General features: G+C 46.5%; 46 protein-coding genes and 2 pseudogenes (2 of these 48 only partly in view). 36 read left to right on the top strand and 12 right to left on the bottom strand.

Features of this window, described 5'->3' with window-relative positions; genetic code table 11:
• The 4 genes in view from FR741_RS20650 to FR741_RS20635 are tightly spaced (at most 35 nt apart) and all read left to right on the top strand, a layout consistent with a single transcriptional unit that may run on beyond the window.
• Window positions 1–57, top strand: partial view of an ABC transporter permease gene (locus FR741_RS20650; protein WP_006742426.1) — the end only. The gene continues 678 nt to the left of window position 1, outside the view; 57 of the gene's 735 nt are visible here — the last part of the coding sequence; the start codon falls outside the window, past its left edge; the stop codon is at window positions 55–57.
• Between the two features lie 35 nt (window positions 58–92).
• Entirely contained in the window at window positions 93–974 is an 882-nt protein-coding gene (locus tag FR741_RS20645; RefSeq protein WP_046873659.1) for a glycine betaine ABC transporter substrate-binding protein, read from the top strand.
• 4 nt (window positions 975–978) lie between these two features.
• Entirely contained in the window at window positions 979–1,815 is an 837-nt protein-coding gene (locus tag FR741_RS20640; protein WP_167427604.1) for a nitrilase-related carbon-nitrogen hydrolase, read from the top strand.
• Between the two features lie 16 nt (window positions 1,816–1,831).
• On the top strand, window positions 1,832–3,178 hold the full coding sequence (locus FR741_RS20635) for an MmgE/PrpD family protein (protein WP_167427603.1): 1,347 nt from the start codon (window positions 1,832–1,834) through the stop codon (window positions 3,176–3,178).
• A gap of 37 nt (window positions 3,179–3,215) precedes the next feature.
• Here the strand turns inward: FR741_RS20635 and FR741_RS20630 are convergent, their stop codons facing one another.
• Entirely contained in the window at window positions 3,216–4,172 is a 957-nt protein-coding gene (locus FR741_RS20630; protein WP_005375751.1) for a GlxA family transcriptional regulator, read from the bottom strand.
• A gap of 154 nt (window positions 4,173–4,326) precedes the next feature.
• On the opposite strand from FR741_RS20630, the gene FR741_RS20625 reads away from it, so the two are divergent.
• The 5 genes and pseudogenes from FR741_RS20625 (at window position 4,327) to FR741_RS20605 (ending at window position 10,992) form a co-directional block, all read left to right on the top strand.
• On the top strand, window positions 4,327–5,220 hold the full coding sequence (locus FR741_RS20625; protein ID WP_005375755.1) for an alpha/beta hydrolase: 894 nt from the start codon (window positions 4,327–4,329) through the stop codon (window positions 5,218–5,220).
• Between the two features lie 58 nt (window positions 5,221–5,278).
• Window positions 5,279–6,148: an amidohydrolase family protein gene (locus tag FR741_RS20620; protein ID WP_167427602.1), complete on the top strand. Its 870-nt coding sequence runs from the start codon at window positions 5,279–5,281 to the stop codon at window positions 6,146–6,148.
• A gap of 55 nt (window positions 6,149–6,203) precedes the next feature.
• Window positions 6,204–9,310: pseudogene (locus tag FR741_RS20615) on the top strand (FAD-binding and (Fe-S)-binding domain-containing protein).
• A 211-nt stretch (window positions 9,311–9,521) separates the two neighbouring features.
• Entirely contained in the window at window positions 9,522–10,400 is an 879-nt protein-coding gene (locus tag FR741_RS20610) for a DMT family transporter (RefSeq protein WP_046873653.1), read from the top strand.
• A 40-nt stretch (window positions 10,401–10,440) separates the two neighbouring features.
• On the top strand, window positions 10,441–10,992 hold the full coding sequence (locus tag FR741_RS20605) for a DUF2301 domain-containing membrane protein (RefSeq protein WP_167427601.1): 552 nt from the start codon (window positions 10,441–10,443) through the stop codon (window positions 10,990–10,992).
• An 8-nt stretch (window positions 10,993–11,000) separates the two neighbouring features.
• Here FR741_RS20605 and FR741_RS20600 read toward each other — a convergent pair whose 3' ends face one another.
• The 5 genes from FR741_RS20600 to FR741_RS20580 form a co-directional block, all read right to left on the bottom strand.
• Window positions 11,001–11,909: a hydroxymethylglutaryl-CoA lyase gene (locus tag FR741_RS20600; RefSeq protein WP_167427600.1), complete on the bottom strand. Its 909-nt coding sequence runs from the start codon at window positions 11,907–11,909 to the stop codon at window positions 11,001–11,003.
• Window positions 11,909–12,748 carry an enoyl-CoA hydratase-related protein gene (locus FR741_RS20595; RefSeq protein WP_167427599.1) on the bottom strand — a complete coding sequence of 280 codons (840 nt, stop codon included), beginning with the start codon at window positions 12,746–12,748 and terminating at the stop codon, window positions 11,909–11,911. Before FR741_RS20595 ends, FR741_RS20600 begins: the two co-directional genes overlap by 1 nt.
• 29 nt (window positions 12,749–12,777) lie before the next feature.
• Window positions 12,778–14,382 (bottom strand): carboxyl transferase domain-containing protein, encoded by a 1,605-nt coding sequence (locus FR741_RS20590; protein WP_167427598.1) that lies wholly within the window; start codon window positions 14,380–14,382, stop codon window positions 12,778–12,780.
• A 25-nt stretch (window positions 14,383–14,407) separates the two neighbouring features.
• Window positions 14,408–15,577: an isovaleryl-CoA dehydrogenase gene (locus tag FR741_RS20585; protein WP_167427597.1), complete on the bottom strand. Its 1,170-nt coding sequence runs from the start codon at window positions 15,575–15,577 to the stop codon at window positions 14,408–14,410.
• Window positions 15,578–15,643: 66 nt separating this feature from the next.
• Window positions 15,644–16,018, bottom strand: a complete 375-nt coding sequence (locus FR741_RS20580; protein WP_012842485.1) for a MerR family transcriptional regulator — start codon at window positions 16,016–16,018, stop codon at window positions 15,644–15,646.
• 276 nt (window positions 16,019–16,294) lie between these two features.
• Here FR741_RS20580 and FR741_RS20575 point away from each other — a divergent pair, with 276 nt between their 5' ends.
• The 14 genes from FR741_RS20575 to FR741_RS20510 all read left to right on the top strand — a co-directional run bounded on the left by FR741_RS20575 (window position 16,295) and on the right by FR741_RS20510 (window position 33,141).
• Window positions 16,295–17,506 (top strand): thiolase family protein, encoded by a 1,212-nt coding sequence (locus FR741_RS20575; protein ID WP_167427596.1) that lies wholly within the window; start codon window positions 16,295–16,297, stop codon window positions 17,504–17,506.
• A gap of 23 nt (window positions 17,507–17,529) precedes the next feature.
• Window positions 17,530–19,023: a CoA-acylating methylmalonate-semialdehyde dehydrogenase gene (locus FR741_RS20570; protein ID WP_167427869.1), complete on the top strand. Its 1,494-nt coding sequence runs from the start codon at window positions 17,530–17,532 to the stop codon at window positions 19,021–19,023.
• A 19-nt stretch (window positions 19,024–19,042) separates the two neighbouring features.
• Window positions 19,043–20,197: an acyl-CoA dehydrogenase family protein gene (locus FR741_RS20565; protein ID WP_167427595.1), complete on the top strand. Its 1,155-nt coding sequence runs from the start codon at window positions 19,043–19,045 to the stop codon at window positions 20,195–20,197.
• 38 nt (window positions 20,198–20,235) lie between these two features.
• Window positions 20,236–21,021 carry an enoyl-CoA hydratase gene (locus FR741_RS20560; RefSeq protein WP_167427594.1) on the top strand — a complete coding sequence of 262 codons (786 nt, stop codon included), beginning with the start codon at window positions 20,236–20,238 and terminating at the stop codon, window positions 21,019–21,021.
• Window positions 21,022–21,029: 8 nt separating this feature from the next.
• Window positions 21,030–22,169 carry an enoyl-CoA hydratase/isomerase family protein gene (locus tag FR741_RS20555; protein ID WP_048625200.1) on the top strand — a complete coding sequence of 380 codons (1,140 nt, stop codon included), beginning with the start codon at window positions 21,030–21,032 and terminating at the stop codon, window positions 22,167–22,169.
• Between the two features lie 11 nt (window positions 22,170–22,180).
• Window positions 22,181–23,086 carry a 3-hydroxyisobutyrate dehydrogenase gene (gene mmsB, locus FR741_RS20550; protein WP_005390978.1) on the top strand — a complete coding sequence of 302 codons (906 nt, stop codon included), beginning with the start codon at window positions 22,181–22,183 and terminating at the stop codon, window positions 23,084–23,086.
• 110 nt (window positions 23,087–23,196) lie between these two features.
• On the top strand, window positions 23,197–23,955 hold the full coding sequence (locus tag FR741_RS20545) for an SDR family oxidoreductase (RefSeq protein WP_074190874.1): 759 nt from the start codon (window positions 23,197–23,199) through the stop codon (window positions 23,953–23,955).
• A 791-nt stretch (window positions 23,956–24,746) separates the two neighbouring features.
• Window positions 24,747–25,628 (top strand): ubiquinol oxidase subunit II, encoded by an 882-nt coding sequence (gene cyoA, locus FR741_RS20540; RefSeq protein WP_005388604.1) that lies wholly within the window; start codon window positions 24,747–24,749, stop codon window positions 25,626–25,628.
• A gap of 5 nt (window positions 25,629–25,633) precedes the next feature.
• A complete protein-coding gene (gene cyoB, locus FR741_RS20535; protein ID WP_005375781.1) occupies window positions 25,634–27,670 on the top strand; it encodes a cytochrome o ubiquinol oxidase subunit I in 2,037 nt (678 codons plus the stop codon).
• Complete coding sequence (cyoC, locus tag FR741_RS20530; protein WP_005375782.1) at window positions 27,660–28,262, top strand: cytochrome o ubiquinol oxidase subunit III; 603 nt, start codon at window positions 27,660–27,662, stop codon at window positions 28,260–28,262. The genes cyoB and cyoC overlap by 11 nt, the downstream gene beginning before the upstream one ends.
• Window positions 28,262–28,573, top strand: coding sequence for a cytochrome o ubiquinol oxidase subunit IV (gene cyoD, locus FR741_RS20525; protein ID WP_012842490.1), 312 nt, complete (start codon window positions 28,262–28,264; stop codon window positions 28,571–28,573). The genes cyoC and cyoD overlap by 1 nt, the downstream gene beginning before the upstream one ends.
• Window positions 28,534–29,448 carry a heme o synthase gene (cyoE, locus tag FR741_RS20520; RefSeq protein ID WP_167394230.1) on the top strand — a complete coding sequence of 305 codons (915 nt, stop codon included), beginning with the start codon at window positions 28,534–28,536 and terminating at the stop codon, window positions 29,446–29,448. The genes cyoD and cyoE overlap by 40 nt, the downstream gene beginning before the upstream one ends.
• Window positions 29,449–30,124: 676 nt before the next feature.
• A complete protein-coding gene (locus FR741_RS20515; protein ID WP_167427593.1) occupies window positions 30,125–31,228 on the top strand; it encodes an NADH:flavin oxidoreductase in 1,104 nt (367 codons plus the stop codon).
• A 527-nt stretch (window positions 31,229–31,755) separates the two neighbouring features.
• Window positions 31,756–33,141, top strand: coding sequence for an FAD-binding oxidoreductase (locus FR741_RS20510; RefSeq protein WP_167427592.1), 1,386 nt, complete (start codon window positions 31,756–31,758; stop codon window positions 33,139–33,141).
• 105 nt (window positions 33,142–33,246) lie between these two features.
• Here the strand turns inward: FR741_RS20510 and FR741_RS20505 are convergent, their stop codons facing one another.
• Complete coding sequence (locus FR741_RS20505) at window positions 33,247–34,137, bottom strand: LysR family transcriptional regulator (protein WP_104973784.1); 891 nt, start codon at window positions 34,135–34,137, stop codon at window positions 33,247–33,249.
• A 155-nt stretch (window positions 34,138–34,292) separates the two neighbouring features.
• Between FR741_RS20505 and FR741_RS20500 the strand changes: the two genes are divergently transcribed.
• The 7 genes and pseudogenes from FR741_RS20500 (at window position 34,293) to FR741_RS20470 (ending at window position 42,108) form a co-directional block, all read left to right on the top strand.
• Window positions 34,293–34,691 carry a RidA family protein gene (locus FR741_RS20500; protein ID WP_005375789.1) on the top strand — a complete coding sequence of 133 codons (399 nt, stop codon included), beginning with the start codon at window positions 34,293–34,295 and terminating at the stop codon, window positions 34,689–34,691.
• Between the two features lie 72 nt (window positions 34,692–34,763).
• A complete protein-coding gene (locus tag FR741_RS20495; RefSeq protein WP_167427591.1) occupies window positions 34,764–36,224 on the top strand; it encodes an aldehyde dehydrogenase family protein in 1,461 nt (486 codons plus the stop codon).
• 69 nt (window positions 36,225–36,293) lie between these two features.
• Entirely contained in the window at window positions 36,294–37,283 is a 990-nt protein-coding gene (locus FR741_RS20490; protein WP_150918022.1) for a membrane dipeptidase, read from the top strand.
• Window positions 37,284–37,392: 109 nt separating this feature from the next.
• A complete protein-coding gene (locus FR741_RS20485; RefSeq protein WP_167427590.1) occupies window positions 37,393–38,994 on the top strand; it encodes a BCCT family transporter in 1,602 nt (533 codons plus the stop codon).
• Window positions 38,995–39,095: 101 nt separating this feature from the next.
• A pseudogene (locus FR741_RS20480) lies at window positions 39,096–40,858 on the top strand (hypothetical protein).
• Window positions 40,855–41,586, top strand: coding sequence for a DUF3726 domain-containing protein (locus tag FR741_RS20475; protein ID WP_085343646.1), 732 nt, complete (start codon window positions 40,855–40,857; stop codon window positions 41,584–41,586). The pseudogene FR741_RS20480 and the gene FR741_RS20475 overlap by 4 nt, the downstream one beginning before the upstream one ends.
• 144 nt (window positions 41,587–41,730) lie before the next feature.
• Complete coding sequence (locus FR741_RS20470) at window positions 41,731–42,108, top strand: nuclear transport factor 2 family protein (protein ID WP_167427589.1); 378 nt, start codon at window positions 41,731–41,733, stop codon at window positions 42,106–42,108.
• An 82-nt stretch (window positions 42,109–42,190) separates the two neighbouring features.
• On the opposite strand, the gene FR741_RS20465 is transcribed toward FR741_RS20470, so the two are convergent.
• Both FR741_RS20465 and FR741_RS20460 read right to left on the bottom strand, forming a co-directional pair.
• Entirely contained in the window at window positions 42,191–43,186 is a 996-nt protein-coding gene (locus tag FR741_RS20465; RefSeq protein WP_167427588.1) for an ABC transporter substrate-binding protein, read from the bottom strand.
• Window positions 43,187–43,327: 141 nt separating this feature from the next.
• Window positions 43,328–45,562, bottom strand: a complete 2,235-nt coding sequence (locus tag FR741_RS20460; RefSeq protein WP_167427587.1) for a hypothetical protein — start codon at window positions 45,560–45,562, stop codon at window positions 43,328–43,330.
• Window positions 45,563–45,988: 426 nt separating this feature from the next.
• On the opposite strand from FR741_RS20460, the gene artP reads away from it, so the two are divergent.
• The 5 genes from artP to FR741_RS20435 all read left to right on the top strand — a co-directional run bounded on the left by artP (window position 45,989) and on the right by FR741_RS20435 (window position 49,616).
• Complete coding sequence (gene artP / locus FR741_RS20455) at window positions 45,989–46,717, top strand: arginine ABC transporter ATP-binding protein ArtP (RefSeq protein WP_104970792.1); 729 nt, start codon at window positions 45,989–45,991, stop codon at window positions 46,715–46,717.
• Window positions 46,718–46,805: 88 nt separating this feature from the next.
• Entirely contained in the window at window positions 46,806–47,549 is a 744-nt protein-coding gene (locus tag FR741_RS20450) for an arginine ABC transporter substrate-binding protein (RefSeq protein WP_005390934.1), read from the top strand.
• 1 nt (window position 47,550) lies between these two features.
• Window positions 47,551–48,240: an arginine ABC transporter permease ArtQ gene (gene artQ, locus FR741_RS20445; RefSeq protein ID WP_167427586.1), complete on the top strand. Its 690-nt coding sequence runs from the start codon at window positions 47,551–47,553 to the stop codon at window positions 48,238–48,240.
• The gene (gene artM / locus FR741_RS20440) at window positions 48,237–48,905 is read left to right on the top strand and encodes an arginine ABC transporter permease ArtM (RefSeq protein WP_167427585.1); all 669 of its coding nucleotides are present in this window, start codon (window positions 48,237–48,239) and stop codon (window positions 48,903–48,905) included. Before artQ ends, artM begins: the two co-directional genes overlap by 4 nt.
• A 138-nt stretch (window positions 48,906–49,043) precedes the next feature.
• Window positions 49,044–49,616, top strand: coding sequence for a protocatechuate 3,4-dioxygenase (locus FR741_RS20435; RefSeq protein WP_167427584.1), 573 nt, complete (start codon window positions 49,044–49,046; stop codon window positions 49,614–49,616).
• Between the two features lie 74 nt (window positions 49,617–49,690).
• Here FR741_RS20435 and FR741_RS20430 read toward each other — a convergent pair whose 3' ends face one another.
• From FR741_RS20430 to FR741_RS20420, 3 genes are all read right to left on the bottom strand, one after another.
• Window positions 49,691–51,346: an ABC transporter substrate-binding protein gene (locus FR741_RS20430; protein WP_167427583.1), complete on the bottom strand. Its 1,656-nt coding sequence runs from the start codon at window positions 51,344–51,346 to the stop codon at window positions 49,691–49,693.
• 329 nt (window positions 51,347–51,675) lie between these two features.
• A complete protein-coding gene (locus tag FR741_RS20425; protein ID WP_167427582.1) occupies window positions 51,676–52,293 on the bottom strand; it encodes an OmpA family protein in 618 nt (205 codons plus the stop codon).
• Window positions 52,294–52,298: 5 nt separating this feature from the next.
• Window positions 52,299–53,612, bottom strand: coding sequence for a TolC family outer membrane protein (locus FR741_RS20420; RefSeq protein WP_005390923.1), 1,314 nt, complete (start codon window positions 53,610–53,612; stop codon window positions 52,299–52,301).
• Between the two features lie 368 nt (window positions 53,613–53,980).
• Between FR741_RS20420 and FR741_RS20415 the strand changes: the two genes are divergently transcribed.
• On the top strand, window positions 53,981–57,671 hold the beginning of the coding sequence (locus FR741_RS20415) for a VCBS domain-containing protein (RefSeq protein ID WP_408646620.1). It continues 4,235 nt past the right edge of the window; only the first 3,691 of its 7,926 coding nucleotides appear in the window; its start codon is at window positions 53,981–53,983; its stop codon lies beyond the right edge, outside the window.

Raw genomic sequence — 57,671 nt, 5'->3', positions numbered from 1 at the left:
GCCGTTTCTTATGTCACTGTACCTAAAGGCTGTAACCCTATTAGAGCTAGACAATAACAATCCTAAAAATTGAACACAGACAGGAGTCAAACATGTTGAAGCAAATTACTCGCCGCTTGCTGGCCGTTGGTGTACTGCTTTCAAGTTTTCACGCATCTGCGGAAATTGTCGTAGGTGGTAAAAACTTTACAGAACAACAGCTTTTAACGGAGATCACGTCTCAATATTTAACCAAAAAAGGCTACGACGTTGATAAGCGCTCGGGCATGGGCAGTGCGGTTTTGCGTAAAGCGCAAGAAAACGGCCAGATTGATCTTTATTGGGAGTACACGGGCACATCACTGATTATTTACAACAAAGTCAAAGATAAGCTCCCAGCAGAGCAAGTGTATCAACGCGTTAAGGAACTGGATGCCAAGAAAGGCCTAGTTTGGCTTAACCCTTCAAAAGCGAACAACACCTACGCGCTCGCTATGCGCAGTGACGATGCGAAACAACGTGGCATTTCAACCTTATCCGACTTCGCCGAGCAAATGCGCCAAGACCCGCCAATGACCATTGCTTTGAATGCGGAATTCTATGCACGAAAAGATGGCTTCCGACCTTTACAGAAAACCTACAAATTCAAAGCTTCACGTGACCAAGTGAAACGCATGGATACTGGGTTAACTTATGATGCGCTGAAAGGGAAAGAAGTCGATGCTGCGCTTGTATTTGCAACAGATGGTCGTATCAAAGCATTCGGTTTTACCGTTTTAACGGATGACAAACAGTTCTTCCCTGATTACGCGATCACACCTGTGGTTCGCCAAGAAACGCTAGATGCGAACCCAGAGCTTGCCGAGCAAATGAACGCGCTTTCTGCGGCGATCGATGGCGATACGATGTCGACATTGAATCAACAAGTTGATGTGGAGCGACGTTCGATCTCAGAAGTCGCAAGCCAGTTCCTATCTGAGCATAACTTGGGGTAATACCATGACTATCCTGCAAGTCAGTGTGGCCCAAATCAACGCCCAGTTAGGCGATGTGAATGCCAATCTGAATACTCATCAGGATTACATAAAGCAAGCTGCGGCCATAGGGTCGCAGCTATTGCTGTTTCCTGAACTCTCCTTGACCGGATACCAGCTCCAATCCTCTGTGCGTGAAGTCGCCATGAAGCGTGATGATGCTCGGCTTAAAGAGCTTGCGCAACTTGCGCCGCACATGTCCGTGATTGTCGGCTTTGTGGAACAGGCCGCTCCGGGAGAGTACTACAACGCGATGGCTTGGTTGCTCGGTGGTACGGTGGTTGCTGTGCATCGCAAAATCAATTTACCAACCTATGGTGGGCTTGAAGAGGGCAAGTGGTTTCATTCGGGAGACGCAACCACCAGCGTTTCTCTTGATGAAAATTGGCGAGGCTCGGTTTTAATTTGTGCCGATTTATGGAATCCACCTTTGGTTCATTGCGCGCTACTCGATAAGCCTGAAATCTTGCTCGCGCCGATCAATTCGGCCAGCAGTATTGTCAGTAAAGACTTTTCCAATGAAGACAACTGGTTAGTTAACGTTAAATTCTATGCGGTGCTCTACGGAACCCCAGTTTTGATGGCCAATCGTTACGGGCCAGAGGGCGAAGCGTGGTTTTGGGGAGGAAGCTGTATTTTGTCTGCAACGGGCGAGCTCTTGGCGCAGGCAGAAGACGGTGAAACCTTGATAACTGCGACCTTGTCATTGGACGATATTGATAAAGCCAGATTCGAGCTGCCTACCATGCGAGACAGCAATACACCATTGATCACAACGCTATTGTCGAAGGCAAAACGCTAAAACTGGAGCGGTAGATATGCAATCTATTCATCGATTTATTCACGAATTAACCTTTGAACAGCTTCCTGCTGACGTTATTGAACAAGCGAAATATTGCGTCTTGGATTTGTTAGGTGTCGCCGCAGCTGGTAAAGCGACGCAGCTGCAAAATATGGTAGCCAAACTCGCGCAGAAGCAGTTTGCCGGCGATACGCCGATGCTGTTTTCTGATCACACGGCCAGTGGTTGTGGGGCGACTCTATATGGCGGCATGTTGATTGACAGTATGGACGCGCACGACGGCCAAGTCCTGACGAAAGGCCATGTAGGCGTTGCTGTTTTGCCGGGGCTGCTCGCCAGTATGCATGAGTCAGCAGTTACGGGAGAAGAGTTATTAACGTCCCTCGTCATTGGCTACGAAATAGCAACTCGCGCCGGAATCGCGCTGCATCAAACCGCTTGTGACTACCATACTTCTGGTGCTTGGAATGCGCTGGGCGTCGCCGCAGTATCTGCAAGAAGAAAAGAATTAACGGAGGCACAAACAGAGCATGCGCTCGGCATTGCTGAGTTTTATGGTCCACGCAGCCAAATGATGCGTTGTATTGAACATCCAACCATGCTCAAAGACGGCTCTGGCTGGGGAGCAATGGCGGGCTTTGCCAGTGCAGAGCTGGCAGAAGAAGGATTTACTGGCGCGCCAGCCGTGACTCTGCTGGACCAACAAACTCACGCTTTGTGGGCAGATTTAGGGCAGCGCTGGTATATTCTGGAGCAATACTTTAAACCGTATCCGGTTTGTCGTTGGGCTCAACCTGCGGTTGAAGCGGTGAGAGCACTGCAACAAGAAAATAAACTAAAACCTGATGAGATTGAACTTATCGAAGTTCACAGCTTTCACCAGGCGGTGTGCCTGCATACCAAGCGCCCTGAGACAACCGAGCAGGCTCAGTACAGTTTGCCATTTTCAGTCGCGAGTGTGGTCATGGATAATACGGTCACGGTAGAAGCCGTTACCAAAGGACTGAAAGATCCTGCTCGCTTGGCAATTACGGAGCGGATGAAGTTAATTGAAGAGCCTGCTTACAATGATAAGTTTCCAGCCGAACGCTGGGCGCATGTCGTGGTGACGTTGAAAAATGGCGACAAACTGACTTCGCCTCCCTGTATTGCGCGAGGTAATCCTGAAAATCCTCTCAGTCGAGACGAGATGCAAGGTAAGTTTCGCACTTTGGCAGAGAAAGAATTGTCCGCTTCGCGCGTGTCAGCGATAGAAGAGGGCTGTTTGCAACTTGATAAAGCCAGTAAAGAGCAGGTACTTGCTTGGCTATCACTGCTTTACCAAGGCACTTTGTCTGATAAGCCGTCTGACACATCACGATGAGATCGAAGAGATCGAACTTCTTTTCTTTTACTCAACCTTAAGCTAAACGTCGCTCTTCACGCGGCGTTTTTTCATAGCGTTTCTTGTAGCAGCGCGCAAAATACGATGTAGAACTGAACCCACAAGCGGTGCTGATTTGAGTAATGGACAGCATGGTTTGCAACAACAAATGTTGAGCACGTTCTAAGCGCAATTGAAGGTAGTAATTACCTGGTTTGTCTTGCAAGTATTGCAAAAATAATCTTTCCATCTGCCTGACCGATAATCCTACTTGTTCGCCAATTTCATAGCACTTTAGCGGCTCTTCCATGTTGGCTTCCATGATCTCTACAGCGTCGAGCAGGCGCGGGTGGCGGATGTTGTGTTTACGGATTAACGACATCCGCTGTTTATCATGCGCCGGTCGAATCGCAGGGTGAATGCATTGCTCAGCCACTTGATTCGCCAAGTCGCTCCCATGTTGGTTTGTAATTAAATGAAGCATCATATCCAAACCGGCTAAGCCGCCCGAACAAGTTGGTGTGCGTGGGTCGAATTCGTACAACTCACTGGTCACGTTAATGTTTGGAAACTCCTCTGCCAGGCTGTTGGCGGACTCCCAATGCACGGTACACGTTTTGTTTTTTAACAGGCCAGCTTTTGCTAGCAACACGCTGCCTGTCGAAGTCGAGCCCACGGCGATGCCTTGACGAAGCGCCTGTTTTAACCACTGATTCACCGAGCCACTCGCGGCAGCAACGTGGGCGCCAATACCCGCTACAACCAGCAGTAAGTCTAAATGAGCAATGTTGTTGACTGACTGCGTTGGCGAGAATGAAACGCCATTACTGGCCGACACTTCTTTATCTTCGAATCCATAAATATCCCACTGATACAAATCGCAACCAGCGAGGCGATTTGCCATTCGAAGAGGTTCGATAACTGCCGAAAAAGAGAGCATCGAAAAATCAGGAATAAGGAAAAAACCAATGCGATACGTGTGTGTCGTTTTCATTCTCTGTGGTCACCAAGTGGGCAGTTCATCTATGTCGTATTTCTGGATAAGAATGTCGCAATTGTTAAATTATTGCTATCAAAATTCGAACATGATGTGACTTAAGACAAGGAGTTCTTTGTCGAGCATACACATTCATTTGGACGAGATAATTATGATTGAACAAAAAGCCCCAGTAATTAGTGATGGTCTACGCCTTGATGGCGCTTTCTTTACTGACGAGAACGTTAACAACCCAGACTTACCGATCGTTATTGTCTGCTCAGGCTTTACTGGGCAAAAAAATATTCACCCAGAGCGTTACGCGAGAGCCTTAACTGCGAAGGGCTTTACGGTATTCGGATTTGACTACCGTGGCTTTGGCGAATCTGAGGGTATTCGTGAGCGAGTTATCCTGGATGAACAAGTACGCGACATCGCTAATGCGGTTGCGGTTGTGAAACAGCGCGCTGACGAGGAAGGCCGCAAAGTCGTACTGGCTGGCTGGGGCATGGCGGGGGGATTAATTCTTGATGCTTACCGAGTTTGCCAAGATGCGATTGATGGACTTATCTCCATGAACGGCTTTTATGATGCGGTACGTGTTCAGGTTGCTCAACGTGGCGAGCACGGCTGGAAAGCGTTCCGTCAATTTATGTTAGAAGAGCGTACACGTCTTGCTCTTGGTGGAGAAAAGCAGGGGATTGATCCATTTGAAATCTACCCGCTTGATCCAGTAAGCCGCGAATATGTATTCACTGAACTGGTCAAAGCGCCGGGCTACGGAGTGACATCTGATCTGGATTTTGCGGATTCTCTCATCAATTTCAAACCGGAAGCTCTACTGGATGAGCGATTTGCAGACGCGCCAATCTTGATTGCGCACGGTGCTGAAAACGACCTTCACCCAGTGACCGAAGCCAAGTCGCTGTACGCGAAATACCCTGGGCCGAAATCTCTATTCTTACTGCCGGAAGGTGGTCACACCGAGTGGATGTTGGACGACGATCCTAAGTTTATTCAGTTCTCTGGCGTGATCGCGAACTGGTTGAGTGAGAACTTCAGTTAAGTCTTTAAGAGGTGCTTTCGTTGATGGCACCTCTACCTTTCTGACAGGATGATTTTCGATGAGCATAATTCCATTTTGTGAAGCGGCTGACCCATTTGTAAATAAACCAACAATCGCGATTCCTGAAGGCGCGGTTGATTGTCACGCCCACGTTTTTTCTTCACGTTATCCGTACTGTGAAACGCGAACCTACACACCACCTGATGCCAGCGTCGGCGCGTACCTGCATTTGCACCAGCAATTAGGCATCCGTCATGGCGTGCTGGTTCAGCCGAGTGTGTATGGCAATGACAACCAGTTGCATCTTGATACATTACGGTATTTACGCCAGCAAGGTTACGACTACAAAGGCGTCGCGGTCGTGGATGCGGATGTGTCCGAGCAAACGCTGGATGAGCTACAAGAAGCCGGATTTTGTGGGGTGCGGATGAATTTGCTGTTTAAAGGTGGTATTGAGTGGCGAGATGTTGAACGTTTAGCGGCTCGCCTTGCAGAGCGACACTGGCACCTTCAATGCTTAATTGATGTTTCGCAGTTTGATGACTTATATCGCCGATTAAGGGCTTTACCCGTGCCCGTAGTGATTGATCATCTTGGACATATGCCAACAAACAAGCTGATTTCTCATCCTGGTTTTCAAACCTTATTGAAGCTTAAGGCCGAAGGGAAAGTGTGGACAAAATTGTCGGCGCCGTATCGTTTGTCGCTTCAATCTCCGCCTTATGATGACGTTTCTTCGTTTGCTCAAGCTTTGTTAGAAGCGAATGAAGAGCAATGCGTCTGGGGCTCGGATTGGCCTCATCCATGTTTTGCTGCTGAGATGCCAAATGATGGCCAGCTATTAGATACCTTGTGGCACTGGACGCAAGATACGACACTGTTTGGCAAGATTCTGGTCGATAACCCCAAGCGCCTCTACCACTTTTAACTCCGCATTCATGTTACGAACCTAAAAAGACAACCGTAAGGCACCGATTCAAATTATGCTTCCTGCACTTCCGCTACAGGTTTCCTCTGATCCTGTGGTTATCAAGTTCTTTAACACCCTTAAACAGCTTGGTTTCAAGGGGGATACTGATGCTCGCTATACCACTCGATTGAGTATGGCGACTGACAACAGCGTCTACCAGCAACTTCCGTTGTCGGTCGTCTTTCCTGCCAACCATCATGATGTGGTAATACTTGGCAAGGTCAGTGCACGTGATGAATTTAAGCACCTGACCTTTTCGCCCAGAGGAGGCGGAACGGGCACCAACGGACAATCATTGAACTCGGGGATTGTGGTTGACCTGTCTCGCTACATGAATCGAGTGTTAGAGATTAACGAGCAGGAAGGCTGGGTGAGAGTGGAAACAGGGATAGTCAAAGATCAACTCAACGACATCGTTCGCCCTTATGGTTATTTCTTCTCGCCAGATCTGTCGACCAGCAACCGCGCAACATTAGGTGGGATGATTAATACCGATGCATCAGGCCAAGGCTCTTTGCAGTATGGTAAAACCTCGGATCATGTGTTGGCGCTCAAAGCCGTATTGGCGGATGGTTCGGTGCTCGATACCGAAGCAATTCAACAAAACAAATGGTTAAACAGTGATGCAGTATCGCGAGCGTTAAAAATTACGGAGGAAGTTTGTCGAGACAAGCGTCAACAGACTCTGGATAAGTTTCCTCCTCTGAACCGATTTCTTACTGGTTATGACCTAAAAAATGCCATCAACGACAAGAGTGAAGAGTTTGACGTCACGAGAATATTATGTGGCTCTGAAGGTACGTTAGCTTTTATCACTGAAGCCAAGCTCAATCTTACGCGAATACCTACCACGCGACGGTTAGTGAACGTTAAATACGATAGCTTTGATTCTGCATTGCGAAATGCTCCCTTGATGGTCGAAGCAGAGGCGCTATCGGTAGAGACGGTTGATGCAAAGGTGCTTAATCTTGCAAGAGAAGACATTGTCTGGCACTCGGTAAAACATGCGATCTCAGATGTGCGGGGCAAAGAGATGCAAGGGATTAACTTTGTCGAGTTCGCAGGCAGTCACGACGATGATATTGAGGATAAAGTTGAACGCTTACTTTCAATTCTCGATAAAGAAATGGCTCACCGACGCAGTGGTATCATAGGTTATCAAGTCTGTCGTGAACCCCAAGACATCCAAGCCATTTATGGTATGCGCAAGAAAGCGGTTGGGCTGCTTGGCGCGACCAAAGGTCAGGCAAAGCCGATTGCATTCGCGGAAGATACCTGTGTACCGCCTGAAAATTTGGCGGACTTTATCGCGGAATTTCGTACGTTGCTAGACCGCAATAACCTGCATTATGGCATGTTTGGGCATGTGGATGCAGGCGTTCTTCACGTGCGTCCAGCGCTCGATATGTGTGACCCCGAACAAGAAGCGTTGATGCATCAACTGTCCGATGATGTGGTCGCATTGGTGGCAAAATACAATGGTTTAATGTGGGGAGAGCACGGTAAAGGATATCGCTCAGAATATGGACCAGCCTTCTTTGGTGATGAGCTCTTTACTGAATTAAGGCGTATTAAAGCGGCATTTGACCCCGACAATAAAATGAACCCGGGGAAGATTTGCACGCCACTGAATAGCGATGCTGAAATGGTAAAAGTCACAGCGACTAAGCGTGGCTACTATGATCGTCAGATCCCCGTAGAAGTCCGAGAGTCGCTTAAGCCCGTGCTGTCTTGCAATGGCAATGGGCTGTGTTTTAATTACGATGCTGATAGCCCAATGTGTCCATCATTTAAAGTAACAGCCGATCGTCGCCACTCTCCGAAAGGGAGGGCGGGGATAATGCGTGAATTTAAAGTAACAGCCGATCGTCGCCACTCTCCGAAAGGGAGGGCGGGGATAATGCGTGAATGGCTGCGTCGCCTTAATGACAGTGGCTTCGATTTGCTCGCTAACGAACAGCAACTTCTCAATCAAACGTTATCGGTTAAGCTTTTGGCTCAGAAGCTGAGTCAACTGATATCTCGCCCCGCATCTGATGACCTATCGCATGAAGTTTATGAGGTGATGAGCGGTTGTCTAGCGTGCAAAGCGTGTGTGAGTCAGTGCCCTGTTAAAGTTGATGTACCTGATTTTAGAGCGCGTTTTTACACGTCTATCACTCGCGTTATCGCAGACCTCTGCGCGACTATCTGGTGTCGAATATTGAGCAACTGCTGCCGATTATGGCAAAAGCCCCCAAGCTGGTTAATCGAATTGCATCTAGTAGGCCTGTTACGCAGGTATTAGAGACATCCATCGGTTTTGTTGATTCGCCAGTGCTATCGATCCCTACGTTGCAAAGTCGATGTCAGGCACTTGGCGTGAGCCCGTTCGACTTTGCGTATCTAGAATCGCTTTCCCCAGAAGTGAAGCAAAATTACGTCTTGATTGTTCAAGATCCATTTACCAGCTTTTATGAAGCCGAGTTGGTTGCGGACTTTATTCAGTTATTGCAGCGGTTAGGGAAACACCCTGTTGTTCTGCCTTTCAAACCCAATGGGAAAGCTCAACATGTAAAAGGTTTCCTTAAGGCATTTGCCAGAAATGCACAAAACACCTCGGATTTTCTCAAACAAGTTGCTGAGCTTGAAATTCCTATGATCGGTATCGATGCAGCCTTAGTGCTTTGTTATCGTGATGAATACCGTCAGGCTCTAAAAGAAAAGCGGGGCGAATTTACAGTTTATACGGCTCATGAGTGGCTGGTGGATACACTCAATGAATGGCCGCCAGTAATTGTATCAGACGAAGAGCCTTGGTATTTGATGGCGCATTGCACAGAAAAGACCAAAATACCGGAGACTGAGAAATCTTGGCAGTCTATTTTTCATTACTTTGGCTTAAAGCTGCATGTGATACCTACGGGATGTTGCGGTATGGCGGGGACATTCGGCCATGAAGTGGATAAGAAAAGTACGTCTGAAGCTATTTATCAGCTGAGTTGGAAACCGAATATAAAGAACCTGCCCACTGAGCGTGTGTTAGCAACGGGGTATTCCTGTCGCAGTCAAGTTAAGCGTTTTGAAGGAGAGGTAGTTCGACATCCGGTCCAAGTTTTAGCCAGTTTGTTTAATGCATAAGATGCTTAGGCAATTTAGTATACGAAAACGCTTGCCTTAAGACTTTGCCTGCCTTTAATGTATCCGACCGCAGAACTTCAATCTGCTTAACAACAACACAGGAGAGAATCGGGCTTTCACTTCCGCTCGACAGAAACTCCTTTCAAATTGATACAACAGCGCAGCAAACTTCCCTTGCTGCGATACTGTGTTCCATATTTTGTGAGTACTTATGTTTAACTCAGAACGCAAAGCGACGGTTATTCTGGTTGCGACAACGATGATCGCGGCACTTGGTTGGATCTTTTCTAAGGAAACAATACAGGGCTTACCACCTTTCGGCTTTATCGGAGCGCGATTTACTATTGCATCGCTCTGTCTGCTGCCGTTGTGCTATCGACCTTTGCTCAAAGCGAATTTGAAAGATGTGCTTTCTGCTGGTGGTGTCGGGCTCCTGTTAGGCAGTGCCGTTATGACATGGATTTACGCCATCTCCATCAGCGACACGCTCGGGGAAGGCGCATTTATCATGAGTCTCTCCATGCTATTTGTACCGATTGTTGCGTGGGTTATGTTTCGTCAACGACCACAACGAATTTTCTGGCTTTCTTTGCCTATCGCGGTATTAGGTCTCGCCTGTCTCTCTTTAGTTGGCGGTTGGAAGCAATCGGCCAGTCAATTTTGGTTTCTTGGGGCGGCACTGGTTCTTGCGCTTCACTTTAATGTGAACAGTAAATATTCTCAAAAATTGCCTGTGTTGCTGCTTACTTGCGTGCAGCTTTTTTCTGCTGGTTGTTTAGGTTTGTTGGTTTCTTTCTTTATGGAGTCTTTTCCGGCAGAGGTTGACTCCTCCATTTGGTGGTGGTTCGCGTTGAGCACTTTGCTAGCGACGAGCTTGCGTTACGTAATGCAAACCATGGGGCAAAAATTTGTTCAGGCAGGTAATGCTGCCTTGATCATGATATTAGAGCCAGTTTGGACCGTCATTCTAAGCGTGCTGTGGTATGGCGAAGTGCTAACGGCAAATAAGCTAGTAGGCTGTGTGCTTATCTTATTCTCTCTTATTATTTATCGTACTGGCGGTCGATTTCGTTTGTCTATCCCTAGGTAGCTTCAAGAAATGTGGGTAGGGAACAATTTAGGAGTGAAGCATGGCCAATACTGAGCATCAGGAGTCACTAGACTTTTTAGATATTTTAAGTGTCTGTTTATACCGTTTAGGAATTAGCGTATTTGCCTTTGGGCTTATCGCGATGACGATATCGGGTTTGCACCTCATTGAAGGTTCGGCATTTTATGATCGAAATGTGTTGCTGATCATCGCCATTGCAGGTGTATTAACTGCAGCCAATATCCATGTCTACAGTAAAACTGTGCGTACTGTCATCAGCTGGTCAACTTGGGTGGGACTGCTCTTCATGGTGAGCGATCCAGACTTATCCCGCGTGTGGCTTTCTCTCGGTTTTGTCTTTGTCACTTTTTCCGGTGTGGCGCTGAAAGAGTCCTTTTGTTTTAAAGTTCCAGGCTTGAAAGCGGTGCCAGTGCTACTTTCCATCGCAACCTTTGCGTTTTGTTTCGAAATACTGACGGTAGCGACTATTGCGACAGGGTTGTCTGGCTTAATTATGGGCTTCCTGTCTATATCAAAGTGGCGGATGCCACTTCATTTTGATATCGGTATCAAAGCAAACTACGAGGTTTAATAAACGTCTTACGTTAGAGATGTCATACGGTTACGCAAAGCTAGCGATACTTTTGACGTGGGCTCTCGATTAAGCTCTTCGCTGATCATCCAGCCAGCTTTTGCTAACAGCTCCAAGTCGATCCCCGTTTCGATCCCTAATCCTTGGCATAAATACAGTACATCCTCCGTCGCGACATTCCCCGAGGCACCATGAGCGTATGGACATCCACCCAGCCCAGAGACACTGCTGTCGATGGTATTGATGCCCATACTCAATGCTTGATGAATATTGGCGAGCGCTTGTCCCCATGTATCGTGGAAATGGACAGCAAGCAGGGGGAGAGGTGTAACCAACATGACGGCTTCTAGCATAGCTGCAATTCGATTTGGCGTGCCTGTGCCGATGGTATCGCCTAGGGATACTTCATAGCACCCTAAATCGATGAGCGATTTGGTCACGCTCGCCACCTGTCTAGGGTCTGTCGGACCGTCGTATGGGCAATCGGCAACGCAGGATAGATAGCCTCGAACAGGGATGCCGTGTTTGGTGGCTAATCGCATTACAGGCTCGAAGCGAGTTAAACTTTCTGCAATCGAGCAATTGATATTGTGTTGGCAGAATCCTTCTGATGATGAAGTGAAAATTGCGACCTGATTGGCACCAGCCTCCAAGGCTTGTTCGAAGCCTTTTAGGTTTGGTGTCAGGGCAGAATAAGTAACATGATTTCGCCTTGTTATTGCTTTCATGACCTCTGTTGAGTCCGCCATTTGTGGCACCCATTTGGGCGAAACAAAAGAGCCCGCCTCAATATGCGTTAGCCCAGTATCAGAGAGTAAGTTGATCAACCGGATTTTAGTCTGGGTCGCAACAGGAGATTCATTTTGCAACCCATCTCGTGGACCTACTTCGACAATATTTACTTTGGAAGGCTGCATTACTTGTCCTGTGATTTGGTTACCCAACTTGGGCTTCGTTTTTCAAGAAACGCTTGCAAGCCATCTTGGCCTTGTGGCGATACCCTAATGTCCGCAATGAGCTTGCTGGTATAGTGAATCAGTTGTTGATCGATGGGGTTTTGATGACATTGGTGACAGAGCGTTTTCGCTTTGCGCATCGCATCTGGGCTATTAAGTAGTAACGTCTTGATCACGCTATCGACCGCATTTTCAAGTTGTTTGGCTTCTTTCACTTCGTGCACAATACCAAACCGTTCGGCATCCTCGGCTGAAATGACTTCACCACTTAAGATATAGCGTCTAGCTTGTCGATTCCCCATCGCGCGCATGACGTAAGGCGCAATGGTTGCCGGAACTAAACCAAGCTTAACTTCACTTAAGCAAAAGTTAGCACATTGGCTCGCGATGGCGATATCACTGCAACAAATCAATCCCAGCGCGCCGCCGTAAGCGGAGCCTTGTACAACCGCGATGGTGGGTTGAGGGAACGAATCTAGTGTTTCCATGAGTCTTGCCAAGTTTTGGGCATCAACGAAATTATCTTGCCTCGTGCTGTCGGCCATCGACTGCATCCAATTCAGGTCGGCCCCGGATGAAAAGTGCTTGCCGTTACTTTTTAATACCAAGCATCGCACATCCGTTCGTAAAGCGAGATAATCTAGGCGGTGGATCAGCAAGTCGATCGTACAAGCGTCAAAAGCATTGTGCTTGGCTGTTCTGTTTAGAGTGATGGTTGCTACGCCATTGTCATCGACATGCCAAAGAACATCATCTTGCCTTTGGGCGTTGGGAATAATGCTTGGTTGTATTTCCTGCATACTAACTTCCTTAATTCATCTTTGGATATTTACATTCTGAAGACGCCAAACTCGCTATCAGGAATGGGAGCATTTAATGCTGCCGTTAGCGCCTGACTCAACACCTGACGCGTTTGTTTGGGGTCAATAATTCCATCATCCCATAGCCGAGCGCTCGCAAAATAGGGATGTCCTTGTGTTTCATACAAGTCTATGATCGATTCTCTAAAAGTGTGTTCTTCTTGCTCTGACCACGCTTCTCCCTGGCGTTCCTTCGCGTCTTTTCGAACTTGTGTTAAGACGCCTGCCGCTTGTTCTCCGCCCATCACAGAAATACGAGCGTTCGGCCACATCCACATCATGGTTGGATCATAAGCTCGGCCGCACATGCCATAATTGCCAGCGCCGTACGACCCACCGATGATTACGGTAAACTTTGGTACGTCAGCACAAGCGACGGCCATCACCAGCTTGGCGCCATGTTTTGCGATGCCTTCTTCTTCCACCTTTTTCCCAACCATAAATCCGGTAATGTTTTGGAGAAAGAGAAGCGGTGTTTTCCGTTTGGCGCAAAGTTCAATAAAGTGCGCGCCCTTTTGTGCCGATTCAGAAAACAAGATGCCGTTGTTTGCCACAATGCCGATCAAGTGTCCGTGAACGCGAGCAAAGCCACACACTAACGTTCTGCCGTACAAGGCTTTGAATTCGTCAAAATCAGAATCATCGACGATGCGGGCAATGATTTCTCGAACGTCGAATGATAGTCGTAAGTTGGCATTCACGATTCCGTAGATTTCTTCAGCATCGTAGCGGGGAGGTAGCACGGTGTTTTCCGGCTTAATCGGTTTCGCTCTATTGGCATTGGCAATGGCTTCTCGGGCAAGCATTAGGGCATGCTCATCATTTTCAGCGTAATAATCAGCAACACCAGATTTACGACAATGCACGTCTGCACCGCCGAGCTCTTCACCCGTCACGACTTCGCCAGTGGCCGCTTTCACCAGAGGCGGTCCCGCCAAAAATATGGTGCCTTGCTCTTTGACCATAATGGACACATCCGCCATGGCAGGAACATATGCGCCCCCAGCAGTGCAAAGCCCCATCACAACAGCAACCTGAGGGATGCCTTTTGCTGACATCCTCGCTTGGTTAAAGAAAATGCGACCAAAGTGTTCTTTGTCGGGGAAGACGTCGGACTGATGAGGGAGATTTGCGCCACCGGAGTCCACCAAGTACACGCAGGGGAGTTGGCAACGTTGGGCTATCTCTTGCGCTCTAAGGTGTTTTTTTACCGTGAGTGGGTAGTAGGTTCCGCCTTTTACCGAAGCATCGTTGGCGATGACCATACATTGAATCCCCGCTATGAAACCAATGCCGGCGATAACGCCAGCGCAGGGGATGGATTCGTCATACACTTGCCAGGCGGCAAACTGGCTGATTTCAAGAAAGTCAGTGTTGTCATCAAGCAAGCGCGCGATGCGTTCTCGGGCGGGGAGTTTTCCTTTTTGCCTCTGGTGCTGAATGGCTTTTTCACCGCCTCCCTGTTTGATGGTCTCGATGTGTTGATTCAGTTGAGTGACCAACGTTTCCATCGCAGCTTTATTGGAAAGAAATAACTCGTCAGTTGGCTTAGTTTTACTTTTGATAATGGCCATAATGACTTCCTTGTCGTATGTTCCCTTAGCGAGATTCTTCGAACAGTTCTCGGCCTATTAACATGCGGCGAATCTCTGAGGTACCCGCGCCGATTTCATAAAGCTTTGCATCACGTAGCAAACGACCAGCAGGGTATTCATTGATGTAGCCATTCCCACCGAGCAACTGTATTGCATCAAGTGCCATTTGTGTGGCGAGTTCTGCACTGTACAGAATCGCTCCTGCGGCATCTTTGCGTGTTGCGTTACCTCGATCACAAGCCGCTGCGACGGTATATACATACGCTTTTGCTGCACTCATTCGAGAGTACATATCGGCGATCTTGCCCTGAACTAACTGAAACTCGCCAATGGATTTTCCAAACTGCTCTCGTTCATGTACGTACGGGACCACAATGTCCATGCAAGCTTGCATTATCCCGAGTGGTCCGGCAGCGAGGACGACGCGCTCGTAATCCAGCCCACTCATTAACACCTCGACGCCTTGATTCAGCTCGCCAAGAATATTCTCTTTCGGCACTACGCAATTGTTAAACACGAGTTCGCAAGTGTTCGAGCCTCTCATACCTAGTTTGTCCAGCTTTTGAGCATGGCTGAAACCTTCGACGTTGCGTTCAACAATGAATGCGGTAATACCTCGTGAACCTGCATTGACATCCGTTTTAGCGTAAAGCACCACTATGTCAGCGTCGGGCCCGTTGGTGATCCACATTTTGTTGCCATTCAGTACAAAATGGTCGCCCTTGTTCTCCGCTTTCAGTTGCATGCTTATCACGTCTGAACCGGCATTGGGCTCGCTCATAGCTAGGGCGCCAACGTGCGTACCATCGATGAGTTTGGGAAGGTATTTCTTGCGTTGAGAAGGAGTGCCATTGCGAAAGATCTGATTGACGCACAGATTAGAATGAGCGCCGTAGCTTAAAGCGACGGAGGCAGAGGCACGGCTGATTTCTTCCATCGCCACAACGTGAGCAAGGTATCCCATGCCTGCACCACCAAGTTCTTCATCGACGGTGACACCGAGCAGCCCCATTTCTCCAAACAAAGGCCACAAATGCTTCGGAAACTGGTTATCGCGGTCTATATCTGCGGCGATGGGAGCAATATGTTCCGTAGCAAAGGCATTAACGTGGTCTCGGAGCATATCGATGGTATCACCAAGTCCGAAATTGAGTGGGGCGTAGGTGCTTTTCATAACGTCTCCCGATATCAGAGGTAAGGTGGAAAAGCCGATTGCAGTGTCGCTATTTGAGTATAGCGGTTATGTCTCTTTGCTTTTGAGTGTTTGAATACAGCGTTCTTTAGCGGCATTCAACTCTGCCATTACGACGCTGATGTCATTGAGTTGCTGTTGTAGGACGGCTTGTTTCTCTTCAATGATATTGAGCATTTTCAATAACTGTCCTTCGGTTTGTTGCATGTCATAGAGCTCGAAAAGTTCACGAATTTCTGCCAGTGAAAAACCGAGCCGTTTCCCTCTTAAAATCAGTTTGAGACGAATTTTATCTCTGCGTTGATAAACGCGCATGTTGCCTTTTCGCTCTGGTTCAATCAGACCTACATCCTCATAAAACCGGATACTGCGAGTGGTAATATCAAACTCCTTGGCGAGGTCACTGATCTTGTATTTTTCCATAACATACTTACCTCGAATAAAAATCCAGTTTCTGAAATCGAACCTTCAACGGAAAGGCCGAACGCAAATTTTGAAAGATAAACGCCTACTCGGTGTGTTTTTTCATCTCATTGTAAAGGCTAGTGCTATGCTTACGTAAACGTCAAGAAATCGCAGTATGAAAGTTTGTCAGTGAGAAAGGGCGACAAAGACTGGCGTAGCACTTGGTAAGCGATGTCATGCAAGGGCGTCATCAGTCAGTCTAGTGTTCACATATACCTCAAGGGAATGCGAATCATGGAAAAAGACATCTGGATTGTCAGCGCGAAGAGAACGCCGATCGGGCGCTTTCAAGGAAAGTTGCAAACTTACTCCGCTCCCCAATTAGGCGCACTGGCGATCAAGGCCGCAATGCACGAAGTGAATGTGACATCTGTAGATGAAGTTTTTATGGGATGTGTGCTCCCTGCGGGTTGTGGGCAAGCCCCTGCGAGACAAGCGGCAATTGGTGCGGATTTACCCATGAGTGTAGGGTGCACGACTATCAATAAAGTGTGTGGTTCCGGCATGAAGAGCGTCATGTTGGCGCACGATCTTATCAAAGCTGGAACGATTCGAACTGCCATTGCTGGTGGTATGGAGAGTATGACCAATGCGCCCTATTTGCTGAGGGAGGCGAGAAAGGGAATGCGCATGGGCCACCAGTCGACGTATGACCACATGTTTCTCGATGGATTGCAAGATGCGTACGAAGGACACTTAATGGGTGTTTATGCTCAGCACGTCGCAGACAGGCTTAAGTTCACCAGAGAGCAAATGGACGAATGGGCAGTGATGTCGGCAAAACGTGCGTTGGAAGCTCAAGAGCGAGGCTTATTTGCAGACGAGCTCTCACCGATTGAATTCAACACCAAGTCTGAACAAGGAACGTTGGATTACGATGAGCACCCGCGCTCGATTGATCTGGATAAAATCCCTCAACTCAAACCTGCATTCGATAAAAAAGGCACGGTGACCGCTGCTAATTCGAGTGCGATTTCCGATGGCGCTGCAGCGCTTGTTCTAATGGATGAAGAGACTGCGATCCACCAAGGTCTTGAGCCACTCGCCGTTATCAAGTCTCACGCTACACACGCCAGAAAACCTGCTGAATATACTTTGGCTCCCGTTTATGCGATTGAACAGTTGTTGTCCCAGTTGGATTGGTCAATTGACGAAGTGGATCTGTGGGAGATAAATGAAGCCTTTGCTGTCGTGACACAAATCGCGATAGCAGAACTTGGGCTTGATATGAGCAAAGTCAATATTAAAGGCGGAGCGTGTGCACTCGGGCATCCGATAGGCGCAAGTGGCGCACGAATTCTGGTGACATTGATTCATAGTTTGCGTCAGCTACAAGCTTTAGGTACCGACGGTGATCTAGACGCCAAAAAAGTGATGCGAGGCGTTGCGACACTTTGTATCGGTGGTGGAGAGGCAACGGCGATAGGCATTGAAATACCGCTTTAATTGAAATCAGAAAGGAGTAAATGATGACTCGTTTGGTTCCCTTGTTTATTGGTGGAGAGTTTCGTGAATCTCAAACTTCGGATTGGGTTGAGGTGACCAATCCTGCCACTAATGATGTCATTGCGTACGTTCCCTGCTCAACGGATCACGAGATGGAAGCCGCCATTGATAATGCGAAAGAGACATTCCAATCCTGGAAGGAAGTGGCAGTATCCGAGCGTGCTAGAGTCATGCTTCGTTATCAGCACCTTCTCAAAGAACATCATGATGAGCTTGCCACACTGCTTTCTCATGAAACGGGTAAGATTTTAGCGGATGCTAAAGGCGATGTGTGGCGAGGCATAGAGGTTGTTGAGCAGGCTGCAAACATTGCCAGCAATATGATGGGCGAAACCGTCGAAAACGTTGCCACGGATATTGATAGTTACTCAATGATTCAGCCCCTGGGTGTGTGTTGCGGCATTACGCCGTTTAACTTTCCTGCCATGATTCCGTTATGGATGTTCCCAATCGCCATCGCGGCGGGCAATACGTTTGTGCTTAAACCCTCCGAACAAGTGCCGTTGACCTCTATTCGTTTAGCCGAACTATTTGAGCAAGCTGGCGCGCCGAAAGGAGTGTTGCAAATCGTTCATGGTCGCAAAGACCAAGTCGATTTTCTGCTGGCTCATCCTGACATTCGAGCGGTGTCATTTGTTGGCTCGGTTCCTGTTGCCCGTTATATCTACACCACGGGTACGAAACACTTTAAACGCGTTCAAGCTTTTGCTGGTGCTAAAAATCACATGGTGATCATGCCTGATGCGAACAAAGAACAAGTGGTGAATAACCTAGTAGGGGCCTCCGTTGGGGCGGCGGGGCAACGTTGTATGGCGATTTCTGTCGCGGTATTTGTCGGCGATTCAAAACAATGGATTACAGACCTCAAACAGGCAATGGCGAAAGTACACCCAGGGCCTTGGGACGATGAGCAAGCTGCTTATGGCCCACTCATCAGTGAACAAGCTAAACAACGCGTATTGGACCTAATTGAAGATGGCAAACAACAAGGCGCAGTGTGTGAACTGGATGGCAGTCAGTGTGAAGTGGAAGGCTTTCCCGATGGAAACTGGATTGACCCAACCTTGTTTAGCGGTGTAACAGCGAATATGTCGATTTACACCCAAGAGATATTTGGCCCCGTTTTGGTTTGCATGGAAGTGGATACGTTACAAGAAGCCATTGAGTTAGTAAATCGCAACCCATACGGGAACGGCACTTCCATTTTTACGGCTAATGGCGCTGCTGCAAGAAAATATCAGCATGACATTCAAGTTGGTCAGGTCGGGATCAATGTGCCAATTCCAGTCCCTTTACCATTTTTCTCTTTTACAGGCTGGAGAGGCAGTTTCTATGGTGATTTACATGCGTATGGTAAACAAGCGGTACGTTTTTATACCGAGACTAAAACGGTGACGGCACGTTGGTTTGATGACGATATTCCAACGGGGCCTAATTTGACCATTCAACTGCGCTGAGTGAATAGAAGGAGCTTTTATGGACTTTGAACTTAATGAAGATCAACGTGCATTTGCCGATACCGCTCAGCAATTTGCCGATGAGTGTTTAGCACCGATGGCGGCGGAGTGGGATGAAAAACAGATCTTCCCCAAAGACGTATTGAGAGAGGCGGGAGAACTGGGGTTTCTCAGTCTCTACACTCCAGAAGCGCAAGGTGGCCTAGGGCTGAGTCGCTTAGATGCTTCAATTATCTTTGAACAACTGGCCATGGGATGTACGTCCACTACGGCGTTTATGACGATTCACAACATGGTCAGTTGGATGATAGCCAGTTTTGCTACCGATGAAGCCAAAACGCAGTTCTGCCCGAAGTTAGTTACGGGGGAATGGTTAGGCTCCTATTGCTTAACCGAGCCCAACGCAGGATCAGACGCCGCTGCACTGACCACTTCCGCTACAAAAAAGGGGGATAAGTATGTGCTCAACGGTGGCAAAACCTTTATCTCTGGCGCAGGAGAGACAGATGTTTTGGTTGTGATGGCGAGAACCGGAGAAGCGGGTGCCAAAGGCGTGTCTGCATTTGTTGTTCCTGCTCAAGCAGGTGGTATCAGCTATGGGCGCAAAGAACCCAAAATGGGTTGGAATAGCCAACCAACACGAGCGGTTACTTTTGAAAATGTCGTTGTTCCAGCTAGCCATTTACTGGGCGAAGAAGGGCACGGTTTTGTTTTTGCGATGAAAGGGCTTGATGGAGGGCGTATAAATATTGCGACCTGCTCCGTCGGTACGGCGCAACAGGCCCTTAATCAGGCGGCACGGTATATTCAAGAACGTAAGCAGTTCGGCAAGCCGCTTGCGCAGTTTCAAGCCTTACAATTCAAATTGGCAGACATGGCGACAGAGCTAGTGGCTGCGCGGCAGTTGGTGCGCTATGCCGCCAGTAAGCTCGACCGAAATGACCCGGATGCCACGGCTTATTGCGCGATGGCAAAACGGTTCGCAACCGATGTAGGCTTTCAGGTTTGCGACCAAGCGCTGCAGCTTTATGGCGGCTATGGTTACATCAAAGAGTATCCAATGGAGCGTCATTTCAGAGATGTGCGTGTGCATCAAATTCTGGAGGGAACGAACGAAATTATGCGCTTGATCATCGCGCGCCGTTTGCTCTCTGAGGAATCGGCCTTGCTGTAGCGAAGTATTGGATTTGCTCATTGAGAAAGGATTCAGATATGCCATTAACCCAAGAAGCCATTCAACATACGATCACTAATCACGTTGCGGTGGTGACGATGAACAACCCGCCAGCCAATACGTGGACAGCAGAGAGTCTCAAGGCACTGAAATCGCTGATACTCACACTTAACAATGATAAGCAGGTCTACGCACTGGTTTTAACCGGCAGTGGAGAAAAGTTTTTCTCTGCTGGTGCTGATCTCAAGCTATTTTCTGATGGTGACAAAGCGGTTGCGTTAGACATGGCGCGATGCTTTGGTGAAGCTTTTGAAACGCTCTCGGAATTCCGTGGTGTTTCCATTGCCGCCATTAATGGTTACGCCATGGGCGGAGGTTTAGAAGTGGCATTAGCTTGTGATATTCGAGTAGTTGAAGAGCAAGCGGTACTTGCTTTACCTGAAGCCAAAGTCGGACTTTTGCCCTGCGCTGGCGGTACCCAAAATCTCACAGCGTTAGTAGGGGAAGGCTGGGCAAAGCGCATCGTTTTATGTGGAGAACAAGTAAGCGCTGACAAAGCAAAAGAACTAGGCATGGCTGAGGAGTTGGTTCCCAAAGGCGAAGCGTTAAGTAAAGCGTTGGAGCTTGCTGAATCTGTTGCGAACCAGTCACCATCTTCTGTCGCCGCATGTAAGGCGCTCATTCAAAATATGCGCTCTGCGCCACTTAAGCACGGCTTAATGAAAGAGCGAGAGTTGTTTCTGAATCTTTTTGATACGGAAGATCAAGTTGAGGGTGTTCGCGCCTTTTTAGAAAAACGCCCACCGCAATGGAAAAACCGATAGGAGGCCACATGGCAGGGATGGTAACCATCAGTGAAATAGAGTGCTTAGATGGCGTGCACCGCATTGGTATCGCAACGTTAGACAACACCGCTTCATTGAATGCTTTGACGTATGACATGTTGGTCCAACTCAACGATCAGCTTATCAAGTGGCAAGATGATCCGCATGTGACTTGTGTGGTACTAACCGGCGCTGGAGAAAAAGCATTCTGCGCTGGTGGCGATGTTCGAGCTATGTATCACGTCATGCATAACGAGAGTAAAGAAAAAATCGTAGAGTTCTGTACGGACTATTTCTCGTTGGAGTATGAGTGTGACTATCTTATCCACACTTACAACAAACCTATTATCGGCTGGGGAGAAGGTATTGTCATGGGTGGTGGGATGGGGCTTTTTATGGGAACCAGCCATAAAGTTGTGACAACAACATCACGCCTTGCTATGCCAGAAATCAATATCGGACTGTATCCTGATGTGGGAGGTACGTGGTTTTTAAGCCAGATAGATCCGCAAGTGGGTTTATTCCTCGGATTGACAGGTTCAATGGTGAATTCAAGTGACGCTGTCACTATTGGTTTGGCCGATTGGTTACTGTTGGAAGAGCAGTATCCCACCTTACTGGATGAGCTAAAGCGGCTCCAGTGGGGCAAAGAAGATGCGAAAGAGTTGGTAACTGCGCTACTACAATTAATGGAAGAACAGGTTATTGATAGCAAACCAACCACGCAAATTTGTCCATACTTAGATCAGATAGAGGAAGCGTGCAAAGGCTTTGATCTTAATGCAATAGCACAGCGAATCATGGCTATCGAAGGGAACAGTCAGTGGATAGAAAACGCGAAACAAACGTTCGCCGCGGGCAGTCCGATCACCGCGCATATTTGCTTCAGACAAGTGAAAGAATACCACAGCTTACCACTTGCAGATTGCTTCCGCTTGGAGCTGAGTTTATCGGTTCGCAGCGCCTTATTAGGTGAGTTTAAAGAGGGCGTCCGTTCTCGGCTTATTGACCGGGATGGCGAACCTAACTGGATGTTTAACAGTGTCAGTGAAGTCGATGAAGATGTCATCGATACCTTGTTTACCTCACTTTGGCCGGATGACGAACATCCGCTTGCTGATTTGGGTGAACAAACACTAGGTCAATAAGGAGAATGATCATGAGTACCATCGCATTTATCGGTTTAGGAAGAATGGGGCATCCGATGGCGCAAAACTTATTAGCGTCTGGATTTAACGTGCAAGTATTTGATGTCGATAGCGAAGCGGCAAAGCAACTTGCACCTTTTGGTGCGGTGGTGGCGAGCTCTATTGAGGAAGTTGTGGATGGTGCAAGCACAGTCATCACGATGCTACCAGCAGGTTCTCACGTTCGTTCCGTGTATCTTGGTGACTTACACGGCGGTGTAGGTGTCCTCAATCTTGTCTCGCCAAGTACCTTGATGATTGATTGTTCAACCATTGATCCGGACTCTGCGCGATTAGTCGCCAATGAAGCGGCAAATAAACGCGTGTTGTTTGTCGACGCGCCCGTTTCGGGTGGCGTTGCCGGCGCTAAAGCGGCGACATTAACCTTTATTGTTGGTGGCTCGGATGAAGCATTTTCTAAAGCCAATGCCATTTTGCAGTACATGGGAAAAAATGTTTTCCATGCCGGTAAAGCGGGCGATGGTCAAATGGCGAAAATCTGTAACAACCTTATGCTCGGCATTTTAATGTCTGGTACGTGCGAGGCGCTAAATCTAGGTATCGATCATGGGCTCGACCCCAAAGTGTTATCAAACATCATGCTGCAAAGCTCTGGCCGAAATTGGGCATTGGAGCTTTACAATCCTTGCCCTGGCGTGATGGACAGTGCACCAGCCAGCAACGATTACCAACCGGGCTTTATGAGCAAACTCATGTTGAAAGATCTCGGTTTGGGGTTAGATGCGGCGTTGCAAACACACTCTTCGGTTCCGATGGGCTCACTGGCGCGTAATTTATATTCTTTCCACAACGCGAGCGGCCACGGCGAGCTCGACTTCTCAAGCTTGTTTGAGTTTTACAAGAGTAAGAAAGGCTAGACTGAGTTTTGCTACAAAGCCGTCTGAAATGGTGAAGTAAAACTCATCATTTCGGACCACCTAAACAGGCTTGAAATAGGGAACATTATTAGCGATGGAGTGCAGTAACTATGGATATTAAAAATAGTGTCATTGCCATTACAGGTGCAGGGCAAGGACTTGGACAAATGATGGCAATTACGCTTGCTCAAGCCGGTGCAGATTTAGCGTTATTGGATGTAAACGCTAGTGGCTTAATGGAAACACAAGAGCAGTGCCGAATGCTGAGTGCAAAAGCGTTGACTTATCAAGTGGATGTAACGAGCGAAATCGACGTTGAAAACACGTTTGACGCGGTTATCCAAGATTTTGGCCAACTCAATGGGCTAGTCAATAACGCTGGCGTGCTAAGAGATGGGTTACTTGTAAAATCAAAAGACGGCGTGATCAGTAAGATGTCTTTGGATCAATTCAACTTGGTCATGAACGTTAACGTGACAGGAACATTTTTGTGTGGTCGTGAAGCTGCCGTTAAGATGATTGAGAGCGGTTCACAAGGCGTTATCATCAATATTTCTAGTGTCGCGAGAGCAGGGAATATCGGTCAAACCAATTATTCTGCATCTAAAGCGGCGGTCGCAACCATGGCGACAACGTGGGCCCGTGAGTTAGCAAGATACGGTATCCGCGCGGCGGCGATTGCACCAGGTGTGGTACATACCGCGATGGCAGAGCAAATGAAACCAGAAGCCATAGAACGGCTAGAAAAGATGATCCCAATTGGAAGGATGGGTGAAACAAGTGAAATCGCACATGCAGTAAAATACATTCTTGAGAGTGATTACTTTACTGGCAGAGTTTTAGAAGTGGATGGAGGCATTCGTATGTAAAAGCTCTAGGGTTAGGTCCCACAGACCGGAATGACAAGCTTCTTTCCCTTTCAACATTTCCTATTTTTCCGAGAGCCAGTTCTGGGTAACGTAAGTGTTTATTACTCATATTTGGATTCGCCCTGCGAATGGTTTGCCAAAAGTAAATAATGAGAAGTAAATACCACTCAAATACTAAGTGAAATCATTAATTTGATATTTATCACAATTTTCCACTTTTAATTTCCCCTTCGTACTCAAGCTATCTATGTAAATGCAGTTGATAGTCAGTCTCATCAAAATGAATTTGCAACTGTCTGTTTCAAAAGACATTAACTTTGAAGCACGTGAAGTTCGTGTTGAGGTTAATGTCCTATTGAAAGAGTGTGAGTTTCATTAATGGAAGGTTAGTTTCCAGTTGTGGCTAATGAGCTTTAACTTTTTACTCCTCATAATGCGCCAAATGTAACATTGTGTTTCAAAGTGTAACAATAAACTCACACTAATAGTGTGGTTTTGATCTCCACTCAATTCCGTTTTGTTTCGCTCTGATCCCGACGTTACTCATGCTCAACACATAAACATTCTAATGACTATAACAACTGGTTCTTAGCTTGATACCAATCGTAGCAAGTAATTGTTCATTCTAGCTGGTTAAGATGCTTGATAACGGCGCTGAAAAATTTGTAAGTAGAATAACTACTTATCAAAATTTTTGCCTTTTTATCAAACATTTCCCCTGCGCTGTTTCTGAGCTCTTATTTACTGTGATTGGCATTTGTTTTGAAACCAGACAACCATCGAGAAAGTTAATGGAAGCCTCAAGATATAAACGCATCTTGTCGAGGGGAAGTTTGGCGTCCGTCATACTTATGCTCTCAGGATGTAATTCAGCTTTACTTGACCCCAAAGGTGCCATTGGTGTGCAAGAAAAAGAGCTAATTATTACTGCTCTTTTGCTGATGTTGATCGTTGTAATCCCTGTGATTCTAATGACGATTTACTTCGCTTACCGATACCGCGCCTCTAACACTGAAGAAGAGTACGCTCCCGAGTGGTCACACTCGACCAAAATCGAAGTGGTGGTATGGACAATTCCAATCATCATCATTGCGATTCTTGCGACGATCACATGGCGTTCGACTCATGAACTAGAGCCCTCCAAACCATTGGAAAGTGATGTTAAACCAATGACCATCGAAGTGGTGTCACTCGATTGGAAATGGTTGTTCATCTATCCAGAAGAAAACATTGCGACGGTGAACTATGTGGCGTTCCCGAAAGATGTGCCAGTACAGTTCAAACTGACTTCGGACAACATCATGAACGCGTTTTTCATCCCTCGCTTAGGTACACAGATCTACGCGATGCCAGGCATGGTAACCAAGCTTAACCTGATAGCGAACCATGAAGGTGACTACAAGGGTTTTGCATCGAACTACAGCGGCGAAGGCTTTTCGCAAATGAAGTTCACAGCTTCAGCAATGTCTGATCGTGCTGCGTTCCTAAATTGGGTGCAGAAAGTGAAGGCGAGCCCTGATCGTATTGAAGATTGGGAGCAATACAGCTCACTGGCAGCGCCAAGTATCGCAGAGCCAGTCACTTTGTTCTCTAGCGTTCCTCCGTTCTTGTTCACCGACGTTGTGACTCAGCATCCTGGTTCAATGAACTGTTTGCCTGAAAACCAAGGATAATCGTAATGTTTGGAAGATTAACTCTTGATTCAGTTCCATTCCACGAACCTATTATCGTCATCACCTTAGCGGTTGTGGCGCTGGTTGGTTTAGCCGTAGTTTACGCGGTAACTAAAGCCGGAAAGTGGCAATATTTGTGGAATGAATGGTTTACTTCAGTAGACCATAAAAAACTTGGCTTCATGTACATCGCAGTAGCGATGGTGATGCTTGTTCGTGGTTTTGCTGACGCAGTCATGATGCGTAGTCAGCAACTCCTTTCTTCTGCGGGTGAAGCAGGTTACTTGCCACCGCATCACTACGATCAAATTTTTACTGCCCATGGCGTGATCATGATCTTCTTCGTAGCGATGCCATTGGTTATTGGTCTGATGAACATCATCGTGCCATTACAGATTGGTGCGCGTGACGTAGCTTTCCCGTATCTGAATAACTTGAGCTTTTGGCTGTTTGTTGTTGGTGTCATTCTAACAAACATGTCTCTCGGCTTAGGTGAATTTGGTCGCACCGGCTGGCTAGCGTATCCGCCGCTTTCAGGTATTGAGGCCAGCCCAGGAGTCGGGGTCGACTATTGGATTTGGGCGCTGCAGATATCAGGTGTCGGTACGACGTTAACAGGCGTGAACTTCTTCGCGACCATTTTGCGTATGCGTACACCGTCTATGCCAATGATGAAGATGCCAGTTTTCACTTGGGCATCTCTATGTGCAAACATTTTGATCATCATTTCATTCCCAATCCTGACGGTGACTATCGCTCTGCTAACGCTGGATAGATACCTAGGCATGCACTTCTTTACCAATGATCTTGGCGGCAATGTAATGATGTACGTCAACCTGATTTGGGCTTGGGGCCATCCAGAAGTGTACATTTTGATCTTGCCAATTTTTGGTGTGTTCTCAGAGGTCACCGCAACCTTCTCACGTAAAAAGTTGTTCGGTTACACATCGCTAGTTTGGGCTACCGTAGTTATCACGATTCTTGCGTTTGTCGTTTGGCTACACCATTTCTTTACGATGGGATCTGGCGCGAACGTAAATGCCTTCTTCGGTATTGCCACGATGATCATTTCTATCCCAACAGGGGTGAAGATCTTCAACTGGCTATTCACCATGTACAAAGGCCGCATTCGCTTTACGACGCCAATGATGTGGACGGTTGGCTTCCTGATCACCTTTACTGTTGGTGGTATGACAGGCGTACTAATGGCTGTTCCGGGCGCAGATTTCGTTCTGCATAACTCAGTATTCCTGATTGCTCACTTCCACAACGTTATCATCGGTGGTGTGGTGTTTGGATGTTTCGCTGCGATCACTTACTGGTTCCCGAAAGCGACAGGTTTCACCATGAATGAAACTTGGGGCAAACGTGCGTTCTATCTTTGGATTATTGGTTTCTTAATGGCGTTCCTACCGCTTTACGCGCTGGGCTTTATGGGGATGACTCGTCGTTTAAGCCAAGACATCAACCCTGAATACTTCCCACTGTTGTCGATTGCCGCAGCAGGTACGGTTGTGATTGCGCTGGGCGTATTGTCTCAGTTCATCCAAATTTACGTGAGTATCCGTGACCGCGAGCAAAACCGTGACCTAACTGGTGATCCGTGGGGTGGTCGTACTCTTGAGTGGGCAACATCGTCTCCACCGCCGTTCTACAACTTTGCACACCTACCAAAAGGTGATGTGCTGGATGCCTTCTGGTACCAGAAACAAAGTGGCGAGTTCGATCCAACTAAAGAAGTGGAATACGAACGTATTCATATGCCAAAAAACACGGCAACAGGCATCTACGTGTCGGCTTGGTCGCTCCTATTTGGCTTCGGCATGATTTGGTACATCTGGTGGCTAGCGGCAGCAAGTTTGGTCGGTATTATCGTGACGTGTATTCAGCACAGCTACAACGATGACGTGGATTACTACGTGGAAGTTGAAGAGATCAAAGCAATTGAGGCCGAGCGTCGAGCTCAGCTTGAAGAAGCGAAGAAAAACTCAGTGAAAGACAGCGAAAGTAAAGATGATCTGGAGGTGACGTATGCAAACTAATATCGCAGCACATCACGACCATGATCACCACCATGACACGAATGGCAACAAGCTATTTGGCTTTTGGGTTTACCTGATGAGTGACTGCGTACTGTTTGCGACCTTGTTCGCGACATACGCTGTTCTGTCGAGCAATTCAATTGCGGGCCCAACAGGTAAAGACATTTTCGAACTCCCATTCGTGTTTGTCGAAACCATGCTGCTGCTGTTTAGCAGTATCACATTTGGTTTCGGCATTATCGCGATGAAGCGCAACAACGTTGCTGGTCTCAAACGTTGGATGTTAGTAACGTTCGCGCTTGGTCTTGGCTTTATCTGTATGGAGGTCTATGAGTTCCATCACCTGATTGAAGAAGGCTATGGTCCACAAACAAGTGCATTCCTATCGGCATTCTTTACGTTGGTTGGTACGCACGGCCTGCACGTAACCTTTGGTCTGATTTGGTTAGCGGTAGCGTACCATCAACTGTCGACGAAAGGTCTGAACGACAATATGGCAATGCGCTTTAACTGCTTAAGCCTATTCTGGCACTTTCTAGATATCGTCTGGATTTGTGTCTTTACCATCGTTTACTTACTGGGGGTAATGTAATGGATCAACATGTAGAAACCAGTGCGTCAGATTACGTGAAAGGCTTCATTGCCTCACTGATTCTGACGGTAATTCCGTTCTACTTTGTTTGGACGAAATCATTACCAGATACAACAACCTATGCGATTCTATTTGGATGTGCATTAGTGCAGATATTTGTTCACTTCAAATACTTCTTGCACATGGAAACAAAAACATCCGACGGACGTTGGAACCTTGTATCACTGATGTTTACCGCCATTGTTGTACTTATCCTTATCGCTGGCTCGGTATGGATCATCTACAACATGAACGTCAACATGAAGTTGTAGGCCAAGGTATGCTGAAAAGTTATTTGTCTATCACCAAACCGGGCATTATTTTCGGCAACCTGATTTCTGTTGCGGCGGGGTTCTTCCTCGCCGCAAAAACAGAACCAGCCAGTCTAATGTTGTTCGTTACAACGTTAGTTGGTGTGGGGTTAGTCATCGCTTCAGGTTGTGTGGTGAATAATATTTTTGATCGTGATATCGACCAAAAGATGGCACGTACACAAAATCGTGAAACAGTGAAAGGCAACATCAATATCGATATTGCCTTTGTTTATGCACTTGCTTTATTGCTGGTAGGAACCGCACTGTTATTTATCCGAGTGAACCCACTATCCGCTGTCGTCGTTTTGCTTGGCTACGTGTATTACGTGTTCTTTTACACGATGTGGTACAAACGTAACTCGGTGTATGGAACTTTAGTGGGAAGTATTTCAGGCGCAGTTCCGCCATTGGTGGGTTACTTGGCGGTAACAAACTTTATTAGCTTGGAAGCGATTTTACTCTTTACTATGTTCTGTCTCTGGCAAATGCCGCACTCGTACGCGATTGCCATGTTCCGGATGCAAGACTACCGAGAAGCCGGGATTCCCGTATTACCAGTTAAAGAGGGCATTCATAAAGCGCATCGACACATGAAAGCGTATGTCGTGGCGTTTGGGGCCGTATCGTTGGGGTTATTTTTACTTGGTGAAGCCGGGTATGAATACTTAGCGGTTGCAGCGGTTGTTTGCTTTATGTGGACGAAAGTGACCTTTCGCAGTATTGACGACAGCAACTACATCGCTTGGTCAAAGTCGGTGTTTAAAGTCTCACTGCTAGTGGTGATGGGGATTAGTGGTGTGCTTGGTGTCGAGTTGATTCCTCTAGCTCTGTAACAACCAGACCTAAGCGTTTGCTACGCGCTAATATCTTTTGCTGCTGAATGCATGAATGACCTTACCTAGAAGTAAGGTCATTTAACTTTCTATTGTCCTTTATTTTCCCTGTTTTTCCTGTTTCTCCTCTAGCTTCACTATCACGTATTCATATCTAAAAGCAAAAACAACCAGTGTGTAAAACATAGTGGATCGCGCGTTTCCGCTGACGCGTAATAATGCCAAGAGATAGCGACTATTGAGCTAAAAAGTATAAACAGCGCAATAACTCTATTTGCCATATGAAAATTCAATATCGATAGTTTGTAATGTAAACATTTTGGGGGGGGAGTGCTAGTTCCCATGGCAGCATACAAACTAACAATGTGAATGTTTGAGTTGAATCACCAGCTAGCGAAATACAAAAGTTTTACGACTGAAAGTGGGTGAGGAAGCATCTTAACTCCAGTGAAATGAACACGATTAAGAATCATCCTTTTACATAATCTAAAAACTCACTAAACCTTAACCCAGATTAAAGTTTTGTCGTCTCCGAGGCATTAAGGTGCGCCTGTAGTTTGCAGGTCTCACGGATTCAGAGAAGGAACAGCCATACGTTGGGTATCGCTGTTCCTTTTTTGTTCTTGGTTACTTGGGAAAAGATAGAACCATAAAGACAACATTAAGAGGACTGGTTTTGAGCATTTTGTTTTCCGAAGCCCGCATTGGCAACATGACCCTAAAGAACCGTTTTGTGCGCAGCGCAACGTGGGAGAACATGGCGACCGAAGATGGCCACATGACGGATAAGCTTTACGATATTTACGAAGAGTTGGCGAAAGGTGAAGTGGGTCTAATTGTTACTGGTTATGCCAATATCGTGGAAGAAGAGAAACCCAACGCTGGGATGATGGGGATCTACAACGACTCTTTTATTGAAGAATACAAAAAGCTAACAGAGCTAGTACATCAACACGATTCTAAAATCGTAATGCAAATTGCTTACGGTGGAACCAAAACCACCTATAACGTCGGTGAGCGTGTCATCTTTGCTCCGAGTGACGTGCCTGAGCGTGGCACGAATACGCAAGGCAAAGTGATGACTAAGGACGAGATCGATTACATCGTAAAGGCATTCGCATTGGCGAGTAAACGTGCTCAAGACGCTGGTTTTGACGGCGTAGAGATTCATGCGGCACACACTTACTTAATTAACCAGTTTTTAAGCCCGTACTATAATCGTCGCGAAGACGAATACGGTGGTGGCTTAGAAAATCGCATGCGCTTTCTTTTAGAAATTTATTCTGAAACCAGAAAGCTGGTTGGAAGCGAATTTCCCATCCTCGTTAAACTGACGGCAACAGAGTTCTTTGACGGCGGTTTAACGTTCGATGAAACTCGCGTCGTTTGTAAGAAACTCGAAGAAGTGGGCGTTGATGCGATCATCGTGTCTGGCAATATTCACGGCAAAGCAAACGAGCTTGTTGGTGAAATGTTCGATGGTTACACACTAAAAGAAGAAGGCTATTTTCACGAATATGGGCACGTGATCAGTCAGGACGTTAACATACCGGTGATTACTGTCGGCGGATTGAGTGACATTGATGCGATTGAGAAAATTGCAGAAAACACAGATATCCAATTTTTCGCTGTGTCACGTCCTTTATTGGCTGAGCCTCAGTTAATAAAGCGCTGGAAAGAGGGTAATCGAGCGCCAGTGGATTGCGAGCGCTGCTCAAAATGCCGAACCAAACGTGGTAACTTTTGCGTGGTGTATAAGAACCGAAATCGTCGTAAATAACCCACCTAAAGTGGCGGTATGTCATTGATAAATAGCGTAATAGTCTTCTAAAGCACTAAGAAGGCTATTCAATTTAATTCAATATCACTGCCTCTAACGGCTATTCACTATTCGCAGTCCGAAATATTTTTATAATCCTATTTAATTGATAAATAAAGGTAATATAATTAATTATTAAAAATATTAATTATAAGACAAAGTTTCATATCTGAAACTAAATTGCATTCTAAACTTACAATGAACTTATTAATAATTAGGTGCGAGTGTCACGCAGGGTAAAGAATACAGAAGGTGCTTTGAGGTGCGGTATCATTGCGATAACTATCTGATTTTTATAACTGTGTTTCAGCTTTATCGAACCCAAGAGAGTAAGGGAATTTGTGACCCTACGGTATCGTTACTGTGGGGCCTTGTTTATTTTCTGAAAATAGCTACTCAAACGTCACGTTTAATTGTGAGGGACTTGTATTAGCTTGTCGTTGCATTGTGCTTTGCAAGCCTCATATAAAACGTGAGAGGCAACTAATATGAATAGTCTAGAAAATGCAACCATTGAACACTTCAAAAATCAATTTCAGGGTGATGTTGTTTTGCCCGGAGATCCTACGTACGACGAAGTTCGTCAAATCTGGAATGGCATGATAGATCGCAGTCCCGGTGTTATCGCTCGCTGCAAGTCTGCTGATGATGTCGTGATGGCGGTTAACTTTGCTCGGGATAACAATCAGCTACTTTCGGTCCGAGGTGGCGGGCATAATATTGCGGGCAATGCGGTTTGCGATCATGGTGTGATGATCGACTTGTCGCTTTTGAATCATGTTCAAGTGGATGAAAGCGAAAGAAGGGCTTTCGTTGAACCTGGCTGTACGTTGGCTGATGTCGATGAGGCCACACAAAAATATGGATTAGCAACGCCTGTCGGCATTAATTCAACCACGGGAATTTCGGGGTTAACGCTTGGTGGTGGTTTTGGTTGGTTGAGCCGAAAATATGGTATGACGATAGACAACTTGGTCTCTGCAAATGTAGTAACTGCAGATGGTCGTCAACTGCTCGCGAATGAGACAGAAAATGCCGACTTGTTCTGGGCGTTACGTGGGGGCGGCGGTAACTTTGGTATTGTTACGCGTTTTGAATTCCAGCTACATCCTGTCGGTCCAGAGGTGTTAAGTGGTCTCATTGTCTTTCCATTTGAGCAAGCGAAATCCATTATCACCCAGTTTGCGAAATTCACTGAGTCGGCCCCTGATGATCTAAGTGTCTGGATGGTGAGTCGGAAAGCGCCGCCACTCCCATTCTTACCTGAAAGCGTTCACGGAAAAGAAGTGGTTGTACTCGCGATATGTTATGCGGGTGACCCGGCTGAAGGTGAGAAGTTAATTGCACCGTTGAGAGAGTTTGGTGATGCACATGGTGAGCATGTTGGTGTACAGCCATTTGCGGCGTGGCAGCAAGCGTTTGATCCATTGCTTACTCCGGGCGCACGTAACTATTGGAAATCGCACAATTTTAACTCGCTAAGCGAAGGTGTGATTGATGCAGCGATAGAATACGCAGGTAAGTTACCATCGCCTCAGTGTGAGATTTTTATCGCCTCTCTTGGCTGCGTTGCCTCTAGACCTGAGCCCGAGTCTATGGCTTATTCTAGCCGTGATGCAAACTATGTATTAAATGTGCATGGAAGATGGGACTCCGCAGAAGATGACCAAGCTTGTATCGCTTGGGCGAGAGACTTTTTTGCCAAAACCAAACCGTATGCCAGTGGAGGTGCGTATATCAACTTCCTTACACAAGACGAAGCTGAACGTACAGAGTCTGCCTACGGTCCAACCTTTGCGCGTTTACAAGAAGTGAAGAAGAAGTTTGATCCAAATAATTTGTTCAGAATGAATCAGAATATCAAGCCAGAATAAGTGCAATAAGAGCGTCGTCATTTCATATGACCGGATCTGTCACTTAATATCAAATAACAGTGGCTCTAAAATCTAATGGAGCCACTGTTAGCTAAAACCTTCGAACTACGTCTCTTCATCTTGATAGTTTAGATAACGTACACACAAATCATGAAACGCTTTTGCTTGAGGCGAGATCGTGCGGTCGGTCAACGTAAAGATACCAATTTGCCTTTCAAGGGGTGGATCGATAAGCGGGATCCAAACCAAGCGTGTTTCATTGGTTGGGAAAGCAAGCTTCGGTAGGGTCGTGACACCAATCCCAAGTTCTAAGACAGAAAACAGCGAAGTGATATTCTCGACCGAATAGAGCGCTTGCTCACTCAGCGCTCTGGCTGGGGTTGGATCGAGAAGCGTACAGGTGCCGTTACGAATAAAAGGCTGTTCGAGCAAAGTTTGCCACTCGATTCCCTCTGTTTGATTGGCAATAGGGTTATCTTTTAAACACACCACGCCAATGGGGTCGGACAACAGCGGCGTAAAGTCAATGCCGCCCTCATCAAGGTGAGAGGGGTTACCGAGCGCCAAGTCGACTTCACCGGAGAGTAAGCGAGCCTCGACGCCCGCCGCGTTATCATCGATCAAGCTTACTTCTACATTTGGATACTGCTCGCAAAAGGCACCCAACACGCTCGGGATGAGTTTCGCTGCAACAGAAGGAACGCTCGCAATTCGCACTCTCCCTTGCTGTCCGGCCGCGGCAGCTTTGAGATCGTTGTCCAGCGCACTGTAGATATTGAGAAACTGAACCACCTTGGGCAAACAAATCTCACCAAAAGGCGTTAATTTGGTTTTGTTGCCGGGTTCAAACAGCGTTTGTCCTAGCATTCTCTCTAGCTCTTTTATCGACGTGGAGAGCGCAGCCTGAGATCGATTTGCACGATGTGAAGCGGCTCGAAACCCACCTTCCTCGACTACCATCACAAAATGCATTAATTGTTGAAGCTTAATACTCATCCCTAATGCCTCTTAATCCCTTTATTTACGTTATTCTCAATGAGGTGATAAGTTTTATTTATCAAATGTAAAAAATTTACCGTTAGATTTATCGCCTGTCAATGTGCATCATTTAACCATATTGAAACAAAGCTGTTACAAAGGTTGAAAGGCACGTGAATACTCCTACTAAAAAACACCCAGTTAAAACCAGTCTATTTGCTTCTAAAGCGCCGCTTGAATGGGCGATTGTTAACAACGGAACTCTGTATACGGCTCAAATTCCTATTGATGACACAGGCGCGGTTGTGGAAGGCGGCATCGAAGCACAAACACGTCAAACCTTTAACAATCTCATTCACACCCTGGAGTGTGCAGGGGAGTCTTTGGACTCTGTATTGCAGGTCCTGATTTACGTGACCGACAGAGAATACTTAAAAACCGTTAACCAAGTGTACGCGGAATATTTTGAAGCGCCGTACCCAAATCGCGCCGCCATGGTGGTTGCAGGGTTAGCACGAGAAGAAATGTTGGTGGAGTTTGTCGTCTACGCGTCGGCAAGCCAACCAGAATAAATCCAACAAGAATAATTGAGATCAGTGAGTGGGTGGCTTGCCATCACAAATCGGAAGAACAAGGAAAGAACCATGACTTTTATTAACAATGTTCAAGCAGAAAAATCCCTCTATATAGCAGGTGAATGGCAATCTGGCATGGACACCATCGCCAATATTAACCCTTCTGATATCAGCGAAAACATTGGCGATTTCGCACAAGCGAGTGTGTCGCAAGTAGAGCAAGCGATTCAAGCGGCTAAATCAGCGCAGCTAGAGTGGGAAAAAACACCAATCGAGCGCAAACAAGCAGTGCTGCAAGCGATTGGTGATGAGCTCATTGCACGATGTGACGAATTGGGCACCTTGCTTTCGCGTGAAGAAGGCAAGCCATTTGCTGAAGGTCGAGGTGAGATTTACCGTGCCGGCCAATTCTTCCAATACTTTGCTGCTGAGGTACTGCGTCAAATTGGCGATAACGCTGCTTCCGTCCGTCCAGGTGTCTCCGTTGAAGTTACTCGCGAAGCCGTCGGCGTTATCGCCATTATCTCTCCTTGGAACTTCCCAACAGCAACAGCGGCTTGGAAAATCGCGCCAGCACTTGCGTTTGGCAACAGTGTCGTCTGGAAGCCTGCCAACCTAACTCCAGCAAGTGCCGTTGCACTGACTGAGATTATCCATCGCCAAGGTTTACCTGCTGGCACGTTTAACCTCGTTTTGGGTAGCGGTTCGCAAGTTGGTAATACCCTTATCAATTCGAAAGATGTGAACGGCGTGAGCTTCACTGGTTCTGTGGACACAGGCCGTAAAGTCGCCGCGGCAACGGCACCAAACTTTGTGCGTTGTCAGCTAGAGATGGGCAGTAAAAACGCGCTCGTAGTGGCAGATGATGCAGATATTCAAATTGCGGTCGAAGCAACAATCGCAGGCTCATTCTCGGGTGCAGGTCAAAAATGTACCGCGTCTTCTCGTCTTGTGGTTATGGACGGAATTCACGACGCGTATGTTGAAGCGCTAATCAAACGCATGAGCGAATTAAAAGTGGGTCACGCACTGGAAGAGGGCGTATTCATGGGCCCTGTTGTTGATGGTAACCAGCTGAATGCGAACTTTGAGTGGATTGAAAACGCTCGCCAAGCGGGCGCAGAGCTGGCTTTTGGTGGCGAGCGTCTGAGCCTAGAGCATGACGGGTACTACATGTCACCAACCCTGTTCTTGAACACACAAAACAGCTGGGAAGTGAACCAAGAAGAAGTCTTTGCACCAATGGCAAGCGTGATTCGCGTTTCTGATCTGGATGAGGCGATTGCGGTCGCGAACGATACGCGCTTTGGCCTGACAGGCGGCATTATCACGCGAAGCCTGCGCAATAGCGCGATCTTCAAACAGCAAGTCCAAACGGGCTGCGTCATGGTGAACTTGCCAACTGCGGGTACAGATTATCACGTCCCATTTGGTGGCCGTAAAGAATCTAGCTTTGGTCCTCGTGAGCAAGGTCAGTACGCCAAAGAGTTCTACACCGTGGTGAAAACCGCTTATCAGCGCCCTTACTAAGAACAGCAGGGTAGCTGATGGTGTCAGCTACCCGCACTGAAAGGCTAAGAAATTGTTTAAGGAGTGGTTATGTACCAACAACGGATTGTGATTGACGGATTGCAGTACTGCAATTGGGATCGAGAGTACTTCCAAACACTCAAGGCGAGTGGCATTACCGCCGTTCATGCCACCATCGTCTACCACGAAACTGCGCGCGAAACCTTAACGCGTTTTGCTGAGTGGAACTTGCGCTTCGAGCAAAATGCGGACCTCATCATGCCTATTTATTCAATGGCAGATGTAGAAAAAGCCAAAGCAGAAGGCAAAGTCGGCATCTTTTTCGGCGCGCAAAATTGCTCACCAATCGATGATGAAATTGGCCTGATTGAAGTGATGCGCCGCCAAGGTCTGCTGATCATGCAACTGACCTACAACAACCAAAGCTTACTAGCGACAGGTTGTTACGAACAAACCGACTCTGGCGTAACTCGCTTTGGTAAGCAAGCGATTGAAGAGATGAACCGAGTCGGGATGATCATTGATATGTCCCACAGCGCAGAGCGTTCAACGTTGGAAGCTATTGATCTTTCTTCGCGTCCAATTTGTATCAGCCATGCTAACCCGACATTTGCGCATGACGCACTGCGTAACAAGTCCAACACCGTGATCAAAGCGCTGACGGAGCGCGGTGGTTTAATTGGATTCAGTTTATATCCATTCCATTTGCCAAATGGCAGCCAGTGCACGCTGGATGATTTCTGCCAGATGGTTGCGAAAACCGCAGACATGTTTGGCGTTGACCATTTAGGTATCGGTAGCGATTTGTGCCTAAATCAGCCGCAACAAGTGTTGGAGTGGATGCGCAACGGTCGTTGGTCAAAAGCGATGGATTACGGCGAAGGTTCGGCAAGTAACTCGGGATGGCCAGATGCGCTGCCATGGTTCTGCGGCAGTGCAGGGATGGAGAACATCTACAACGGATTAATGCGTCACGGATTCAGTGAATCTGAGGCAGGAAAAATATTGGGTGAAAACTGGTTTAACTTCCTCAAAGAAGGATTAGAGCCTATTTCATAGTACTCCCAAAATTAGGAACCGCCTGCCTACATAACAACAATACGGCAGGCGTAAAACTCACATTTGTAGCCAGTCTTTGGCAGCTGCAAAGAACCTCTGGAGCCAGAGTATGTCTGATTTAACCAATAGCATGAAAGCTTCCACGATGAGCGTGTCATCGGGCAAGTCAAAAGCAACACACAACACATCAACAACAGAAAACACGACGGACAAATTAGGACTGAATAACCCGGCCTTTTGGTATAGCGGTGGTTTTATCGCGTTGTTCGTTGCTATTGCACTTTATGACGGCGAGCTATTATCTTCGATCGTTAACGCCGGATTTGGCTGGGCTGTGCAGGTGTTTGGTCCTTACTGGCAGTTACTGCTGCTTCTCACTTTTCTTATTGGTCTTGGCTTGGCTGCAGGGCGAACAGGCAAGGTGATGTTGGGCGGGATTGCTAAACCAGAAATGGATTCTTTCCGCTGGATGGCGATTATTTTCTGTACCTTATTGGCTGGTGGTGGTGTTTTCTGGGCCGCGGCTGAGCCTATCGCGCATTACGTTAGCCCACCCCCGTTGTACGGCGCGCAAGATAACCCGCAGCAAGGTGCGGTGAATGCGTTGTCGCAATCCTTTATGCACTGGGGCTTTCTGGCTTGGGCGATTGTAGGTAGCTTAACTTCCATCGTGGTGATGCACCTGCATTACGACAAAGGCTTACCGCTAAAACCCCGTATTTTGCTTTATCCAGTGTTGGGCGAACGAGCGCTTAAAGGCCAGCTCGGTGCATTGATTGACGCGTGCTGCATCATTGCGGTAGCCGCGGGCACCATAGGGCCAATTGGGTTTCTAGGCTTGCAGGTTAGCTACGCGTTAAATGCGCTGTTTGATATTCCTGATGGCTTTACCACTCAGCTTATCATCATCTTGTTTGCGATTGCGCTTTACACCTTGTCTGCACTCAGTGGATTAAGCCGAGGCATGCAACTGCTTAGTCGTTACAACGTGATTTTGGCAATGGCATTGATGGTTTACATCCTGTTTTTTGGCCCTACGAATTTTATCTTTAACGGATACATTCAAGGTGTAGGGAGCATGCTGGATAACTTTATCCCAATGGCGACCTATCGCGGTGACGAAGGTTGGCTAAGCTGGTGGACTATATTTTTCTGGGGCTGGTTCCTTGGTTATGGTCCGATGATGGCAATCTTTATTGCGCGTATTTCTCGTGGTCGCACTATTCGCCAAGTTATTTCAACCATCAGTATTGTGGCTCCGCTCACCACCTGTTTTTGGTTCACGATTGTAGGCGGCTCTGGCCTAGCGTTTGAAATTGCTGAGCCGGGTAGTGTGAGTGCGGCGTTTGAAGGCTTTAACTTGCCAGGTGCTTTGCTTGCGGTGACTCAGCAACTACCAATGCCAATGCTGACTTCAATTCTATTTCTGATTTTAACCACGATCTTCATCGTCACGACGGGCGACTCAATGACCTACACAATCAGTGTCGTGATCAGTGGTGAAACGGAGCCGAATGCGATCATCCGTACCTTCTGGGGCGTAATGATGGGTGTGACAGCTCTGATCCTGATTTCGCTTGGCTCTGGTGGCATCTCTGCACTGCAATCTTTCATTGTGATTACCGCGGTTCCGGTTTCTCTGATTCTGTTGCCGTCACTTTGGAATGCACCGCAAATCGCAATCAAAATGGCGAAAGAGCAAGGGCTATAACAATTATCTAATTCAAACAACGTGGAGCTTGTGCGGGTGTTTTCCTCCTGCATCCGCACAAACCCTAGTATTCTTACAATAACAAATAGGTGGTGAGCAAAATGGATGCACATCGTTCTACTTATACGGAAGCAACTATGCGCGACGCAGCGATTGTCATGGCAGCCGAAAGGCTTGGCGCAATGCACCAAAACCGAATCAGCTTTGTTCGTAGTCTGATTCGTAATATGGCAAGCCAAAACTGGCAAGTAACCAAGCATGAGTGGCAACTTTGTCCGCGTGGTTATGGTCACGTTATTTACAACGTGGTTATGGTCACGTTATTTACAAGTTGACCACGCCAGAGCACGTTTATCATTTGGTGGTGTTCTGTGATGAAATTGCTGATGACGAGCGTAATGACCGCGTCATTGCTGAAAAGTGGGACGTCACATTCGCACTGGTTCAAGGCGATGTTGATGTTACTTTGTTGGAAAGATTGCGAGCAAATGTACCGCTGCAAGAAGCGGGACGTAATCCAAACAACGTACTTGTTCTGGCTCGCGCAAACAAAAGCGTGCGCGTGTTTGAGCACATTGTTAGCGCTCTTTCTCAAGGCAAGCAGCCCGAGCCAAAAGAGCTGGCGGAAGTGGGTTATATCCTGCGCACCACAGCTGTTTATGGTAACGGAAAGTTTGGTATCGCCGATTTCAAACTGTTAGAGAATAACCCAGATTTCAGCCAGTCTTTTAGTGCGCAAATGTGTGCCGTATATATGTTGCGTGAATTCAGCCTGGATTGGGTGCACTACCTAGCACTTCAGCAAGGAGGCGACAACGCGGTGGCTTTGCATCGTGGCTTGCAGCGCTACCTTGGTGTCGGCAATGCTACTGGCTTAGGCATGGCTCCATACTTGATTAATCACCCGTGCATCGTTGACCAATGGATGACCTCTCGCGAGCGTGCGGTAGCGCGAGTCTTTGCGATGCCGTGTGAAGCGTCATTCCATGCTCCTTTGCAAGGATTACTACAAAAAGCACAGCGCCATCTAGAGCAAGTCATCACCATCAATGAACATCAAGACAGGCTCAATCATCAAGCGATAGCAGACATCAAACAACTGCTATCGGAGCTAACAACATTAATGGCATCACATCCTAACTGGGCGAGTTTGGTCGAGCAAAAGAAAACAATGAGTGTGGAAGCCCAAGAAATCCTCACCTCTTGCTTGATCGAACTGTACCCATCTTTGGTGGATGAATTTGCTAGCCAAATGAATACGGATGAAACGTTATCGATTCCGGGCGGGAAAAAGATCCAAGATTTACTTGAGGTGTTGCAAAGCAAATACCGCTGGGCGATTGATGCGGATTACTCACTAGCCGAGAACAACTACTGGTTCTGGTATCGTTCACAAGACAAAGAAGAACCAAGGCTTGGTGTTCGTGGTGAGGAAGCAGGAGAAGAAAAAGAGCTGCCGCTTGATATCGGCAGACAAGTGAATCGCTTGTACCATGCCTTGCTTGGTTGTGATGAAGAAATGTCCGTAGCAGAGTTTCTGTTGCAAAATCCGACTTACCGTTCGATCACACGTCGCGTATGGACGTTAGGCAACCGAGCAATGGGTGATATTCAAATGAACGTGCTGCGTAAAGATGCGTTACCAATGCACTTATTGCGCTGTAAGTTGGCGATCTTTGGTGCGACTAAGTTTGATCCGCGCTCGGATCGTTGGGTTCGAGTTACTTTCTTCCAAGGTGCGCCGCTGTTAGATGAAATTCACGATCCTAAACTGGCGGACACATGGATTTTCCCGAGCATGCCGGAACGAGAAGAAATTGCGCAAAGTGACAATCAAAAAATCAACGGAGGATTTGCATTATGATCGTCTCTCACAACGAATTGGTGGCCGCGGTTAATAAGGCATTTCTTGGCATGCGCCGTCACTGTGGTGAGGCGGATGTCATTGCGAACATGGTGGCGGACTTGCAAATGGTTGGCTTGCACGGGGTGCGTCACTTTAATAACGCCAGCCTGTTTCTTGGGTTAGATTCGGACTGCGCCGTATCGGTGACCAACAGCACGCCATCGAGTATCGAGATGGATTTGCACAATGGCAGTGTGGCGTGCCACTTACCCGCCGTGTTGGATTTCGCACTTGAGAAAATGATCAACAGCAAGTCGATTAATATCACATTGAAACAGTGCCATAACCGTTGGCTAGGTTTTAGTGAGTTGTTGAAGCTCTCTGCAAAAGGCATCGCGTGCCGTGCACAATGGGTCAATGGCTCTAGTCCAAAACGAACGCTTTATGTGTTAAACCGTGGACGAATCGCGCCAGAAGTCTTTTTCTCGGATCAGTTTGATGGGCATGATACGAATTTGCATAGTATGGTTATCGAACTCTCTGTGAACGATTTCGATATCGAGAAAAGCGCACAGGGATACACCATTCACATTGAAGGCGATGAGTTAAGCAACACGCAACAAGCCTCTTGGCAAAATGGTATTTTTGTCGAAGACCAAGAGTGGGAAACATTGAAACAAACCGCAACCGCGTTGCTGGTGGAGAACAGTGAGCGTTCCATGCAGGGCGCTGGTGGTGTGGTTTAAGCTCTGAAGGGACAGTGATTCCAAGTTTCAAGTGATGAAGGCTGCGGTTTAGCGGCCTTTTTTGTGCGCGATGTTCGGTCACTTCTTAGGTTCTAAGGCTATGATTATCGTTAAATACCAAGTAGAGCGACATAGGGAAGAAAAATGGACCTGCAAGAGAACAAAAGAAATGCCATTGCGTTTTACGAAACCGCCTATCGAGGTAATCCAAAAAAGGCAGTTGAAGACTACGTTGGCGATGAGTACATTCAGCACAATCCATTAGTTGGAAATGGCCCCGAGGCTTTTATCGAGTATTTTGAGCGGATGCAAAACGAGTATCCCGATAAAGATATTACGTTTGTGCGAGCGATTGCTGAAGGGAACTTGGTGGCACTACACACTCACCAAACATGGCCTAATGATATTGAATACGTGACAATGGATTTCTTTCGTTTTGATCACAATGGGAAGATCGTCGAACACTGGGACGCTCTGCAAGAGATCCCTAAAGAAACATTGAATGGTCACACCATGTATTAACGAGTCGTTGATTAGTCTCCCATGCCGTTTATTCAAACGGTATGGGAGGTTAAATGATTTGTGGCACTCGAAGTATTAATCATCAAAGCGCTTTTTCGATTCTCACCGCGACGTCTTCAGATACCCAGCCTTTCCACAAGTCAGGGTAGGTATTAAAGAAGTAAAACATCGCTTCTTCACCGTCCGCGTAGTTATCTTCCATCCAGGCCAGCATTTCACTCATTTGCTCGTTGGTAAATCCGCGTTTCTGCAAGTACGCGAATGCTTGGGGTTCTTTGCTCGCAAACGCCTCAGTTGTTACTGTGCGAACTGGAGAAGGTGGGTACATTGTTACTTTTGGTGAAGCGCAATCAGGCTGAGTGGTACAGTTGCGATACTCTTCCAAATCTGTTCCGCTACCAAAATCCACTTTGACCATATCATACTTGCCCAATACGGGGGTCGGTGACCAGTAGTAACCAAACCAAGGCATTTTGCGATCATAGGCTTTGGCGATGGTGCCAGCTAATGCTGCGCCAGATCCTGGGTCAACCATCTCAAAGCCGTGCTCACTTAACCCTAATGCATTAAACAAGTGACCGGAGGTGATTTGGCATGTCCAACCAGCAGGGCAGCTATAAAAGGCGAACTTGTCATCATCCTCAGGGTGTTCAAACAGCTTGGCGTGTTTAATGACGCCTTCTATCGTCGCGAGCTCTGGATACTGTTTTACCAGATAGGCGGGAACCCAAAAGCCTTCTTCACCGCCATTGACAAGCGACTCACCAGCGATGCGCAAGCGTTTATCCGCAATCCCTTTATCAAGTGCTTCTTTAATACCGTTTGTCCATAACTCTGGCGCAACGTCAGGCTGCCCCTTTTCAATCATAGAGGTGCCCGTAGGAACGCTATCACCAGGGATCAATTCCGCATCGCACTGGTAGCCTTCATTTAAGACAAATTGGTCGATGTGCGCCATTAAGCTGGCCGAATTCCAATTCATATCCGCGATGGTTATTTTTCCACATTCATCCGCATTTGCATGAGTTGATAATGCTGAGAGCAGCAGAACAGAGAGCATTGAAAGTGTCGTCTTCATGTGACTGAATTTCCTTGTCGTTGTCATTTACTTCAGTATATACATCGGTTTATAAAGATTCAGTGAACAAGGTTTTTTCAGTGACGTTAAGCATAAAAACGGCGATTTATGAAGCGTTTAGTGAGAGTGGTTGAAAGGGAGTTAATACAGCAAGAACACCCCTTCGTAGCCGCCGATCTCAATGTGAGAAACATAGTCGCCGATGTTACCGTCTTGATCTACAGGTCGCATAGGCTCTGGAAGTGCGATAGTTATCTTCGGTGAGGAGAAGTAATCGATATTCTTGCCAAAGAAATCAGTCCGATACAGCACTCGGCCTTTGGTGAATTCTCGGGCTAACACCATCTCCGTAGGGCCATGCATCACTACCGTATCTTCTGAGCGATACGCAAAGTACGTATGGGTTGGTAACAATTCGATAGCGCCATTAGGCAAGTCAGGATGAGCCACTTTGCTCATAGAAGCATCTCCAATCACCGTGTAATCGGCGGAATAGGGCGTGCTGGTGGACATCATTACCGGAGTCGCCTGATACCCCTCTGGGGTTTGATTGGCTGGTGTACCTAAATCAACGGCAAGCAAGGTGCTAGGTTGATAAGCAATATTCTTTGGTACGCCTGCCTTCCAGAAGTTGTCACCTGTTGTGTTATTACTTCCATATAAGTAGCCATTGTTCCACTGATTAAAGTAACTGCGCTCAGGGTGATAGTTTAAGTAGAACACCGCTAGTGCAGAGTATTGGTCCTGTTTCCAATTGTCTTCTGTGTTACCAAAGTATTGAACGCGACCATAACGCGTTGTCGCTTGATAAATCACTTTCTGGCCAACTTTGGCGAGAGCAGAGTTATCCCAAAACTTAGCCAAGCCAGCATAGCCACTAAAGCCAGTGGAAGGGAAAAGGTAGTGCTCGCGCAAGTACAAGGAGCCAGCATCAACCAAGTGGTTTTGGCCGTTACGACCGAATAAGTTGGCCGTGCCTATGTTGAGGCCAATTAACGCATCCGCATCCAGCGTCGCCAATTTGTTTAAGAACGCCGAGAATTGCGCTTTGTATGCATCATCAGCGGCTTGGCTTCCCGCCAACAAACCAAGCTCATCCACCCCACCACCGGAATAAACGTAGAACTGATTTTCTCCGAGTAACTTATTCGTATCGTCGTTGTACGCACCGTTTAAACCTTGTTTCGCCCATTCAGCTTGATAATAGTGGCGCATTGTATTGGCAAAATCGGGATTGCCGAGATTAGTCAATGCCCAAGAAGAGGTTTGATTCCACATGCGACCAAATGGAATAACGCGTGACTCCCAACGAAATCGTGCTGTTGCATTCTTATTTGAGCGGTTCTTGAACTCTTGCCAAGAAAGATAATTATCTTGGTTTCGATCAGCTGATTCGTCAAAACCTCGAATTTGTCGCCAGCGCTGAATGGTTTGACCTTCAGGTGTCTCCGTTGGTGCTCCTAAGACATTGACGACAGGGAAGCTATCTTTGAGTTGAATGTTTTCGAGGCGTGGGCGGTTTTCTATGTTGTCGTCATGCCAAGTAATTTTCGCAACGTAAAGGCGGCCGCCGTCGCGTAAAAAAGTGGACCCAAAATACTGACCGCCACCATAGGTTTGTCCGCTACCATCGTGTGTCGTAGCGCGAACCCAATCCGAAGGAACAGACCAGTTTACCGTTTGGTTTTTAGTCATGTTCTCAGTCTTGTCTTTTTTAATTGCGAAGCTTTTCCATTCTGTTACCAGACCGAATGAATCGATGGCAGAAGGGTATTCAATTATGAAGTTGCCACCTTGAGCAAACTGGGAAAACGTAAGGGTTAAGCGGTCGAACTTCTCTGAGTGATAAACATAGAGGGCACCACCATTATTCGTCTGACCGAATACATCAGCATCCCATGGCGGTGGTTGATATAGCCAAAAACCGGCGTGGTCAGCACTAGCCGTATAACCAACAATCATCGGTTTTCGATTGAGTAGAGTATTCTCGCCATGGCTTGAGTCGACTTCAGCTAGGATAGTGTCTTCCGAAAAATGAAGAAAAAAGTCCTCATAATCGATGTTATTTATTTCTGCTTGGTTACGTATATCGTTTTCCAGCCAACCTGAGTTAAGTTCCAGCTTTTGGTTGTACATGTAACCAAGCGCTTTTACACGCTCGTTATCACTCTTATTTTCGTAAGCTCCAAACACGATATCGGCATTATCCAACTCCCATTCAAGTGCAGCCGCAGCAGAGATAGGCTTATCTTGAAGATCAATACCCTGTTCATGCAATCCAGGTAACACGATTGCTGTTCTACTCCAAACGCCGGGTATAGAAAGCAAGCTCAGAGAAGCGAGTGTAACGAGAGAAAAACAATGCGACTTCAACATGGAGTTATCCCATTAATACTTAGATGACTCAAATTAAGAGTCAGATACAAAGAGAAATTATAGTCCATTCGCGAAGTCGTAATCAGGCCCCTACCATAGAGGACTTTACAGGAAAACTAACAGGGGATGCTGTGCAAAAATGAGCGGGTGTACTTGGAATAGATCATCCTCATAGACTCAAAACTTCCTCTACACGTCAGCACAAAAATAACCACCATTTTAACCTTGTTTCGGTCGTCACCATGTTGTTGGGTTTTCTTCAACAAATTCAGTTAAAACTAACTCTTCAAACCAGTCAGATACTCTGTCTTGGTGGTTGCAGATCATACAAAAAATTAACAAGTTAAATTTTTATACATTTTTATTGCATAAAAAGTCCAGTTGAGTAATATAAATACCAAGTGACAATTAATGCGGTATGTCAGCATGACTATTCAGGTAAGCGGAATCAATAAATCCTACGGTGAGACACAAGTGCTTCACGATGTCAGCTTTAAGTGTGAAAGCGGGGAAACACTGGTGTTACTTGGTCCAAGTGGCGCAGGTAAGAGCTCTCTACTGCGTGTTCTTAACCTTCTTGAAGGGGCGGATAACGGCAAGCTAAACATCGCAAATGATGTTTTTGATTTCTCTACTGAAATCAAAGAGAAACAAGGTTTAGCACTTCGTCGTAAAGTAGGCATGGTGTTCCAGCAGTACAACTTATGGCCGCATATGACAGTAATGGAGAACCTGATTGAGGCTCCGGTAAAAGTATCTGGCATGGATAAAGAAGAAGCGAAGAACCAAGCAATGCAAATTCTCGCAACACTGCATTTGGCAGACAAAGCGGATGCATGGCCGATGCAGCTTTCTGGTGGTCAGCAACAACGTGTGGCGATTGCTCGTGCATTGATGATGAAACCGGAAGTCTTGCTTTTTGATGAACCGACCGCAGCGCTTGATCCGGAAATTACTAACCAAGTCGTTAAGATTATTAAAGATTTAAGCGAAACTGGCATCACCCAAGTCGTAGTAACGCATGAGGTCGATTTTGCTAAGAAAATCGCTAGCCACGTACTGTATCTAGAAAAAGGACACATCGTCGAGCACGGCACAAATGATTCGTTTTCTAACCCGCAAACCGCCCAGTTTGCTGACTACCTAAATCACTAAATTACGTTTTTAAAGTTCAGTCTATTTAACAGATAAGCTCGGCTGTCATTGCGAGTGTCAGCCCACTAAGTACACACGGAGTATTGCAATGAAAAAGATTCTACTGGCTTCACTAATCGGCCTTTCTTCTGCAACTATGGCAGCAAACGCAGCAGCACAAGAAGAGATCAAATTCGCGATGGAAGCGACGTACGCCCCATTCGAATACATGGATGAAAATAACCAAATCCAAGGTTTTGACGTGGATCTGGCGAACGCACTATGTAAAGAAATGGAAGCCAAATGTACCTTCCATAACCAATCTTTTGACAGCCTGATCCCTGCATTAAAATTCAAACGTTACGATGCGGCTATCTCTGCAATGGATATTACTGAGGCGCGTTTGGAGCAAGTGAATTTCACGAATGCATACTATGAAAACTCAGCAGCGTTTGTTTCTATCAAAGAAAAAGTTGCTGATCAAAAAGCACTAGAAGGTAAGCGCGTTGGTGTTCAAAACGGTTCAACACACCAAAGTTACCTGATTGAGCAAATGCCGGGCGTAACAGCGGTTCCTTACTCTAGCTACCAAGACGCATTCATCGATATGAAGAACGGTCGTATTGATTCTGTATTCGGCGATACAGCTGTCGTAGCCGAATGGTTCAAGAAAGAAGACAATCTAGCATACGTGGGCGAGCACGTAACCAACCCTAAATATTTCGGTAACGGTTTCGGTATCGCAGTAAACAAAGGTAACGATGAGCTAGTGAACAAGCTGAACACGGCACTGAAAACAGTGAAAGCGAACGGCGAATACGACGTAATCTACAACAAGTACTTCGGTAAGTAATATGGCACTAACGGGTTACTCTTTATCGCTTGTTCAAGCTAGTTGGATGACTGTCCAGCTAGCCTTCACAAGCCTTTTAGTCGGTTTGATTCTGGCAGTGGTATTCGCCAGTGGTGAAATGTCTCGCCGCGTTTTTGTTAAATGGCCAATGACGGCATTTGTGACGATTGTGCGTGGCTTGCCAGAAATCCTTGTCGTGTTGTTCATATATTTTGGTTCGACGCAGGTTCTGTTTTTAATCACCGGCGACTTTATTGAAGTTAGCCCGTTCTTGTCTGGCGTGGTGGCGTTGTCATTGATCTTCGCTTCTTATGCTTCTCAAACTCTACGTGGCGCGTTAAAAGCCGTTGGAAAAGGGCAGAGAGAAGCAGCAAGTGCTCTCGGCATCAGTCAGGCACATGCTTTTGTTCGCATTGTTTTGCCACAAGCAGTAAGACACGCGCTACCAGGTTTAACTAACCAATGGTTGGTTCTGTTGAAAGATACCGCGCTTGTATCACTGATTGGCGTAACGGATTTGTTGAAACAAGCGCAGCTAACGTCTGCAGCGACGCATGAAGCGTTTACATGGTACGCAACCGCTGCAGCGATTTACCTAGGCATTACTTTGATTACGCAACGTGCCGTAAAACTGATTGATAAGAAGTTCTCAATTCAAGGCATGAGTATGGGACAGGAGGCTACCGCATGAACGAACAACACGTTTGGCAAATGCTGGATGGCTTGGGCACTAGCCTTCAATTGACCGCCGCCTCCTTGATTGTCGGCTGCCTCTTAGCTTTGATGATGACGCTGACTCTGATCCTACGTACTCCGGGTTTGCATTGGGTAAGCCGTGGCATCATCACCTTGTTTACTGGTACGCCTTTGTTGGTACAGATCTTCTTGGTTTACTACGGTCCGGGTCAGTTTGATGCAGTGAGAGAAAGTGTTTTTTGGACATGGTTCAGCCAACCTTGGTTCTGTGCGATGTTAGCGTTAGCGCTTAATACCGCGGCGTACAGCACTCAGCTGTTTAAAGGGGCGTTTAACGCGATTCCTTCTGGTCAATGGCAAGCGTGTCGTGCTCTGGGGATGAACAAAACCGCAACGCTAAAAGTGCTGCTGCCATACGCCATTCGTCGTGCCGTTCCTGCTTACTCAAACGAAGTGATTTTGGTCTTCAAAGGGACGTCACTAGCAAGCACGATTACGATCATGGATCTGATGGGTTACGCGCAGCGCATTAACGCACAAACTTACGATACGTTGACGGTATTTGGTATTGCGGGTGCATTTTATTTAACCGTAAATGGTTTGCTCACTCTTATCTTCCGTCAGGTAGAGAAGAAAGCACTAGCCTTTGAAGCCATTTAATTATTAGTAGCTAATTTGTAAATGCCTCTGTTCAGCGTTGCCCTGAACAGAGGCATGTTTGTTTTAGTGTACTGCTACGCTGGAAAAATCATCAAGAATCACCAAACTTAAGTAAGGTAAACAATCACTGGTGATGATATGGAACGTCGACACTTCTTAGCTTTATGGTCGCTAATATTTGCGCCTTCGCTAAAATCCGCTAGCCCAATGAAGCCGACACCGCCTCAAACGGAAGGGCCATTCTATCCCGTGGTTCCAGTGCCACTTTGTCAAAATTTGATTTTGCAGTCGAAAGGTCTTATTGGTGAGCCCATTTTTCTTCAGGGTAAGGTAATGGATACAGCAGGAAACCCATTGTCTGAAATGAAAATAGAAATATGGCAATGTGATGGACAAGGCATCTATGATCACCCGAATCAACCTAACAATAATAAGTTTGATCCTCACTTTGCAGGCTTTGGTGCAGTTTTAACTGACGAAGATGGGAATTACCTTTTTCAAACGTTATTTCCGGTTCCATATAGCTCTCGACCTCCCCACATCCACGTAAAATTGTGGCGTGGAGAGAAAGAGCTGTTAACGACTCAGCTTTATTTGAAAGGGCGAACTGGTAACGAGTGGTGGGGTGGAAAAGCCCGTGATTATTTGCAGTTTGAGCCTGTCAACATTGATGGTCGTGTGGTCGGTGAGTTCAATTTTGTGCTCGCTTAGTGTGATTAAGCATTATTTTGAAAACTCACATCGTAGATTACAAAAGTAATTAGTAAACAGAAGCTTCAAACAGATTAGTCTTGTCCGGCCCTGACTCTTAGTTTGTAGAAATCACTGTACCCAGATTTACGGAGTTGAACACCGCTTACACCTTTCGCTCTGGTGATTTTTTCTTGCCCCCAGAACAATGGTAAGATTGTTGTATCATCTCTGAGCTCTGAGAGTATTCCCTCCAAACGTTTTTCAGGAGTGGGATCTGAGACTGCATCGTGTACGTGATTAACATGCTGTTCAAATTCATCAAAGTGAAGAGCAAATCGAATACCTGTACCTGTTAATAGCCACTCATAAATTCCATAGGTTAAAGGTGGCTCAATGACATCTTCGACAAAGAGCAAGTCGGCTTGTTCTTTTACAAGTTGAGGATTACTAGCGTCAGTTAGCTCCACAAATTCTACATGCAACCCAGTTTTACGGATTAAATCTACGATCCATTGGTTCGCTTTACTTAAATAATCAATCGTCCACTTTGGATGGGTTATGACCAACGTTCCCTCAAGCTGAGGAACATTCTCGTTGTGAGAGTTATCATCGAGAATGTGCATCGTTTCCAAGCCATTCGCTTTGGCAAATTCAAATCTACGACTCTCGATAAAAGAAAATAGGCGCTGCCAAGTTTGCTCGCTTAGTGAGCACTCGGCGCGACGATTACGTGCTAGAAAAGAAAATGCCTGAATCATATAACATTCGGTATCGTCAGTTTCCTGATTATAACTGATGTATTGATCCAGCTCAGTCCCTTGATGAGAGAGCGTGATTTGCTCCAATAATGCCTTTTTTGCGAAATAGTTATGATGTTTCTTCAGTACTATTTTGTCGGTATCCCAATGCCTAAGTACAAATGGGCCAGTACCTATTGTGATACTGCGACCTTTAAAGCTCTTCTGACGTCGAGTAGTGATAGACGCATTTGCGGTTGCTAAGCAGTAAATGAATAAGTTATTAGGCTGCTTTAAGTCAATACGTATAGCTTGTTTGGCATTATCGAAGCTGATACGAGTGACTTGCTGAAGTAATTTTTGGACGGGGCCATCTGTTGTAACGAGCTTATTTAAAGAGTGTACGACATCTTCTGCTTGTAATGTTAGCCCATCGTGACAGTAGATATCAGGGCGGAGCCAAATATATATACAACTGCCTTCATTTTTGTATTCACAAGCGAGGTGATTTTTTAATTGACCGTAGTGATCAACGGTAAATAGGGTGTCATACAAGCTGCGTATTACCTGCAGTTCTGAAAAGCGATAAGTCAGTGAAGGGGTTAGCTCATCTACCCAAGGATACTGGCTGACGATGAGTGTATTTGAATCTTTGTTTTCTTCTGAAACTTCTGCGAGTGCTTGGCTAAGTGCGCTTACAGCAGTGCTACGGTAATGCTCAAGTAACCTCGAGATGACGTCAAAGCTACCATTGTTGATTTCATTACGAATCGTAAAGTATAGGGCTTGATGTATTGTTACCGTCACTTTTAGTGTGCTGGCTTTCCCACGGCCACGACCTGGCTCCCAGTGGATCCAATTGTAGCTGTCAAGTATTCTCAGTATATTAGATATGTTGCGTCTAGAAGTTGAAAAAACCAGTTCTAAATCGTCGAGGTTTACCTGATACGTTTGAGAGTGTTTGTAATGTTTTAATAACTGGCTCAATCTACGAAGACATGTTTCTGTCATGTTTTATTATGTTTCCTCAATAGATGATTGATTTATTAAAGCTATATAATAAATTGATTTCATATTGTGGTGAAGAAAGGTGATTGCTTAAACCCCTCAGTGTTATTGATTGGCTTATCTTCTTCCCATTTAAAAGTATTGGTGGTTTTCATTTTGACTCTAATATATTACTACTAATATAGAGTAAAGGCTCACTTTTTAATTTTTGCCATAATATTAGTGAGTTATGATTAATGTTAGTGTTTGTTTTATTAGTTGTGTCTAATTAGTTAGGCGTAATGACATGAAAATACCCCCACTCATCTATGCAAATAAGCAGGGGTATAAGTTTATTTTACTTCTGGGAAGGTAGTGAATATCGTCCACTCATCTTTAACCATCCCTTGCTGGCCGACAACAGTGGCAGTAACGCGGCGGTTTAATGCGTGGCTGACACGATCCATACCCGGCTCTGCTAACTGTGTGTCGCCAAAAGCAATAATTGCGAGGCGGTCACCCGGGATTCCTTTTTTTATCAATAGATTGCGTACATTCTCTGCACGATGGCGAGATAGGTTTAAATTGTATTCTGCGCGTCCTACCTTACTTGCGTATCCTTGTATCTCTATAGAAGTAGTTGGATACTTTTTAAGAAATGCAGCCAACTCATCTATCTTGTTTTTAAAAATTTGGTTAATAAGAGCAGAGTCATTATCAAACAAAATCTTAAGTTGGTATTGCTCTTCTTTATGCAAATAGGTTTCACAACCATCATTGTCTACTTCTGCCCCTATTGGAGTACCTGCGCAAAGATCACGAGCGTTTATCACACCATCTTTATCCAAGTCGTTTAGGTCAGCAATCTGATTCGCCTTTGGTATAGGAATGTACGTCAGCTCATCTTTTGCGTATGCACTATGATGACTCATTATGACCAAAGCCAGAGTGATTAGAAGATTCTTTTTCATTGTATTTAGTACTCCACCGATTGAGTCCACGCTTCCGGTATGTCGACGCGCAATGCGTCTAAAAGCTGCCCGGTTGAAGTCAGGGTCCGATATTGTGCGTATTGCTGTGCAAATTGTGTTTCTAAGTAGTTTTTGCGTGATTCAAACAACTCGTTTTCAGTGTTCAGCAGATCAAGTAAGGTGCGCTTTCCAATACGATATTGTTTTTGGTATGCAATAACGGTGTTTGACATGGAATCAACGTGTTGTATTAAAAAAGACTTTTGTTGTTTAGTCAGTTCAAGAGCGCTCCACGAAAGGCGGAGCTCTTGCTCCACACTTCGGTATGCTCGCTCTCTGAGGTCTTTCGCTTTATTGAGTTGATAGGCCATACTGTCACTGTTTGCAGAGTCTCGGCCACCGTTGTAAAGGTTGTATCGGACACGAAGCATTGCTTGTGTTTCAGAGTTGAGACCATTTACTCCTCCTACATCATCGTTCCAGCTTTGTTTCGCTTCAAATGAGATGACTGGGAAATAGTTTGCATCCGCTTGTTTATATTGGAACCTGGCAGAATCGACATCTGCGAGTGCTATTTTTATGACAGGATGATTGTCAAAAGCCTGCGATTGGGCCTCGTCTAGAGAATTGGGGATAAAGTTTTGGTCTGCGTGCGGAAAAATAAGGTTAGTTGGTGCCTCACCAACTAAGCGAAAGAATGCTGTTTGAGCGTCTTTATGGTTATTTTGTGCAGCTAAAACATTACTTTGAGCTTTTGCTAAACGAGCTTTAACCTGGTTAAGGTCGGCAACTGAGCCAATTCCTGACTCTGTACGCTTTTTAATATCAGTATAAATTCGCTTATGTGTGTTTAGGTTGCTAGTGGAAAGCGCAGTCAGCTTTTGTGTTTTTACTACATCCAAATAAGCTTTGATGACTTCTAACGCAACATTTTGGGCATCTGCAAGTAACTGATAACGCACAGACTCTGCATCTGCAGAGGTACGATCAATGTCATATAGGGTTTTTGAACCATCCCAGATCAACTGGGTAAGAGTAATTGCCATATCTTTACGGGTCATCTCGGTATCACTCTTACCAGTAGAGTCGGAAGGGTGAATGCTCTCGTAACCGATACCCGCGTCAATATCGAGACTAGGTTTATATGCTCCACGTGATTTATCGATAATATAACGACTACTCATATACTCGTTAAACGCACTTTTGATATCAGGGTTCGTTGCAAATGTTGTCGCTATTGCTTGTTCTAAAGTTTGTGCGCTAGAAACCAGTGGTATTAGCAAACCAAAACACGCGATACTAATATTACTTAGCTTCACTAAAATCTCCCCAAATAATTTAACGCCAGTTATTTTTCAAAAATAAATATTAAAGATTACTAATATTACCCAAGGCAAACGTTTCCTTTTGCTTGCTTTTTTGGAATGTAAGCTGCTATTTCAATGAAAATTTAATGACAAGTTTAAAGAATATTAAAAATAGGTCGCATAACATATGTTTTTACGGTGCAAAATAAAACAAATTTAAAACATGAAAATTATTGATAGGATAATTGCGTGTTTTAGATGGGTTAATTGATGCTAGCTTACGCCCAATTGTGTATATCGCTTCTTGAAAATAAGTCTTATTACTTTCTTAGTTTTATGGACTTTGAGATTTTTGTATTTACTAAATGAGGTATAAGCTCTTGGTTGGACCATCAAAATTAACCGCACAAACCTATGTTGTAATCGGCCTAGATGGTCAAATTAAAGCTTTTGCGTCTAAAGAAAACTTGTTACCGGGAGAAGTGGTCGTTGAATTAGTAGAGGGGAAGATCCAACCTCAGCATGTATATATTGCTGACACAGAAGGTGAAGCTCAAACTGATTCTACCGACAAGCTTGCGAAAATATTAGAGGCCATCGAAAAAGGACAAGACCCGAGTGAACTAGGTGATGAATATGCTACTGAAGCTGGTGAAGTTACGGGTTCAAGTTTAACTGCCTCTGGTACTGTTGAACGAACGGGGGCAGAAGTACTAGCAAGTACTTTTTTTGAAACCGCCGGCGTGACGACAGAGCAAAGTACAACGCTATTTAATATTTCTCGATTCACAACCTCAGAGCTTGGTGAAACTGAAGCGTTGATTGATGGTGAAGATAGAGGTGCCGTTCAAGAAGACGTGACGCTTGGAACTTCTGGCAACCTCAGTGTTACTGATCCAAATACAGGTGAAGCGTTATTCCAATCACAGAGTGAGGTTCAAGATAGTTATTGGGGAGTCTTCTCAATTGATGCTTTCGGTAACTGGAATTATCAGCTGAATAATGAGCACGAAGAAGTGCAGGCTTTGGATCATGACAGTGACCCAGTCATCAGAAGTATTACCGTTTTATCTGTAGATGGCACTGAGCATGAAGTTGTGATCTCTATTACGGGCACCGAAGACGCGCCAGTCGTGACGGGCACGTTCACGGGCAAGGTGACCGAAGGCAATCTCGGTGATGTCGTGACCGCAACAGGCACCATCACCATCTCTGATGTTGATAACGGCGACGATCCGATTGTTACAAACACCACCGTTACGGGCACCTATGGTGAGCTGGTATTGGTGGATGGGCAGTGGACGTATACGCTGGACCAAAGCCAGGTTCAGCAGCTGGACGAGGGTGACCAGGTGCAAGACACCGTCACCCTGACGGCAACCGATGGCACCCAACGAAACATCGTGATTGATATTACGGGCACCGAAGACGCGCCTATTGTTGACGGTACGTTCACCGGCAAGGTGACTGAAGGTAATCTCGGTGATGTTGCAACCGCAACAGGCTCCATTGTTATTACTGATGTTGATAATGGCGACGATCCGATTTTCGCAAACACTACCGTTACGGGCACCTACGGTGAGCTAGCATTGGTGGATGGGAAGTGGACGTATACGTTGAACCAAAGTCTGGTTCAAGAGTTAGATGAGGGTGAGCAGGTGCAAGACACCATCACTCTCACTGCAACCGATGGTACCCAACAAAACATCGTGATTGATATTACGGGCACCGAAGACGCGCCTATTGTTGACGGTGCGTTCACCGGCAAGGTGACTGAAGGTAATCTCGGTGATGTTGCGACCGCAACCGGCACCATTACTATCTCTGATGTTGATAATGGCGACGATCCGATTTTTGCAAACACCACCGTTACGGGCACCTATGGTGAGCTGGTATTGGTGGATGGGCAATGGACGTATACGCTGGACCAAAGCCTGGTTCAGCAGTTGGACGAGGGTGAAAAAGTACAAGACACCATCACTCTCACGGCGACCGATGGGACCCAACAAAACATCGTGATTGATATTACGGGCACCGAAGACGCGCCAGTCGTGACGGGCACGTTCACCGGCAAGGTGACCGAAGGTAATCTCGGTGATGTCGCGACCGCAACCGGCACCATGACTATCTCTGATGTTGATAATGGCGATGAGCCAGTGTTCAGCAACACTACCGTTACGGGCACCTATGGTGAGTTAGCATTGGTGGATGGAAAGTGGACGTATACGCTGGACCAAAGCCAGGTTCAACAGCTGGACGAGGGTGAGCAGGTGCAAGACACCATCACCCTGACGGCAACCGATGGCACCCAACAAAACATCGTGATTGATATTACGGGCACCGAAGACGCACCAGTCGTGACGGGCACGTTCACCGGCAAGGTGACCGAAGGTAATCTCGGTGATGTCGCGACCGCAACCGGCACCATGACTATCTCTGATGTTGATAATGGCGATGAGCCAGTGTTCAGCAACACTACCGTTACGGGCACCTATGGTGAGTTAGCATTGGTGGATGGAAAGTGGACGTATACGCTGGACCAAAGCCAGGTTCAACAGCTGGACGAGGGTGAGCAGGTGCAAGACACCATCACCCTGACGGCAACCGATGGCACCCAACAAAGCATCGTGATTGATATTACGGGCACCGAAGACACGCCCGTCGTGACGGGTACGTTCACCGGCAAGGTGACCGAAGGCAACCTCGGTGATGTCGCGACCGCAACAGGCACCATTGCTATTACTGATGTTGATAATGGTGATGAGCCAGTGTTCAGCAACACTACCGTTACGGGCACCTATGGTGAGCTAGCATTGGTGGATGGAAAGTGGACGTATACGCTAGACCAAAGCCAGGCTCAACAGTTGGACGAGGGTGAAAAAGTACAAGACACCATCACTCTCACGGCGACCGATGGCACCCAACAATACATCGTGATTGATATTACGGGCACCGAAGACGCACCAGTCGTGACGGGCACGTTCACCGGCAAGGTGACCGAAGGTAATCTCGGTGATGTCGCGACCGCAACAGGCTCCATTGTTATTACTGATGTTGATAATGGCGACGATCCGATTTTCGCAAACACTACCGTTACGGGCACCTATGGTGAGCTAGCATTGGTGGATGGGAAGTGGACGTATACGCTGGACCAAAGCCAGGTTCAACAGCTGGACGAAGGTGATCAGGTGCAAGACACCATCACCCTGACGGCGACCGATGGCACCCAACAAAACATCGTGATTGATATTACGGGCACCGAAGACGCGCCTATTGTTGACGGTACGTTTACGGGGTCGTTGACTGAAGGCAATCTCGGTGATGTGGTGACCGCAACCGGCACCATTGCTATTACTGATGTTGATAATGGCGATGAGCCAGTGTTTAGCAACACTACAGCGACGGGCACTTACGGTGAACTGGTATTGTTGGATGGAAAGTGGACGTATACGTTGAACCAAAGCCAGGTTCAACAGCTGGACGAGGGTGACCAGGTGCAAGACACCATCACCCTGACGGCAACCGATGGCACCCAACAAAAGATCGTGATTGATATTACAGGCACTAATGATGTTCCTGAATTTGTTAGTGGGAGTAATGACAACTTTGGTCTGGATGCCCAAGGTAAAACCGACATCGATAGTTACCAGTTTAGCGTTGATGAAAACAGTCAATCGGGTGTAATTGGAAAAGTAAATGCATTCGATGTCGATCAGGACAGTCAGATAACGTATCACTTAAACGGTCATAGCGAACTGTTTGAAATCAACAGTCTTACCGGTGAGATCAGTGTCAAAAATGGTGCAAATCTGGACCATGAATCTATCGATAACTACCAGCTAGAAGTGGAAGCTCGTGACCAGTTTGGCGGTAAAGACACCGCTCAGGTCGAAGTGTTGGTTCGCGATATTAATGAAGCCCCTATTGCTGAAGATGATAAGGGCATTGAAAAAACAACCAAGACACTTGACCAGAGCAACTGGGATGACAGTGTTGATATCACAGTTGATTATTATGTGATTGATACTCGATCTGGAAACAAGGTTTCTGATGCATCGAAAGCTGATTATG

The organism is Vibrio diabolicus, from assembly GCF_011801455.1.
In the GTDB taxonomy this organism is placed as follows: Bacteria; Pseudomonadota; Gammaproteobacteria; order Enterobacterales; family Vibrionaceae; genus Vibrio; species Vibrio diabolicus.
This window is presented reverse-complemented; position numbering and strand designations above follow the sequence as displayed.

What these genes read in the sequence shown, in the direction of transcription:
- FR741_RS20645 (WP_046873659.1), top strand. Translation starts at nt 93, where the DNA reads ATGTTGAAGCAAATTACTCGCCGCTTGCTGGCCGTTGGTGTACTGCTT.
- FR741_RS20640 (WP_167427604.1), top strand. Translation starts at nt 979, where the DNA reads ATGACTATCCTGCAAGTCAGTGTGGCCCAAATCAACGCCCAGTTAGGC.
- FR741_RS20635 (WP_167427603.1), top strand. Translation starts at nt 1,832, where the DNA reads ATGCAATCTATTCATCGATTTATTCACGAATTAACCTTTGAACAGCTT.
- FR741_RS20630 (WP_005375751.1), bottom strand. Translation starts at nt 4,172, where the DNA reads ATGAAAACGACACACACGTATCGCATTGGTTTTTTCCTTATTCCTGAT.
- FR741_RS20625 (WP_005375755.1), top strand. Translation starts at nt 4,327, where the DNA reads ATGATTGAACAAAAAGCCCCAGTAATTAGTGATGGTCTACGCCTTGAT.
- FR741_RS20620 (WP_167427602.1), top strand. Translation starts at nt 5,279, where the DNA reads ATGAGCATAATTCCATTTTGTGAAGCGGCTGACCCATTTGTAAATAAA.
- FR741_RS20610 (WP_046873653.1), top strand. Translation starts at nt 9,522, where the DNA reads ATGTTTAACTCAGAACGCAAAGCGACGGTTATTCTGGTTGCGACAACG.
- FR741_RS20605 (WP_167427601.1), top strand. Translation starts at nt 10,441, where the DNA reads ATGGCCAATACTGAGCATCAGGAGTCACTAGACTTTTTAGATATTTTA.
- FR741_RS20600 (WP_167427600.1), bottom strand. Translation starts at nt 11,909, where the DNA reads ATGCAGCCTTCCAAAGTAAATATTGTCGAAGTAGGTCCACGAGATGGG.
- FR741_RS20595 (WP_167427599.1), bottom strand. Translation starts at nt 12,748, where the DNA reads ATGCAGGAAATACAACCAAGCATTATTCCCAACGCCCAAAGGCAAGAT.
- FR741_RS20590 (WP_167427598.1), bottom strand. Translation starts at nt 14,382, where the DNA reads ATGGCCATTATCAAAAGTAAAACTAAGCCAACTGACGAGTTATTTCTT.
- FR741_RS20585 (WP_167427597.1), bottom strand. Translation starts at nt 15,577, where the DNA reads ATGAAAAGCACCTACGCCCCACTCAATTTCGGACTTGGTGATACCATC.
- FR741_RS20580 (WP_012842485.1), bottom strand. Translation starts at nt 16,018, where the DNA reads ATGGAAAAATACAAGATCAGTGACCTCGCCAAGGAGTTTGATATTACC.
- FR741_RS20575 (WP_167427596.1), top strand. Translation starts at nt 16,295, where the DNA reads ATGGAAAAAGACATCTGGATTGTCAGCGCGAAGAGAACGCCGATCGGG.
- FR741_RS20570 (WP_167427869.1), top strand. Translation starts at nt 17,530, where the DNA reads ATGACTCGTTTGGTTCCCTTGTTTATTGGTGGAGAGTTTCGTGAATCT.
- FR741_RS20565 (WP_167427595.1), top strand. Translation starts at nt 19,043, where the DNA reads ATGGACTTTGAACTTAATGAAGATCAACGTGCATTTGCCGATACCGCT.
- FR741_RS20560 (WP_167427594.1), top strand. Translation starts at nt 20,236, where the DNA reads ATGCCATTAACCCAAGAAGCCATTCAACATACGATCACTAATCACGTT.
- FR741_RS20555 (WP_048625200.1), top strand. Translation starts at nt 21,030, where the DNA reads ATGGCAGGGATGGTAACCATCAGTGAAATAGAGTGCTTAGATGGCGTG.
- mmsB (WP_005390978.1), top strand. Translation starts at nt 22,181, where the DNA reads ATGAGTACCATCGCATTTATCGGTTTAGGAAGAATGGGGCATCCGATG.
- FR741_RS20545 (WP_074190874.1), top strand. Translation starts at nt 23,197, where the DNA reads ATGGATATTAAAAATAGTGTCATTGCCATTACAGGTGCAGGGCAAGGA.
- cyoA (WP_005388604.1), top strand. Translation starts at nt 24,747, where the DNA reads ATGGAAGCCTCAAGATATAAACGCATCTTGTCGAGGGGAAGTTTGGCG.
- cyoB (WP_005375781.1), top strand. Translation starts at nt 25,634, where the DNA reads ATGTTTGGAAGATTAACTCTTGATTCAGTTCCATTCCACGAACCTATT.
- cyoC (WP_005375782.1), top strand. Translation starts at nt 27,660, where the DNA reads ATGCAAACTAATATCGCAGCACATCACGACCATGATCACCACCATGAC.
- cyoD (WP_012842490.1), top strand. Translation starts at nt 28,262, where the DNA reads ATGGATCAACATGTAGAAACCAGTGCGTCAGATTACGTGAAAGGCTTC.
- cyoE (WP_167394230.1), top strand. Translation starts at nt 28,534, where the DNA reads ATGGATCATCTACAACATGAACGTCAACATGAAGTTGTAGGCCAAGGT.
- FR741_RS20510 (WP_167427592.1), top strand. Translation starts at nt 31,756, where the DNA reads ATGAATAGTCTAGAAAATGCAACCATTGAACACTTCAAAAATCAATTT.
- FR741_RS20505 (WP_104973784.1), bottom strand. Translation starts at nt 34,137, where the DNA reads ATGAGTATTAAGCTTCAACAATTAATGCATTTTGTGATGGTAGTCGAG.
- FR741_RS20495 (WP_167427591.1), top strand. Translation starts at nt 34,764, where the DNA reads ATGACTTTTATTAACAATGTTCAAGCAGAAAAATCCCTCTATATAGCA.
- FR741_RS20490 (WP_150918022.1), top strand. Translation starts at nt 36,294, where the DNA reads ATGTACCAACAACGGATTGTGATTGACGGATTGCAGTACTGCAATTGG.
- FR741_RS20485 (WP_167427590.1), top strand. Translation starts at nt 37,393, where the DNA reads ATGTCTGATTTAACCAATAGCATGAAAGCTTCCACGATGAGCGTGTCA.
- FR741_RS20475 (WP_085343646.1), top strand. Translation starts at nt 40,855, where the DNA reads ATGATCGTCTCTCACAACGAATTGGTGGCCGCGGTTAATAAGGCATTT.
- FR741_RS20470 (WP_167427589.1), top strand. Translation starts at nt 41,731, where the DNA reads ATGGACCTGCAAGAGAACAAAAGAAATGCCATTGCGTTTTACGAAACC.
- FR741_RS20465 (WP_167427588.1), bottom strand. Translation starts at nt 43,186, where the DNA reads ATGAAGACGACACTTTCAATGCTCTCTGTTCTGCTGCTCTCAGCATTA.
- FR741_RS20460 (WP_167427587.1), bottom strand. Translation starts at nt 45,562, where the DNA reads ATGTTGAAGTCGCATTGTTTTTCTCTCGTTACACTCGCTTCTCTGAGC.
- artP (WP_104970792.1), top strand. Translation starts at nt 45,989, where the DNA reads ATGACTATTCAGGTAAGCGGAATCAATAAATCCTACGGTGAGACACAA.
- FR741_RS20450 (WP_005390934.1), top strand. Translation starts at nt 46,806, where the DNA reads ATGAAAAAGATTCTACTGGCTTCACTAATCGGCCTTTCTTCTGCAACT.
- artQ (WP_167427586.1), top strand. Translation starts at nt 47,551, where the DNA reads ATGGCACTAACGGGTTACTCTTTATCGCTTGTTCAAGCTAGTTGGATG.
- artM (WP_167427585.1), top strand. Translation starts at nt 48,237, where the DNA reads ATGAACGAACAACACGTTTGGCAAATGCTGGATGGCTTGGGCACTAGC.
- FR741_RS20435 (WP_167427584.1), top strand. Translation starts at nt 49,044, where the DNA reads ATGGAACGTCGACACTTCTTAGCTTTATGGTCGCTAATATTTGCGCCT.
- FR741_RS20430 (WP_167427583.1), bottom strand. Translation starts at nt 51,346, where the DNA reads ATGACAGAAACATGTCTTCGTAGATTGAGCCAGTTATTAAAACATTAC.
- FR741_RS20425 (WP_167427582.1), bottom strand. Translation starts at nt 52,293, where the DNA reads ATGAAAAAGAATCTTCTAATCACTCTGGCTTTGGTCATAATGAGTCAT.